Origin of the sequence: Kitasatospora sp. NPDC048194 (assembly GCF_043202455.1) — a bacterium.
Taxonomy (GTDB): domain Bacteria; phylum Actinomycetota; class Actinomycetes; order Streptomycetales; family Streptomycetaceae; genus Kitasatospora.
The window spans coordinates 1-51,982 of sequence record NZ_JBIDAK010000044.1 but is presented as its reverse complement, the minus strand read 5'-3'; the positions used below and the strand labels follow the sequence as shown (position 1 = coordinate 51,982).

General features: G+C 74.6%; 51 protein-coding genes and 1 pseudogene. 26 read left to right on the top strand and 26 right to left on the bottom strand.

Translation table 11 applies throughout. The annotated features are described in order from the left end of the window. From ACGF07_RS32845 to ACGF07_RS32825, 5 genes and pseudogenes are all read right to left on the bottom strand, one after another. Window positions 1-113, bottom strand: a pseudogene (locus ACGF07_RS32845) (electron transfer flavoprotein subunit beta); the annotation flags it as partial. Window positions 114-319: 206 nt separating this feature from the next. Beyond that, on the bottom strand, window positions 320-1,171 hold the full coding sequence (locus tag ACGF07_RS32840; RefSeq protein ID WP_392904844.1) for a family 1 encapsulin nanocompartment shell protein: 852 nt from the start codon (window positions 1,169-1,171) through the stop codon (window positions 320-322). Between the two features lie 14 nt (window positions 1,172-1,185). Continuing rightward, window positions 1,186-2,265: a Dyp-type peroxidase gene (locus tag ACGF07_RS32835; protein WP_392904841.1), complete on the bottom strand. Its 1,080-nt coding sequence runs from the start codon at window positions 2,263-2,265 to the stop codon at window positions 1,186-1,188. A gap of 434 nt (window positions 2,266-2,699) precedes the next feature. Further along, complete coding sequence (locus tag ACGF07_RS32830; RefSeq protein WP_392904839.1) at window positions 2,700-3,326, bottom strand: FMN reductase; 627 nt, start codon at window positions 3,324-3,326, stop codon at window positions 2,700-2,702. Continuing rightward, window positions 3,323-4,420, bottom strand: coding sequence for an LLM class flavin-dependent oxidoreductase (locus ACGF07_RS32825; RefSeq protein WP_350749387.1), 1,098 nt, complete (start codon window positions 4,418-4,420; stop codon window positions 3,323-3,325). The genes ACGF07_RS32830 and ACGF07_RS32825 overlap by 4 nt, the downstream gene beginning before the upstream one ends. Window positions 4,421-4,586: 166 nt before the next feature. Here ACGF07_RS32825 and ACGF07_RS32820 point away from each other — a divergent pair, with 166 nt between their 5' ends. Then, on the top strand, window positions 4,587-5,348 hold the full coding sequence (locus ACGF07_RS32820) for a PP2C family protein-serine/threonine phosphatase (RefSeq protein ID WP_392904836.1): 762 nt from the start codon (window positions 4,587-4,589) through the stop codon (window positions 5,346-5,348). Window positions 5,349-5,402: 54 nt separating this feature from the next. Here ACGF07_RS32820 and ACGF07_RS32815 read toward each other — a convergent pair whose 3' ends face one another. Both ACGF07_RS32815 and ACGF07_RS32810 read right to left on the bottom strand, forming a co-directional pair. Then, window positions 5,403-7,595 carry a M9 family metallopeptidase gene (locus ACGF07_RS32815; RefSeq protein ID WP_392904846.1) on the bottom strand — a complete coding sequence of 731 codons (2,193 nt, stop codon included), beginning with the start codon at window positions 7,593-7,595 and terminating at the stop codon, window positions 5,403-5,405. Window positions 7,596-7,910: 315 nt separating this feature from the next. Continuing rightward, window positions 7,911-8,483 (bottom strand): DoxX family protein, encoded by a 573-nt coding sequence (locus ACGF07_RS32810; protein ID WP_392904833.1) that lies wholly within the window; start codon window positions 8,481-8,483, stop codon window positions 7,911-7,913. 195 nt (window positions 8,484-8,678) lie between these two features. Between ACGF07_RS32810 and ACGF07_RS32805 the strand changes: the two genes are divergently transcribed. The 3 genes from ACGF07_RS32805 (at window position 8,679) to ACGF07_RS32795 (ending at window position 10,774) form a co-directional block, all read left to right on the top strand. After that, entirely contained in the window at window positions 8,679-9,275 is a 597-nt protein-coding gene (locus tag ACGF07_RS32805) for a TIGR03086 family metal-binding protein (RefSeq protein WP_392904831.1), read from the top strand. Window positions 9,276-9,350: 75 nt separating this feature from the next. Then, on the top strand, window positions 9,351-9,800 hold the full coding sequence (locus tag ACGF07_RS32800) for a hemerythrin domain-containing protein (protein ID WP_350739973.1): 450 nt from the start codon (window positions 9,351-9,353) through the stop codon (window positions 9,798-9,800). Between the two features lie 182 nt (window positions 9,801-9,982). Then, window positions 9,983-10,774, top strand: a complete 792-nt coding sequence (locus ACGF07_RS32795; RefSeq protein ID WP_350739975.1) for a VOC family protein — start codon at window positions 9,983-9,985, stop codon at window positions 10,772-10,774. 102 nt (window positions 10,775-10,876) lie between these two features. Here ACGF07_RS32795 and ACGF07_RS32790 read toward each other — a convergent pair whose 3' ends face one another. Then, window positions 10,877-11,458 carry a Uma2 family endonuclease gene (locus ACGF07_RS32790; RefSeq protein WP_350739978.1) on the bottom strand — a complete coding sequence of 194 codons (582 nt, stop codon included), beginning with the start codon at window positions 11,456-11,458 and terminating at the stop codon, window positions 10,877-10,879. Between the two features lie 219 nt (window positions 11,459-11,677). Here ACGF07_RS32790 and ACGF07_RS32785 point away from each other — a divergent pair, with 219 nt between their 5' ends. The 4 genes from ACGF07_RS32785 (at window position 11,678) to ACGF07_RS32770 (ending at window position 16,342) form a co-directional block, all read left to right on the top strand. Next, entirely contained in the window at window positions 11,678-12,358 is a 681-nt protein-coding gene (locus tag ACGF07_RS32785; protein ID WP_392904827.1) for a TetR/AcrR family transcriptional regulator, read from the top strand. 185 nt (window positions 12,359-12,543) lie between these two features. Further along, window positions 12,544-14,076 carry an MFS transporter gene (locus tag ACGF07_RS32780; RefSeq protein WP_392904825.1) on the top strand — a complete coding sequence of 511 codons (1,533 nt, stop codon included), beginning with the start codon at window positions 12,544-12,546 and terminating at the stop codon, window positions 14,074-14,076. Window positions 14,077-14,265: 189 nt separating this feature from the next. After that, window positions 14,266-15,876 carry a cytochrome bc complex cytochrome b subunit gene (locus ACGF07_RS32775; RefSeq protein ID WP_392904823.1) on the top strand — a complete coding sequence of 537 codons (1,611 nt, stop codon included), beginning with the start codon at window positions 14,266-14,268 and terminating at the stop codon, window positions 15,874-15,876. Window positions 15,877-15,901: 25 nt separating this feature from the next. Next, window positions 15,902-16,342, top strand: a complete 441-nt coding sequence (locus ACGF07_RS32770; RefSeq protein ID WP_392904821.1) for a PPOX class F420-dependent oxidoreductase — start codon at window positions 15,902-15,904, stop codon at window positions 16,340-16,342. A 114-nt stretch (window positions 16,343-16,456) separates the two neighbouring features. On the opposite strand, the gene ACGF07_RS32765 is transcribed toward ACGF07_RS32770, so the two are convergent. Then, window positions 16,457-16,660, bottom strand: a complete 204-nt coding sequence (locus tag ACGF07_RS32765) for a hypothetical protein (protein WP_350739992.1) — start codon at window positions 16,658-16,660, stop codon at window positions 16,457-16,459. Next, window positions 16,657-16,926, bottom strand: a complete 270-nt coding sequence (locus tag ACGF07_RS32760) for a DUF1876 domain-containing protein (protein ID WP_350739995.1) — start codon at window positions 16,924-16,926, stop codon at window positions 16,657-16,659. The genes ACGF07_RS32765 and ACGF07_RS32760 overlap by 4 nt, the downstream gene beginning before the upstream one ends. Window positions 16,927-17,081: 155 nt before the next feature. Between ACGF07_RS32760 and ACGF07_RS32755 the strand changes: the two genes are divergently transcribed. Next, complete coding sequence (locus ACGF07_RS32755; RefSeq protein WP_350739997.1) at window positions 17,082-17,921, top strand: YndJ family protein; 840 nt, start codon at window positions 17,082-17,084, stop codon at window positions 17,919-17,921. Then, the gene (locus ACGF07_RS32750; RefSeq protein WP_392904818.1) at window positions 17,918-18,442 is read left to right on the top strand and encodes a DUF1990 family protein; all 525 of its coding nucleotides are present in this window, start codon (window positions 17,918-17,920) and stop codon (window positions 18,440-18,442) included. The genes ACGF07_RS32755 and ACGF07_RS32750 overlap by 4 nt, the downstream gene beginning before the upstream one ends. Window positions 18,443-18,622: 180 nt before the next feature. Here the strand turns inward: ACGF07_RS32750 and ACGF07_RS32745 are convergent, their stop codons facing one another. Genes ACGF07_RS32745 through ACGF07_RS32735 form a run of 3 tightly spaced genes read right to left on the bottom strand, consistent with a single transcriptional unit; the run spans window position 18,623 to window position 20,582 of the window. Beyond that, window positions 18,623-19,393, bottom strand: coding sequence for a zf-HC2 domain-containing protein (locus ACGF07_RS32745; protein WP_392904816.1), 771 nt, complete (start codon window positions 19,391-19,393; stop codon window positions 18,623-18,625). After that, window positions 19,390-19,962 (bottom strand): sigma-70 family RNA polymerase sigma factor, encoded by a 573-nt coding sequence (locus ACGF07_RS32740; RefSeq protein ID WP_392904813.1) that lies wholly within the window; start codon window positions 19,960-19,962, stop codon window positions 19,390-19,392. The genes ACGF07_RS32745 and ACGF07_RS32740 overlap by 4 nt, the downstream gene beginning before the upstream one ends. 50 nt (window positions 19,963-20,012) lie before the next feature. Beyond that, complete coding sequence (locus ACGF07_RS32735; protein WP_392904810.1) at window positions 20,013-20,582, bottom strand: hypothetical protein; 570 nt, start codon at window positions 20,580-20,582, stop codon at window positions 20,013-20,015. 196 nt (window positions 20,583-20,778) lie between these two features. On the opposite strand from ACGF07_RS32735, the gene ACGF07_RS32730 reads away from it, so the two are divergent. After that, a complete protein-coding gene (locus ACGF07_RS32730) occupies window positions 20,779-21,168 on the top strand; it encodes a thioredoxin domain-containing protein (protein WP_350740009.1) in 390 nt (129 codons plus the stop codon). Window positions 21,169-21,233: 65 nt separating this feature from the next. Here ACGF07_RS32730 and ACGF07_RS32725 read toward each other — a convergent pair whose 3' ends face one another. Continuing rightward, on the bottom strand, window positions 21,234-22,313 hold the full coding sequence (locus ACGF07_RS32725; RefSeq protein WP_392904807.1) for a helix-turn-helix transcriptional regulator: 1,080 nt from the start codon (window positions 22,311-22,313) through the stop codon (window positions 21,234-21,236). A gap of 104 nt (window positions 22,314-22,417) precedes the next feature. Here ACGF07_RS32725 and ACGF07_RS32720 point away from each other — a divergent pair, with 104 nt between their 5' ends. From ACGF07_RS32720 to ACGF07_RS32705, 4 genes are all read left to right on the top strand, one after another. After that, window positions 22,418-23,152: an alpha/beta fold hydrolase gene (locus tag ACGF07_RS32720; protein WP_350740015.1), complete on the top strand. Its 735-nt coding sequence runs from the start codon at window positions 22,418-22,420 to the stop codon at window positions 23,150-23,152. A 183-nt stretch (window positions 23,153-23,335) separates the two neighbouring features. Beyond that, the gene (locus tag ACGF07_RS32715) at window positions 23,336-24,781 is read left to right on the top strand and encodes a dihydrolipoyl dehydrogenase family protein (RefSeq protein WP_392904805.1); all 1,446 of its coding nucleotides are present in this window, start codon (window positions 23,336-23,338) and stop codon (window positions 24,779-24,781) included. Window positions 24,782-24,892: 111 nt separating this feature from the next. Continuing rightward, complete coding sequence (locus tag ACGF07_RS32710; protein ID WP_350740022.1) at window positions 24,893-25,987, top strand: exo-alpha-sialidase; 1,095 nt, start codon at window positions 24,893-24,895, stop codon at window positions 25,985-25,987. Between the two features lie 241 nt (window positions 25,988-26,228). Beyond that, the gene (locus ACGF07_RS32705; protein WP_392904802.1) at window positions 26,229-27,020 is read left to right on the top strand and encodes a GNAT family N-acetyltransferase; all 792 of its coding nucleotides are present in this window, start codon (window positions 26,229-26,231) and stop codon (window positions 27,018-27,020) included. A 64-nt stretch (window positions 27,021-27,084) separates the two neighbouring features. On the opposite strand, the gene ACGF07_RS32700 is transcribed toward ACGF07_RS32705, so the two are convergent. Continuing rightward, window positions 27,085-27,951 (bottom strand): DUF4436 family protein, encoded by an 867-nt coding sequence (locus ACGF07_RS32700; RefSeq protein WP_392904800.1) that lies wholly within the window; start codon window positions 27,949-27,951, stop codon window positions 27,085-27,087. Between the two features lie 238 nt (window positions 27,952-28,189). Here ACGF07_RS32700 and ACGF07_RS32695 point away from each other — a divergent pair, with 238 nt between their 5' ends. After that, a complete protein-coding gene (locus ACGF07_RS32695) occupies window positions 28,190-29,218 on the top strand; it encodes a LacI family DNA-binding transcriptional regulator (protein WP_392904797.1) in 1,029 nt (342 codons plus the stop codon). A gap of 22 nt (window positions 29,219-29,240) precedes the next feature. On the opposite strand, the gene ACGF07_RS32690 is transcribed toward ACGF07_RS32695, so the two are convergent. From ACGF07_RS32690 to ACGF07_RS32680, 3 genes are all read right to left on the bottom strand, one after another. After that, on the bottom strand, window positions 29,241-30,275 hold the full coding sequence (locus ACGF07_RS32690; RefSeq protein WP_392904794.1) for a sphingomyelin phosphodiesterase: 1,035 nt from the start codon (window positions 30,273-30,275) through the stop codon (window positions 29,241-29,243). A 232-nt stretch (window positions 30,276-30,507) separates the two neighbouring features. Continuing rightward, window positions 30,508-31,026, bottom strand: a complete 519-nt coding sequence (locus ACGF07_RS32685; RefSeq protein ID WP_392904792.1) for a GNAT family N-acetyltransferase — start codon at window positions 31,024-31,026, stop codon at window positions 30,508-30,510. 180 nt (window positions 31,027-31,206) lie between these two features. Continuing rightward, window positions 31,207-31,644, bottom strand: a complete 438-nt coding sequence (locus ACGF07_RS32680; protein ID WP_350740039.1) for a molybdopterin-dependent oxidoreductase — start codon at window positions 31,642-31,644, stop codon at window positions 31,207-31,209. Window positions 31,645-32,059: 415 nt separating this feature from the next. Here ACGF07_RS32680 and ACGF07_RS32675 point away from each other — a divergent pair, with 415 nt between their 5' ends. From ACGF07_RS32675 to ACGF07_RS32665, 3 genes are all read left to right on the top strand, one after another. Next, complete coding sequence (locus ACGF07_RS32675; protein WP_392904790.1) at window positions 32,060-33,616, top strand: PucR family transcriptional regulator; 1,557 nt, start codon at window positions 32,060-32,062, stop codon at window positions 33,614-33,616. 200 nt (window positions 33,617-33,816) lie between these two features. Further along, window positions 33,817-34,188 carry a YciI family protein gene (locus tag ACGF07_RS32670; RefSeq protein ID WP_392904788.1) on the top strand — a complete coding sequence of 124 codons (372 nt, stop codon included), beginning with the start codon at window positions 33,817-33,819 and terminating at the stop codon, window positions 34,186-34,188. Between the two features lie 109 nt (window positions 34,189-34,297). After that, window positions 34,298-35,563 (top strand): RNA polymerase sigma factor, encoded by a 1,266-nt coding sequence (locus ACGF07_RS32665; RefSeq protein WP_392904786.1) that lies wholly within the window; start codon window positions 34,298-34,300, stop codon window positions 35,561-35,563. 68 nt (window positions 35,564-35,631) lie between these two features. Here the strand turns inward: ACGF07_RS32665 and ACGF07_RS32660 are convergent, their stop codons facing one another. Beyond that, a complete protein-coding gene (locus tag ACGF07_RS32660; RefSeq protein ID WP_350740086.1) occupies window positions 35,632-36,102 on the bottom strand; it encodes a MarR family transcriptional regulator in 471 nt (156 codons plus the stop codon). A 129-nt stretch (window positions 36,103-36,231) separates the two neighbouring features. Between ACGF07_RS32660 and ACGF07_RS32655 the strand changes: the two genes are divergently transcribed. Further along, window positions 36,232-37,014 carry a dioxygenase gene (locus ACGF07_RS32655; protein WP_392904783.1) on the top strand — a complete coding sequence of 261 codons (783 nt, stop codon included), beginning with the start codon at window positions 36,232-36,234 and terminating at the stop codon, window positions 37,012-37,014. 14 nt (window positions 37,015-37,028) lie between these two features. Here the strand turns inward: ACGF07_RS32655 and ACGF07_RS32650 are convergent, their stop codons facing one another. Beyond that, a complete protein-coding gene (locus ACGF07_RS32650; protein WP_392904781.1) occupies window positions 37,029-37,676 on the bottom strand; it encodes an NAD(P)-dependent oxidoreductase in 648 nt (215 codons plus the stop codon). Window positions 37,677-37,870: 194 nt separating this feature from the next. On the opposite strand from ACGF07_RS32650, the gene ACGF07_RS32645 reads away from it, so the two are divergent. Then, entirely contained in the window at window positions 37,871-38,470 is a 600-nt protein-coding gene (locus ACGF07_RS32645; protein WP_392904779.1) for a hypothetical protein, read from the top strand. A gap of 13 nt (window positions 38,471-38,483) precedes the next feature. Here the strand turns inward: ACGF07_RS32645 and ACGF07_RS32640 are convergent, their stop codons facing one another. Further along, window positions 38,484-38,873, bottom strand: coding sequence for a VOC family protein (locus ACGF07_RS32640; protein WP_392904777.1), 390 nt, complete (start codon window positions 38,871-38,873; stop codon window positions 38,484-38,486). A gap of 4 nt (window positions 38,874-38,877) precedes the next feature. Then, a complete protein-coding gene (locus ACGF07_RS32635) occupies window positions 38,878-39,501 on the bottom strand; it encodes a GNAT family N-acetyltransferase (RefSeq protein WP_392904774.1) in 624 nt (207 codons plus the stop codon). Between the two features lie 143 nt (window positions 39,502-39,644). Between ACGF07_RS32635 and ACGF07_RS32630 the strand changes: the two genes are divergently transcribed. From ACGF07_RS32630 to ACGF07_RS32620, 3 genes are all read left to right on the top strand, one after another. Then, a complete protein-coding gene (locus ACGF07_RS32630) occupies window positions 39,645-40,430 on the top strand; it encodes an SDR family NAD(P)-dependent oxidoreductase (protein WP_392904772.1) in 786 nt (261 codons plus the stop codon). A 106-nt stretch (window positions 40,431-40,536) separates the two neighbouring features. Continuing rightward, a complete protein-coding gene (locus tag ACGF07_RS32625; protein WP_392904770.1) occupies window positions 40,537-40,899 on the top strand; it encodes a MerR family transcriptional regulator in 363 nt (120 codons plus the stop codon). A 51-nt stretch (window positions 40,900-40,950) separates the two neighbouring features. Further along, complete coding sequence (locus ACGF07_RS32620; protein WP_392904767.1) at window positions 40,951-42,486, top strand: AMP-binding protein; 1,536 nt, start codon at window positions 40,951-40,953, stop codon at window positions 42,484-42,486. Between the two features lie 4 nt (window positions 42,487-42,490). On the opposite strand, the gene ACGF07_RS32615 is transcribed toward ACGF07_RS32620, so the two are convergent. After that, on the bottom strand, window positions 42,491-43,378 hold the full coding sequence (locus ACGF07_RS32615) for a LuxR C-terminal-related transcriptional regulator (protein WP_392904765.1): 888 nt from the start codon (window positions 43,376-43,378) through the stop codon (window positions 42,491-42,493). A 146-nt stretch (window positions 43,379-43,524) separates the two neighbouring features. Between ACGF07_RS32615 and ACGF07_RS32610 the strand changes: the two genes are divergently transcribed. After that, window positions 43,525-44,352 (top strand): TIGR03084 family metal-binding protein, encoded by an 828-nt coding sequence (locus ACGF07_RS32610; RefSeq protein WP_392904763.1) that lies wholly within the window; start codon window positions 43,525-43,527, stop codon window positions 44,350-44,352. 47 nt (window positions 44,353-44,399) lie between these two features. On the opposite strand, the gene ACGF07_RS32605 is transcribed toward ACGF07_RS32610, so the two are convergent. From ACGF07_RS32605 to ACGF07_RS32595, 3 genes are all read right to left on the bottom strand, one after another. Next, window positions 44,400-47,732: an error-prone DNA polymerase gene (locus tag ACGF07_RS32605; RefSeq protein WP_392904761.1), complete on the bottom strand. Its 3,333-nt coding sequence runs from the start codon at window positions 47,730-47,732 to the stop codon at window positions 44,400-44,402. A gap of 72 nt (window positions 47,733-47,804) precedes the next feature. Continuing rightward, window positions 47,805-49,547 carry a DNA polymerase Y family protein gene (locus ACGF07_RS32600; protein WP_392904758.1) on the bottom strand — a complete coding sequence of 581 codons (1,743 nt, stop codon included), beginning with the start codon at window positions 49,545-49,547 and terminating at the stop codon, window positions 47,805-47,807. Between the two features lies 1 nt (window position 49,548). Further along, window positions 49,549-50,334 carry a hypothetical protein gene (locus ACGF07_RS32595; protein WP_392904755.1) on the bottom strand — a complete coding sequence of 262 codons (786 nt, stop codon included), beginning with the start codon at window positions 50,332-50,334 and terminating at the stop codon, window positions 49,549-49,551. Window positions 50,335-51,059: 725 nt separating this feature from the next. Between ACGF07_RS32595 and ACGF07_RS32590 the strand changes: the two genes are divergently transcribed. Then, the gene (locus ACGF07_RS32590; protein WP_392904752.1) at window positions 51,060-51,677 is read left to right on the top strand and encodes a DinB family protein; all 618 of its coding nucleotides are present in this window, start codon (window positions 51,060-51,062) and stop codon (window positions 51,675-51,677) included. Window positions 51,678-51,982 lie beyond the last annotated feature (305 nt).

Here is a 51,982-nt window from a genome sequence, read left to right as displayed (position 1 = left end):
TCCGACAGGAGGCCGTCCACGCCCTCCCGGTCGGTGGTGTGGTCGTCCGCGAAACGACGGTCACCCGTCGCATCCGGCACGTACTTCACACAGACGACGATCCTCAAGCTCATCAGCGGTCTCTCCTGTCACGGGTGCACGGATGCACTGGATCCACGGCCTCAGGTCATGCCGAGGGTACTGAGTGCCAAGTCCGGCCCGGCCGCGACCCGCGCGCCGCAAGCGCCGCCTGGACCGGCATGCCGTGTCGGCTCTCTTCGACTGGCGTTCAGAGGCTCCACCGAGAGCTTACGGCACTCAGTACCCCTCGTAAAGGCACTCAGTACCCTTCCCGGTGTCCGGGGGCGCGCGGGCCGTCCGCCGGTGCGGGCGGCAGTCCGCCGAGGGCGACGGCCGCCTCCCCCGTGTGGACGCGGAAGGTCAGCGACTCCTGGAGGTACAGCTCGACGGACTCGGCGTCGTGGGAGAGGTAGCCGACCGAGACGTCCTGGCCGAGGTGGAGCTCGAAGTCGCCGCCCCGGGTGGAGAGCAGGAAGGCGCCCTCGATCGCGGGGGCCCAGATGATGTCGCCGTCCAGCAGCCGGGCGAGGTGGTTGTGCACGGGGTAGCCGTGGTCGCTGGTCTCGTTGACGGCCGTGAAGGCGGCGGCGCCGAGCAGGAGCGAGTACGGCCCGCCGACGCCGGCCAGGCGCAGCGCGGTGAGGGCGCGGCTGACCGCCTCGGGGTACTCGCGGATGTCGTCCGGCAGGGGGACCGGAGGGTTGCTGGAGGCGGCCCGGATGCCGTCGACGGCGGCCGCGCGGTAGCCCTCGAAGACGGCGCGGTCCTCGGCCAGGGCCAGGGTGCGGGCCGCGTCCTTGACGGGCTGCCAGTCGGAGTCCCGCGAGCCGCGTTCGACGTCGTCCACGGCCGCGCGGGTGACGGTGAAGGGCACCCGCAGCTCCACCACCGGCAGGCTGGTGCGGGCGCGGGCCCGGACGCCGTCGAGGGGCGGTTCGAGGCCGGTCAGGTGCCCGGTGCCGACGGCGGCGAGGGTGGCGCCCCCGGGGCCGTCCAGGTCGACCACCCGGCGGCCGGCGATGTGCAGTTTGAAGGTCTGACGGGCCTCCTCCTCGATCTCCTCCCACGCGGCGGCGGAGATCGGGGCGAGGTCCCGGTGGAGGTTGTTCATGCGCGGGGTCCTGTTCAGGGGGTCGGCCTGAGGCTGCCGATGCCGAGCGAGCCGTCCGCGGGCGCGGCGACGGTGGTGCCCGCGTCTCCGGCGGCCGGTCCGGCAGCGGGGGCGTCGGCGGGTCCGGCGGCGGGCACCGCCACGGCGGCGGGCGCGGAGGCGGGCGCGGGCGGTGGGGAGTCCAGGAAGTCGGCGGTCGGGACGAAGAACAGCGAGCCGGTGACGGCGGTGGAGAAGTCCAGCAGCCGGTCGGTGGTGCCCGGCGGGTCGCCGATGAACATCTTGCGCAGCATCTCCTCCGTCACCGCCGGGTCCCGCGCGTAGCCGATGAAGTAGGTGCCGAACTCGCCCCCGCCCTGGAAGGACCCGAAGGCCATGTTGAAGCGGACGATCTTCCGCTCCTCGCCGTCCGGGCCGGTGATCACGGTGAGCGCGACGTGCGAGTCGGCGGGCTTGACGTCGTCGGCCAGCTCGATGTCGGTGAGCTTGGTGCGGCCGACCGCCCGCTCCTGGTCCTCGACGCTGAGCGCGTTCCACTTGTCGAGGTCGTGCAGGTACTTCTGGACGACGACGTAGCTGCCGCCGGCGAACTCCGGGTCCTCCGCCCCGACCACCGCGGCGGCCTCGGCGGCCCGGCCCTCGGGGTTCTCGGTGCCGTCCACGAAGCCGAGCAGGTCCCGGTCGTCGAAGTACCGGAAGCCCTGCACCGAGTCGACCACGGTGGCCGCCCCGGCGAGGCGGCCGGTCAGCTGGCTCGCCAGCTCGAAGCAGAGGTCCATCCGCTCGGCCCGCAGGTGCAGCAGCAGGTCGCCCGGGGTCGCCGGGGCCCGGTGGCGGGGGCCGGCCAGTTCCCGGAAGGGGTGGAGGGCGGCCGGCCGGGGGCCGTCGAAGAGCCGGTCCCACAGGTCGGAGCCGATGCCGGTGACGCAGGTGAGGCCGGCGTCGGGGGCCCGGAAGCCGACGGACCGGCGCAGCCCGGCGAGATCGGGCAGCAGCTCGCGGACGGTGTCCTCGCCGCCCGCCCCGACGGTGAGGGCGAGGAAGACGGCCGCGCCGGTCAGCGGGGAGAGCACGGCTTGCGGTTCGGGCTGCATGGCTGCGCTCCTTGTCACGCGCCGGGCTCACGACGGGGCCCCGCGCGGGTGGCTGCGGAGCACGACGGATCGGGACGAATCCGATCACGCCGACGATTACATCGCAGAGCGGACGATTCGGCACGGCCGACGCGCGGCCGGGCGACCCGGCCGACCTGATCTCCGCCAGGGCCGTCCGGGTGGTGCGCGGCCGCCTTCCGGGGAAGGTGCCGGGCGCGGCGCCGTCCCGCCCCGACGGCCGTCACCAGGGCACCGGCACCACCGCGGCGACGGTCACCACCGGGGCCGCCCGGAAGGCCTCCAGCGCACTCACGCCCGAGCGGGCGGCGCACGACGGCCAGCCGGGCGGGGGCCGAGCACGCGGCCGGGCGGGGGCCGAGCACGCGGCGGGGGCGGGTGCGCCCGGTCGCGCACCCGCCCCGGTTCGTCGGGCCTCAGGCCCGCAGCGCTGCCAGTTGCTCGGCGAAGGGCACCACCGGCGCGGGCGACGGCGGCTCCGCCGCCGGGCCGCGGCCGGCCAGCAGGACGGCCAACTCGCCCGCCGCGCGGTCGATCCGGCCCGGCAGGCCGTCGGTGAGCGCGTCGCCCGCCGCGCCCCAGTCGTCGGTCGCCGCGTACACGGCCGTCGGCAGCACCACGGCGCGCAGGTAGCTGAACAGCGGCCGGACGGCGTGCTCGAGGACGAGCGAGTGCCGGGGCGTGCCGCCGGTGGCGGCGATCAGCACCGGCTTGCCGGTCAGCGCGTCCTGGTCGACCACGTCGAAGAAGGACTTGAACAGCCCGCTGTAGGAGGCGGTGAAGACCGGCGTCACCGCGATCAGCGCGTCCGCGTCCGTCATCGCCCCGATCGCCGCACGCAGCGCGGGCGCCGGGAAGCCGGTGACGAGGTTGTTGGCGATGTCCACGGCGAGGTCCCGCAGTTCGATCACCGTCACCTCCACCTCCCGGCCCTCCGCGGCCAGCCGGCGCTCCGTCGCCTCGGTGAGGCGGTCCGCCAGCAGGCGGGTCGAGGACGGCTTGCTCAGCCCGGCACTGACCACCGCCAGCTTGAACGCGGTCACTCGGCCACCTCCACGGCACTCTCGTCACGGGCCGCGACCAGCGCGGCGTGGGTCGGCCCGTCCGGCACCCCGGCCGGGCGGCCCTTGGCGAACTCCTGGCGCAGCACCGGCACGACCTCCTCGCCGAGCAGGTCCAACTGCTCCAGCACGGTCTTCAACGGCAGGCCGGCGTGGTCCATCAGGAACAGCTGGCGCTGGTAGTCGCCGAAGGTCTCGCGGAAGGTCAGCGTCTTCTCGATGACCTCCTGCGGGCTGCCCACGGTCAGCGGGGTCTGCTCGGTGAACTCCTCCAGCGAGGGCCCGTGCCCGTACACCGGCGCGTTGTCGAAGTACGGACGGAACTCGCGGACCGCGTCCTGGGAGTTCCTCCGCATGAACACCTGGCCGCCGAGGCCGACGATCGCCTGCTCGGGCGTGCCGTGGCCGTAGTGGGCGTAGCGCTCGCGGTAGAGGCCGACCAGCCTCCGGAAGTGCTCCTTGGGCCAGAAGATGTTGTTCGCGAAGAAGCCGTCCCCGTAGTAGGCGGCCTGCTCGGCGATCTCCGGGCTGCGGATGGAGCCGTGCCAGACGAACGGCGGGACGCCGTCCAGCGGGCGCGGGGTGGAGGTGAAGCCCTGCAGCGGGGTGCGGAAGCGGCCCTGCCAGTCCACCACTTCCTCGCGCCAGAGCTGGTGCAGCAGCGCGTAGTTCTCGACGGCGAGCGGTATGCCCTGGCGGATGTCCTTGCCGAACCAGGGGTAGACCGGGCCGGTGTTGCCGCGGCCCATCATGACGTCCACCCGGCCGCCGGCCAGGTGCTGGAGCATGGCGAAGTCCTCGGCGATCTTCACCGGGTCGTTGGTGGTGATCAGCGTGGTCGAGGTGGAGAGGATGATGCGCTCGGTCTGCGCGGCGATGTAGCCGAGCATGGTCGTCGGCGAGGACGGGACGAACGGCGGGTTGTGGTGCTCGCCGGTCGCGAAGACGTCGAGGCCGACCTCCTCGGCCTTGCGCGCGATGGCCACCATCGCCTTGATCCGCTCGTGCTCGCTCGGGGTGCGGCCGGTGGTCGGGTCGGGGGTGACGTCGCCGACGGTGAAGATTCCGAACTGCATGGTGCTCACCACACTCCAGGAGGGGCCGGGTCGTTCAACTTTCAACCACCTTAGCAGTCCGCCGCGCCGAGCTATTCCCGGGGGGCGCCGCTCCCTCCGACAACGGCGGCCAGGGCGGCGACAATGGGGGGAGGGCTCCGGAGGGCTCCGGAAGGGCGGCGGGCCGATGGCGCCGTACATCGCGGTGACCGCACTGAGCCACGAGGGCCTGGTGCGGGAGCACAACGAGGACAGCCTGGCGGTCGGGCCGTGGACGCTCTGCGCCACCGTGACCGCCAACCCGCAGACCCTGCTCTTCCCGCTCGGCCTGCCCTGCGTGGTGGCGGTGGCCGACGGCCTGGGCGGCCACCCGGGCGGCGAGGTGGCCAGCGCGCTGGTCGCCCGCCGGCTCGCCGCCGCCGGGATCGGGCTGGACGGCGAGGAGGCCGTCCGGGAGGAACTGCAGGAGTGCAACCGGGCGGTGTACGCGGCCGCGGCCGAGGAGCCCGAGCTCGCCGCGATGGGCACCACGGTGGCCGGACTGGTGCTGCTGCCCGAGCGGGCGGTGGTGTTCAACGTGGGCGACAGCCGGGTGTACCGGGTCACCGACGCCGGGCTGCGCCGGGTCAGCGTGGACGACAGCCCGCCGCTGCCGCCCGGCCGGCGGACCACCTCGATGGTCACCCAGACCCTGGGCGGCTCGCTGGGCCTCACCTTCGTGGAGCCGCACGTGCGGACCGCTCCGCTGGCCGCCGGCGACCGCTTCCTGGTGTGCAGCGACGGGCTGACCGACCCGGTGCCCGAGGAGGAGCTGGCGGCACTGCTCGCCCGGCCGGACGAGGAGTCCGAACGGGCCGACGGCCGGGCCGCGTTCGAGCTGTGGAAGGCCGCGATCGAGGCCGGCGGTCCGGACAACGTCAGCCTGGCGCTGGTGCGGATCGGCGGGTGACGCGCGCGGAGCCGCCCCGGGGCGGTTCGTGCCCCGGGGCGGCTCGGCGGTCGGTCAGAACCGGCTCGCCACGTTCACCCCGCTGAAGCCCTGCTGGGCGTAGAGGCTGAAGTAGACGTACCCGGCCGGCGGGTTGGTGACGGTCAGCGTCTCGGAGTTGCCCGGGCCCGCCGAGCGCGTCGCGTAGGCGTTGGTGTACGCCCAGCCGCGCGGGTTGTAGTAGAGGTCGGCGTTGCCCGTCCCACCGCTGACGGTGATCTTCACCTGCTGGGTGCCGGCCGGCACCAGGAGGTAGAAGTGGGCGTAGTTGCCGGTGGTCGCCGCGACGTTGCTGCGGCCGCAGTTCGCACCCAGCTCACGGGTGTCGGCGGAGGTGCACTCGGGCACCTGCGGGAGCGGCGGGGTGGTGGCGCAGGCGCCGTTCGCGCAGGTGGTGAGCCAGCGGTCGAAGTCCGCGTCGTAGCGGGTGCCGATGGTGGTCTTGAGCAGGGCGCGGGCGGCGTTCCAGTCCCCCACCCGGAAGTCGGCGAGCATGGCGTCCACGTCGGAGCGGTGCTGCTCCAGCATGTAGCGGACGGCGAGGTAGCCCCAGCGGTAGACCCGCTCCTGGTCGCCGTAGACGGTGTCGAAGAGGTCGCTCAGCTTGTAGGTGTGCAGGCCGGCCGCCGCGATGGCGCCGTCGTTGACGACCTTGCGGTACGAGTAGGAGACGTACTCGGCGAAGCCCTCGACCCACCAGACGGTCGGGGTCGTCATGGCGGCGTCGAAGTCGCCGTACATGTCGAAGCGGCCGTCGAGGTAGTGGGTGTACTCGTGGTTGAGGTTCCAGATCTGGAAGTCCGGGCGGACCCACTCGGCCTCGTAGCAGAGGAAGCGCGGCTGGTTGCCGGCGGCGGCCGGGTCGCCCTCGATGTACATGCCGCCGTTGTCGGTGTCGATGCCGTAGATGGCGGCGGCGAGGACCTGGTAGTCGAAGGAGGAGTGGAAGACCACGACCTCGATGGTGCCGTTGTGGTCGTCCTTGACCGGGCCGCTGTCCCGGACCACCGCGTGGACGTACGCGTCCTGGCCGGTGAGGCTGGCGCAGGTGGTGGCGAGCTGGGCGCCGTCCAGCGCCTGGGCGATCAGCTTGATGCTCGGGCTGCAGGTGTAGTTCACCTTCAGCGTCCCGGACTTGAGCTGGTCGGCGCCGTTGCAGGTGCCGTAGTAGGAGCAGTTGGCGGCGTCGTAGTAGCCGACGGCCTCGGCCACCGCAGCCCACTGGTAGACCGTGCGGCCGCTCGGCGCGGCGGCGGCGGCCAGCGCCTTGGCCAGCGGGCGGACCTTGGCCTGGAGGCCCGGGTACTGCAGGAAGCGGGCCAGTTCCCTGGTCGCGTTGTACTCCAGCACGCCGTAGTTGCCGCCGAGTTGGTCCTCGTTGCGGGTCACGAAGGAGGACAGCGCGTCCAGCACGCTCGGGTCGGCCTCGACGGCCGGCTCGAAGCCGCTCAGCTGGTGGCCGCGGAACAGCACGGTGAACACCTGGTTCGCGGCGGTGGCCATGCCGGTCGGGTTCCAGGTGGCGCTGACGTAGTCGCCGAGCAGCCGCTTGACCACCCACAGGTAGCGGGCGTTCTCCTGGGCGCTGTCGATCAGCGTGACGGCCTCACCGAGGACCGCCGCGTTGGCCGCGCTGACGTCGCGCGAGTGGGCGCCGGCGAAGAACGCGTCCAGCGCGGCGCGGATCGCGGTCTGCAGGGCGGTCCCGTAGGTCCCGACGTCGGCCGGGTGGTACCACTGCACGTAGTAGCCGGCGCGCAGGTAGAGCACCAACTGCCCGGCGGCGGTGCTGTCGTCGCCCGGGTAGGCGGCGGAGACGTCCCGCAGCGCGTTCGCCACGGTGGTCATCTGCGCCTCGCGGAACGCTCCGGCCGCGTCGGTGCCGGTGAGCTGGAACAGCTGGTTGATGCAGCCGGTGTCGACGGAGGTGATCTGCTGGACCAGGGCGCTGCCGGTGCGGCTGGTGAAGTCACCGACCGTGCAGGCCGCCCTGGCGGACGGGTGGGGTGCCGTCACGGCCGGGCGGGCTTCGGCCGGGCGGGTGTCCACCGGGAGCGGTGAACGCTGGTCGAGGGAGGTGAACTTCCTTTCCTGGTCAGCGCGTTCGGGTGCCCCGGTGGCCGGCTGGGGGGCCGGGCCGGAGGGCGTGGGGGCGGCACCCGGGTGGGCGGGGGCCGGGGACGCGTGGGCGGCGCCCGGGGCGAACATTCCGAACGCCAGGACGAGCGTCAGGGCCAGCGTCAACAATCGTGCCAGCTGCGGGAGTCGCAGCAGACGTGCGGGACTCACGTGGAGGCCTCCGGGCCGTCGTCGGCCGCAGCTCGGGGCGCGGCCGGTGGGGGGCGAGGACCGTTGGCGACGGCGACCGTGGGGGCGGTGCCGTCGTGGACACGGTGGGGAGTGTGACATGTACCATGGCACACATCACATGCCCCTGGGAAGCCTCCGGGCGCGGCACGATCCGGGGAGCGCGAGGAGGCCGTGGTGACGGTTGGTCACCACGGCGTCCCGGCAGGCGAAGCGCTACTTGCGGAGCAGCAGGATCACCCCGGCGGTGGCCAGGCCGACCAGCACGGCGGCCACGCCGTACGCCAGGCGGTGCGCCTTCAGCACCGGCAGGAAGCGGTCCACGGCGTAGCGGCCCGGACCGGTCAGCGCGAGGGCCACGGCACCCGCGGTCAGCAGCAGCTCGTACTCGTCGCCCTTCGGCGCGAAGAAGCCGCCGCCCCAGGTGACGGCGATCGCGTTGACCATGGTGCCGACGACGGCCGCGCCCGCCAGCGGGGTCAACAGGCCGACGGCGAGGCCGAGTCCGCCCAGGACCTCGGTGAGGCCGGCGACCACGGCCATGGCGTTGCCCGCCGGGTAGCCGCTCATGGTGAAGAACTGACCGGTGCCGTCGATACCGCCCCCGCCGAACCAGCCGAAGAGCTTCTGGCTCCCGTGCGCGGCCATGGTGAGGCCGAGGACCAGGCGCAGGAGCAGGAGTCCCGCGTCGTACGCGTGCGGGGAGGCGGCCGCGGGGCCGGCCCCCTCCCGGGTGGAACGGGCGGTGGGGGTGGTGGCGGCGGTCGTGCTCGGGCTGCTGCTCGGCATGGTCGTCTCCATCGATCGGAAGTCGGTCGTCAGGGGCCTGGGAGGCGGCCGGGCGGGGGCACGGGCCTCCCGCCGTCGGTTTGTTCAAATTTGAACCGGCCGCTCCCCGACCGTACCGTGAAGTTCGAATTTGAACAACCGGCGCCGTCCCCGCGCGAGGTGCGGCCCCCACCGGGCGCGGGGCAGGGTGGAGGCATGGCTCCACGCAGGCAGCACCGCCGTGCCGCGCAGACCGGCACGCCCTACCCCGAGGCACTGGCCGCCTTCGGCGAGCGGGTCCGACTGGTCGGCCCCGACCGGTGGGCCTCCGCCACGCCCTGCTCCGACTGGTCGGTGCGCGACCTGGTCAACCACCTCACCGCCGAGCAGCTCTGGGTGCCCGAGCTGCTGACGGGCGCCACCATCGCCGAGGTCGGCGACCGCTTCGACGGCGACGTCCTCGGCGCGGACCCGGTCGCCGCCTGGTCGGCCGCCGCCGAGGCCGCCCGGCAGGCCTGGGAGGTCCCCGGCGCCGCCGGGCTCACCGTCCACCTGTCCTTCGGGGACGTCTCCGGGCAGTACTACCTCGACCAGCTCACCACCGACCTGGTGGTGCACGCCTGGGACCTCGCCGAAGGCATCGGCGCCCGCACCCGGCTCCCGCCGGACCTGGTCGACTTCGCGCTCGAAAAGATCAGCGGCTACGGGGACCTCTCCGGCAGCGGAGTGTTCGACCCGCCGCTGCCCGCCCCCGAGGGAGCCGGCCCGCAGGCCCGGCTGCTGGCGCTCACCGGACGGCGGGACACCGGCTGAGCCGGGTTCTCCCGGGCGCGCCGGATACTGGAGAGTACGGGGGGCCGTGTTGATCCCGTACGAGAGGCGGGCGCCATGAGCCGCAGGCCGGACATCCTCGGCGAGTTCACCGCCGACCACCGGGCGGCCACCGAGCTGCTCGACCGGGTCGAGGCCGCCCCGGCCGGCTCCGCCGAACGCGGCGAGCTGCTGGCGCAGCTGACCGACCTGCTGTTCACCCACTGCGCCGCCGAGGAGGAGCACCTCTTCCCGGTCGTCCAGCACGACGTGCCGGACGGCGGCGCGCTGGTGTTCAGCAGCATCCACGAGCACCTCGCCCTCGGGCAGTACCTCGCCGACCTCCAGGGCCTCGGCCCGGCCGACCCGGCCTTCGACACCCTGCTGCGCGGCCTGGCGGACACCCTGCGGCGGCACCTGGCCGGCGAGGAGGAGCGGCTCTTCCCGGCCGCCCGCAAGGCCCTGCCCGCGGCGGCGCGGGCGGCGCTGGGCGAGCGGCTGCGGGCCGAACGGGCGGAGGCGGGGTGACCGGGCCCCACCACGCGGCGGCGGTCGCGCCCCGGACCGCGACGGGAACTGGGCCGCCCGGCCCCGGCCATGCCTCCCCCCGGGTGGTACGCCCGTCGGCCTAGGCTGTGGACGTCCCGGGCGGCCGGTGGGCCGTGGGAGTCGGGAGGGGCCCGGCCGCCGGGTGGGCGAGGAGGTTCGCGATGAACAGCGGTGAGACGACCGCCAAGGTGCGTTGTGTGGCGGCCGTTCCGTGCTGGGTGAGCCTGATGGCCCGGGACCTGGAGGACGCCAAGGAGTTCTACGGTCCCCTGCTCGGCTGGGAGTTCGAGCCCGGAGGGGAGCGGTTCGGCCCGTACGTCCACGCGGTGGCCGGCGGCGAGGCGGTGGCCGGCCTCGGCGTCGCCGGGCTCGGCGCCGTGCCCCTCGCCTGGACCAGCTACTTCGGGACGGAGAGCGCCGACGCGGCCGCCGACGCGGTGCGCGAACGCGGCGCGACCCTGGCCGTCGGGCCGCTGGCCTTCGACGCCGGGCGGGTGGCCTTCGCGGCCGACCCGGCCGGGGCGGTGTTCGGCATCTGGGAGGGCCCGCTGGGCCGCGCCCGCAGGCTGGAGCTGCCGGGCGCGCCGGTCTGGATCGAACTGCGCACCCCGGACCCGTTCGCGGCGGCGCTGTTCTACGGCGAGGTGTTCCGCTGGGACGGCCGCGACCCGGAGCACTTCGAGGTGCGGTGGGAGCACGACCGGGTGGTGCTGCGCGCCGAGGGGCACAGCGTCGCGGCACTGGCCAAGGAACAGGCGGGCGGCCCGGCGGGCATGCCGCCGCACTGGGAGGTCTCCTTCGCCGTCCCGGACACCGACCGGGCACTGGCCCGGGCCGTGGAACTGGGCGGCTCGGCGGTCGGGCCCGCCTTCGACTCGCCGTACGGCCGGGTGGCCCGGCTGCAGGACCGCGAGGGCGCCCGCTTCGCGGTGATCGGCCCGAAGGAAGGCTGAGCGGCGGAGGCGGCTGAGCGGCGGCCCGTGGAACGCGCCCAGGGCGTCGGCCGAGGGCCGGCGCCCTGGAGGCTGAGCGGCAGGGGCGCGGGCCCGGGCAGGTCAGCGCACCCAGGCCTTGAGCGGCTCGGTGTCCAGGGAGATGCCGACCGGGTCGGGCAGGTGGACGGTCCTGCCGAAGGGGAGCGTCTGGACGGTTTCGTAGCGGACTCCGTCGGGCCGGCTGTGCACGACCACCTCGGCCGAGTCCCGGTCGATCAGCAGGTAGACGGGAATGCCCGTCTCGGCGTAGGCGCGGGGCTTCTCCACGCGGTCGCGGCGGTCGGTGTCGGAGTCGAACGACGTGACCTCCGCGACCATGAGCACCGGTTCGCTCGACGCCCAGTCACCCTGCCCCACGAAGGCGTCCGCGTCGGCCAGGGTGCCGTCCGGGCGAGCGAACCCGCCTCGGTAACCCTGCACCTTCAACCCCTGGTCGTGGAGGTAGAGCTCGGGCCGAGCCTGGATGCAGATCCTCAGGAGCCACTGGATGATGCGGCCGTGGTCGCCGTCCGGCACGGGCTTGACCCCCAGCTTCCCGTTGATGAACTCCGCGCGGATGCCCTCGGCAGTGGCGGCCAGATGACGAGCGAGTTCCTCGAACTCCTCGGGCAGCATCTGCGGGCGGTCGGAGATCGCGGTCACGGGCCTTCCCCCTTCGCCTGAGCACCCTCCGGAGCAACGAGCACGCCGGCGAGTGGTTACGTGTGTTCCCTGGCTCTGACGATAGTCGACCGCCTCCAGCCGCACCCGATGTGACGCAGGTCACACTCGACGCGGAAATAGCGGGGACAGATTCCCCGTTTCTGAGTACGTTGGCCTAAGCGGGGAGGATTTCCCCGGTATCCTGGAGGAGCAGTCGTCATGACCACCGTCGCCGCCGAGTCGGCCCGAACCGGGGGAAGCGTGCGTGCGCCGAAGTTGCGCGCGGACGCCAGCCGGAACCGGGAGCGGATCGTGCTGGCGGCCCGGGACGCCTTCGTCGAGCACGGCGCCGATGTGCCGCTGGACGAGATCGCGAAGCGGGCGGGGGTCGGCAATGCCACGCTGTACCGGAACTTCCCGGACCGCGTGGCGCTGATCCGCGAGGTGGCGCTGCTCGTCAAGAACCGCATCCTGGCCCTCGCCGAAACGGCGACGGCCGAGGCGGACGCGGGCGTGGGCGGCGGCCCGTTCGACGCTCTGCAACGGTTCGTGCACGCGACCGTGGCGGAGAAGGTCGGCGGCCTCTGCGCCGTCTTCACCAGCACCATCGACCCCTACGACCCTGAACTGACCGAGATCCGGGAGCGCCTGCGGACCGCCGTGAGCGGTCTGATGGAACGCGCCCGGGCCGCAGGCGAACTGCGGTCCGACGTGGACCACGGGGACCTGTTCATCGCGATGAGCCAGCTGACCCGGCCGCTGCCGGGCGCCTCGTGCGGGCTGCTCGACGAATTCGTCCACCGGCACCTCCAGCTCTTCCTGGACGGTCTGCGGGCACCGGCCCGTTCCGTCCTGCCCGGCCGCCCCGCGACCTTCGAGGACTTCCGACCCCGGGCCTGACCTTCCGCCTGGACCGACCCCACTGATCCGACCCACCGGCACCCTGCCGCCGCGGCGCTGACCGGCGCCCCCCGCGGGCGCACCGGCGCGCCCGCAGCCGTACCCGATCCCGTACGGCGACGAGCCGTTCCCGTACGGCCCGTCGACCGTTCCCGCACGCCACGCACCGTGAAGTGAGTACCCCCATGTCTCAAACCGACGCCCGCCCGGCGACGTTGCCCGATCCCAGGCGCTGGAAGGCGCTGATCTTCATCGGCCTCGCCCAGCTGATGGTCGTCCTCGACGCCACCATCGTGAACATCGCCCTGCCCTCCGCCCAGAAGGACCTGGGCATCACCGACGCCAACCGCCAGTGGGTGATCACCGCCTACGCGCTGGCCTTCGGCGGCCTGCTGCTGTTCGGCGGCCGGATCGCGGACCTCTGGGGCCGCAAGCGGACCTTCGTGGTCGGTCTGACGGGCTTCGCCCTCGCCTCCGCACTCGGCGGCGCCGCGGCCAACACCGCGATGCTGCTCGGCGCCCGCGCCCTCCAGGGCGTGTTCGGCGCGCTGCTGGCGCCCGCCGCGCTCTCGCTGCTCGCGGTGACCTTCACCGAGGCCAAGGAGCGCGCCAAGGCGTTCGGCATCTACGGTGCGATCGCCGGTGGCGGTGGCGCCATCGGACTGATCCTCGGCGGCCTGCTGACCGAGTACATGAACTGGCGCTGGACCTTCTTCGTCAACATCCCGTTCGCCATCGTGGCCGCCGTCGGCGCCGTCATGGTGATCCGCGAGCCCGCCGAGGGCCGCAACCGCAACCGGCTGGACATCCCCGGCGTGCTGCTGGTGACCACCGGCCTGGTCTCGCTGGTCTACGGCTTCACCCGCGCCGAGTCGCACGGCTGGACGGCCGGCAGCACCCTGGGCCTGTTCGCCGCGGCCGCCGTGCTGCTGTTCGCCTTCGTCCTGGTGGAGCGCAGGGTCAAGGCCCCGCTGCTGCCGCTGCGCGTCGTGCTCGACCGCAACCGCGGCGGGGTGTACATGTCGCTGGGCATGGCCGTGATCGGCATGTTCGGCCTGTTCCTCTTCCTGACCTACTACCTGCAGATCGTGCTGGGCTACAGCCCGGTGCTCACCGGCGTGGCCTTCCTGCCGATGGTGGCGGGCATGATCACCGGCTCGACCCAGATCGGCGCCCGGCTGATGACCCGCGTCCCGGCGCGCTACCTGATGGCGCCCGGCTTCCTGACCGCCTCCATCGGGATGTTCCTGCTGACCCACATCGGCTTGGACACCTCCTACCCGGCGCTGATCCTGCCCGGCCTGGTCCTGATGGGCCTGGGCATGGGCACCGCCTTCATGCCGGCCATGAGCCTCGCCACGCACGGCGTCCAGCCGCGCGACGCGGGCGTGGCCTCCGCCATGGTCAACACCTCGCAGCAGGTCGGCGGCGCCATCGGCACGGCGCTGCTGAACACCATCGCGGCCAGCGCCACCACCAGCTGGCTGGCCTCGCACGCCACCGCCGCCGCGGCCGGTTCGCCCGCGACCGCCAAGGCCCTGCAGTTCCAGGCCATGGTGCACGGCTTCTCGACCGCGATCTGGGTGTCCTTCGGGATCCTGGTGGCGGCCGGCGCGGTCGCCTTCACCTTCATCAACGCCGGCCGGCCGAGTGCGGCGGGTACCGGCTCGGGTGCGGGCGCGGCGAAGAGCGACGAGGTGCCGGTGCTGGTGCACTGACCCCTCGGGGCACGCCCGTCCCGGGCGACTCGGGTGCGTACGCGGCCCGTCCGGTGTCTTCCAGGCACCGGGCGGGCCGTTCGCGTCCCCGGAGCCCACCCGGGTAGAAGTGGGGACTTCTCCCCGATTATCGTGGCCCCAGCGCGAATCGGGGACCTATCCCCGCTTCCTGGAGCGAGGGGCGTGCACATGACCCGGAATCAGAACGCTGGGCGGGGACGGTGGGCCGCCGACTGGGCGGACGGCCGGCTGGGGATCCACACCCTGGCCAGGGCCAATCTGCGGAAGGTCTTTCCGGACCACTGGTCCTTCATGCTGGGCGAGATCTGCCTCTACACCTTCCTGATCATCATCCTGACCGGCGTCTGGCTGACCCTGTTCTTCAAGCCGTCGATGGGCGAGGTGGTCTACAGCGGCTCGTACGTCCCCCTCAAGGGCATCGCGATGTCGGAGGCCTACGCCTCCACGGTGGACATCAGCTTCGAGGTGCGCGGCGGACTGCTGATCCGTCAGATCCACCACTGGGCGGCGATCGTCTTCGTCGCGGCCATGTTCGTGCACATGATGCGGGTCTTCTTCACCGGCGCGTTCCGCAAGCCGCGTGAGGTCAACTGGGTGTTCGGCTTCCTGCTGCTGTTCCTCGGCATGCTGGACGGCTTCTTCGGCTACTCGCTCCCGGACGACCTGCTCTCCGGCACCGGCATCCGGTTCATCGAGGGCGTGGTGCTGGCCGTGCCACTGGTCGGCACCTACCTCCAGATGTTCCTGTTCGGCGGGGAGTTCCCCGGGCACGACATCGTGCCGCGGTTCTTCACCGTCCACGTGCTGCTGATCCCGGGCATCATGCTCGGCCTGCTGGTGGCGCACCTGATCCTGGTCTTCCACCACAAGCACACCCAGTGGGCGGGCCCGGGCAGGACCGAGAAGAACGTCGTCGGCATGCCGCTGATGCCGGTCTACCTGGCCAAGGCCGGCGGCTTCTTCTTCCTGGTGTTCGGGGCCGTCGCACTGATGGCAGCCGTCGCCACCGTCAACCCGATCTGGGCCTACGGCCCGTACCGGCCCGACCAGGTGTCCACCGACGCCCAGCCCGACTGGTACATGGGCTTCGCCGAGGGCCTGATCCGGGTGATGCCCGGCTGGGAGATCGGGCTCCGGGGGCACACCCTCAACCTCGGAGTGCTGATCCCGTTCGCGATGTTCCCCCTCGTCCTCGGCGCGATCGCGGCCTACCCGTTCGTGGAGGCCTGGGTGACCGACGGCGACCGGGAGCACCACCTGCTCGACCGGCCGCGCAACGCGCCCGTGCGCACCGCCCTCGGTGCGGCCTGGATCAGCGTCTACCTGGTGATGCTCGCGGGCGGGGGCAACGACCTGATCGCCACCCACCTGCACCTGTCGCTCAACACGATCACCTACGCCGTGCGGGCCGGCTTCTTCGTCGTGCCGGTCGCCGTGTTCGCGGTCACCAAGCGGTGGTGCCTCGGGCTGCAGCGGCGGGACCGGGACAAGGTGCTGCACGGCCGGGAGACCGGCATCGTCAGGCGGCTGCCGCACGGCGAGTTCACCGAGGTGCACGCCGGGCTCGCGCCCGCCGAACTGCACCGGCTCACGGCGCACGAGCAGCCCCGCCCCCTCGAACCGCGGCCCGCGCGGGACGAGAATGGAGTGGCCGGTCGGGTGGGTGCCCTCACCCGCACCCGGGCGAGGCTGTCCCGCGGGTTCCACGGCGAGCACGCGCGGATCCCCAAGCCCACCGCCGAGGAGTACCGCGCGATCGCCGAGGACCACGGGCACTGACCGCCCCCCGCCGAGGGAGGACACCGTGCACGACCGAACCGACCAGCTCGCCGACAGCAAGTACCTCCTGCTGACCACCTTCGGAGCGGACGGGAGCCGGATCGACTCACAGCTGTGGGTGGTCTCCGACGGCACCGCGCTCGGCGTCTGGACCCCCACCCACTCCGGCGAGGCCGAGCGGATCCGGCGCCACCCCCGGGTGCTGATCGGCCCGTGCGACGCCCACGGGCGCCCGACCGGCCGCCGGCTCCCGGCCCGCGCCCGGCTCTGCGACCCCGAGGCGACGGCGCGCTACCGCACCTCGCTGATCAACAAGTACGGCCTGACGGCGCTGATCGCGTTGGCCCGCAGCCGGTTCCGGGTCGGACTGGAGGGGACGGTCGGGATCCGGATCACGCTGAACGAGATCGAGCAGCGGCTGGTCGGGCCGGAGTGGCGGCCGCCGGCGACGTACTGCGTCAACTGAGGGCACAGCGCGACGCGGCGGCGGAGCGGCCGGCGTCTCCCGAGGGTCCTCGCGGGCCCGGCGGGCCCCGGCGTCCGCCGGGCCCGGCGGGCGAGGGACCGGCGGGCGCCGAGGTCAGGGGCCGTCGTCCGGGGCCTTGGCCAGGTCCTCCGGTTCGCAGGCCTCCCGACCGGTCCCCGCGTGCACCACCTTCACCGCCCGCTCCGGGCCGCCCGGCACGACCCGCTGCTCGTGCCCGCAGCGGGGGCAGATCAGCGGGATGCGCGGGCGCTGGGACCTGCGGTCGGCCTGGTCGCCGTCCGGGCGCGGGGTGGTCACGTCAGCGAGTGGGTCGGGACCGGGCTGACCTCCTGGATCTCGCCGTGGGCCTTGGTGAGCAGTTGCGAGGCGAGGTCGTTGAGCGCACGGGCGCCCGCGATCTCCTCGCCGACCCGCAGTTGTTCCGGGTCGGAGGGGTGGCGGCTGCTGTAGCCGTGGGCCCGCAGTTCCGTCCCGTCGGCGAGCCGGAGCAGGGCCGCGGCGGTCGTGCGCGCGCCCTCCTCCCGGAACTCCATGTCGATGTGCCAACCGACCAGAGTCTGCATGGCGGATCACCTCCATCGGTACTCCTCCAGAGTGCGCCGCACCCCGCGGGTTCACCAGGGCAGCCGGAGCCGGGCCGAACTTGAACGCGTTCAACTCGGCGGCGTAGAGTCGGCCGCGAGGCTCATTTGAACGCGTTCAAGAGGGGGCGCCCGCCATGGGCAAGGGCACGACCGAACTGGTGGACCTCCTGGTCCTGCTCGGCATGGGAGCCGTCCTGCCGCTCGGCCTCGCGCTGATCGACGAACCCGGGCTCGCCCGGGTGCGCCGGCTCTGGCCGCTCGCCGCCGTCCCCGGGGCGCTCTGCCTCTGGCTGCCGCGCGGAGCCGCGACCGGCCCGGCCGTCCTGTACGCGCTCGGCACCCTGGCCGTGGCCCTGCACGCGCCGTTGCGGCTGGCCCGCACCCGCTCGCTCGCCCCCGCCGAGATCGCGGTGCTCACCGCGCTCGCCGCACCCGCCGTGGCGGGCGTCGCCCTGGTCGCCGAACGCTCCGGCTACCCGCTGTTCGGATTCGAGCCGCACATCCTCGCGCTGACCGTCCCGCACTTCCACTACGCCGGATTCACCGCCGCACTGGTCGCCGGGCTGGTGTGCCGGGCCGATCCCGCCTCCCGGGCGGCCCGCTGCGCGGCGCTCAGCGTACCGGCGGGCACGCTGCTGGTCCTGGCCGGGTACTTCCTCGGCAACTGGTGGCAGTTCGCCGGAGCGGTCGTGCTGACCACCGGGATGTGGCTGGTCGGCCTGGTCAGCTGGCGCGAGCTCCGCCCCCGCAGCGGCAACGCGGCCACCGCCCGGCTGCTGGCCGCATCCTCGGCCGTGCTGGCGCTCACCATGCTGCTCGCCCTGTGGTGGGCCCTGGGCCGCGCCGCGGGACTCCCCCACCCCACCCTGGCCTGGATGGCCGCCACCCACGGCCTCGGCAACGCGCTCGGCTTCGCCCTCTGCGCGCTCCTCGCCTGGCGCCGGATCACCGCCCTCCCGGAGGACCACCGATGAACCACCACGGCGACGACTACAGCTACCCCGAGCAGGGCGCCAGTCGCACCGGCGAACTTCCCCCCGGCTACCGCCACTTGCGGCACCGGGCCCGGATCGGCCACGGGCGCGCGGCGCTGGAGGTCGCCGGGGCGGCGCTGCTCGGCTGGCGGATGCACCGGCTGGCGGGCGTGCGGATCGAGGCGGAGGCCGAGGAAGCGGCCGCGGGCGTCGCCGTGCGCTGCGCGATCGGCGTCGGCCCGCTGCGGGCGGGGGCGCCGAACCGGGTCCTGGCCGCCGTCACCGGACCGGACCGGTACGGGTTCACGTACGGGACGAGGCACGGGCACCTGGGCCGGGGCGAGGAGACCTTCCTGGTCGAGCTCGCGCCGGACGGCTCGGTCTGGTTCAGCGTCACCGCGTTCAGCCGCCCGGTCGCCTGGTGGGCCCGGCTGGCCGGACCGCTGTTCCCGCTCCTCCAGCACGCCTTCGTCCGGCGCTGCGGGCGGGTGCTGGCCGCGATCGCGGCGGACGCGGCGTGACGGGGCCGAGCCCTGCCCGGCGGATGGGCCCGCGGGGCGGAGGGGCCGGGGGTGACGGGGTCGGCCGGCCACGCAGCGGACCGGGCGCTGCCAGGCCGGCTGCGGCCGGGCCTGGTGCTGGTGAGGCCCGGTGCGGTCGGGCCCGGTGCGGTCGGGCCGGTGCGGTCAGGCCCGGTGCGGTCAGGCTCCGTGCTGGGAGGCCTGGTGCTGGGAGGCCTGGTGCGCGGGGACGGCGACCAGGAGGGCGCCGGAGTTCTGGACCCGGACCTCGAAGTGGTCGATGTCGCCCGGCTGGAGGGCCGCACCGCCGGTGGTGCGCACCGCGGCCGGGCCGTCCGGGCCCCCGTAGCCGCCCGCCGGAACGCTCCAGGTGGTCACCGTCTGCTGCTCGCCGGCGTGCGAGACGGCGACCAGGTTGCAGGTCAACGGACCTCGGACGCCGGACAGTTGCAGGCTGATCTGGCTGCCCCAGGTCCTGCCGTCCAGGCCGACGGTGGCCTTGGCACCGGTGCTCGGGTCGGTGGCGCTGAACTGCTCGGCGACGGCGACCACCGCGGGCGCGGTGTCGGCGGTGATGACCGCCGCGGTCACGGCCGGGCCGGCCGCGACCATCGCCGTCGCGGCCAGGGCGAGCACCAGCCGGCGCACCCGGCCCCGCCGCCGGGCGGCCGTGACCTCGGCGACCAGACGGTCCAGGAGTTGCCCGTCCGGGCGCGGGGCGGGCTCGGCCGGGTCCAGGCCGGCCGCCCTGACCGACTCGGCGTACTCGGCCAACACCGGTTCGAGGAAAGTGAGTTCAGCTACCTGAGCGGCACACTGCGGGCAGTCGGCCAGGTGCCGTTCGAAGGCGGCGCGCTCGGCGGGCTCCAGCAGGCCGAGGACGTACACGCCGACGTCGACGTGCTCGGCGTCCTCGGGCAGGCCGGGGTCGGTGTCGGGGGGCTTGGTCACGATGTCACTCCCCGTTCCTCCAGCGCGAGCCTGAGCGAGCGCAGTGCGTAGAACACCCGCGACCGTACGGTGCCGGCCGGGATGCCGAGTTCGGCGGCCGCCTCGTTGGCGGTGCGGCCCTTGAGGTAGGTCTCGACGATGACCTCGCGGTGCGAGGGCGAGAGGTCCGCGAGCGCGTCGGCGACGGTCATCATCCGCAGCGTCCGCTCGATCTCGTCCTCGGCGGGCAGCTGCTCCAGCACCGCCGCGTCCACCTCCCGCGGCCGGGCGCGGGCGCTGCGGTGGTCGTCGATCACGATCCGGCGGGCGACGGTGACCAGCCAGGGCCGCAGCGAGCCGGCCTGCGGATCGAGCCGGTGGAGGTTGCGCCAGGCGCGCACCAGCGTCTCCTGGACGACGTCCTCGGCGCGTTGGCGGTCCCCCGCGACCAGGTGGAGGACGAAGCCGAAGAGCGGTCCGGCATGCTCGCGGTACAGGGCCCGCATCAGCTCCTCGTCCGCGGCCCCCGTGCCGTGGGCGGCGGGGCCGCCGGCAGGGCGCTCCTCGGTCACCACTTCATCGTTGCGCACCCGGGCCTCCCGGTCGAGGGCGGCGGTCGGCTTCGGCCGGCGGCCGCCGGTCAGTAACCCGGTGCGGTGGGCGCCGGGGTGGGCGTGGCCGGCGTCGGGGAGCCGGGCGTCCCGCTGCCGCCGGCCATCGCCTTGCCGCCCGTGGGGGTCACCGCGAACCAGGTGCCGCCCACGCCCTGGCCCTTGGTGTCGCCGGGCTTGGTGTCGGGCGAGTAGCGGTAGACCGGCCAGCCGTTGAGGGTGAGCTGCTTGCTGCCGTCGGACCGGGTGACGGTGCCGACCAGCTTGCTGTCGATGCCCTTGACGGTGACGTTGCCGTTGGCGTGCTCGGGCGGCCAGACGGTGGCGCAGGCACCGTTGCAGTAGGACTCGGACGGACTGCTCTCGTCCTGGTCGAAGCGGTAGAGCGTGAAGCCCGCGCTGTCGGTGACGATCGGGCCGAGCTTGGGGTCGTCGGCGGTCTTCAGGGTCGCCGCGGCCGGTGCGCCGGTGGCGGCGGACGTGCTCGGCGCGCTCGACGTGCCCGATCCGGACGATCCGCAGCCCGCGACCAGCGCGGCCACGGCGGCGCCGGAGGCGGCCAGCACGGCGGCCCGGCGGGTGCGGGGTGTGCTGAGCATGGGATGCCTCCCGGGTCCGTGAACGGACTGGACACCTTTCTGTACGGTCGGTGGTGGGGCCGTGCTCAACGCCCGGCGCTCCGGCACCGCCGGAACGCCCGGAACGCCCGGAACGCTCGGAATACCCCGTCCGCGATCACCGTTGTGGGCGGCAGATGGTCCGTACCACCGGTTCTGGAAGGGAAGGATTCGCGAGATGAGCAACACGGTCGAGCTGACCAAGGAGAACTTCGACGACATCGTCCCCGGCCCGGAAGGCAAGGACTTCGTCTTCATCGACTTCTGGGCCTCGTGGTGCGGGCCCTGCCGCCAGTTCGCCCCGGTGTACGAGAAGGCCGCCGAGCGTCACTCGGACCTGGTCTTCGCCAAGGTGGACACCGAGGCGCAGCAGGAGCTGGCCGCCGCGTTCGGCATCCAGTCGATCCCGACGCTGGCGATCATCCGCGAGGGCGTGCTCGTCTTCTCGCAGCCCGGCGCCCTGCCCGAGGCGGTGTTCGAGGACCTGATCGGCCAGGCCCGCAACCTGGACATGGCCGAGGTGAAGCGCAAGGTGGCGGAGGAGCAGGCGGCCGACGGCCAGGCCTGACTCCGGCTGCCCGCCGCCCGCGAGGCCCGGGGAGCGCGGCGGTTGCCGCCGGTCCCCGGGCCTCGTCATGCCGGCGGCCGGCCCTCCGCGTCTTCCGCGCTCTCCGTGCCTTCCGCGCTCCCCGCGGCCTTCCCGCTCGCTGCGGCCGCTCCGCCCTCCGTGGCCTCTGCAGCCTCGGTGGCCCCGGTACGCTCCGCGCCCCAGGCGGCGAGTCGGGCCGCGAGCGCCCGGACCTCGGCCCGCAGCTCGGCGGGCTCGCGGACGGTGAACGGCCAGCCGGTGCCGGCCAGCATGATCGCGGCGCCCTCCAGGCTCTGCGCCCTGGCCCGCAGCAGCACCCGGTCCTCGGCGAGCTCGGTGAGCGTGCCGACGGCGGGCGGCAGCCGGCGGCGGGCCTCGGCGAGCGTGGTGGCCAGTTCCACCTCCACCCGGTGCCGCCAGGGCACCCCGGCCAGGGACTCCACCACCAGCTGCACCGGGTCGACTCCCTCGGGCGGCTCGAAGCCGGTGCCGCCCTCCTCGACCCGCTCGATCCGGTCCAGCCGGAAGGTCCGCGGCTCGCCGCTGCGGTGGTCGAGCCCGGTGGTGTACCAGCGGCCGGAGTGGAAGACCAGGCCGTACGGGTCGAACTCGCGCTCGCTGGGCCTGTCCTCGCGGTCCCGGTAGGCCAGCCGCACCCGGCGCCGGCGGCGGACCGACTCGGCCAGCGTGAACAGCGCGGCGGCGGCCGGGCTGGGGCCCGCTGTCGGCGCGGTGGTCAGACCGAGGGTCTGCTCGACGGCCGTGATCCGCTCGCGCAGCGGCGGGGGCAGCACCCGCTGGATCTTGGCGAGCGCCGTGTCGGCGGCCCGCTCGCCCACCGACAGGCCGGAACTGCGGCCGGCCAGCAGGCCGAGGACCACCGAGGCGGCCTCGTCGGGGCTGAGCATCAGGGGCGGCAGCCGGTAGCCGGGGAGCAGCCGGTAGCCGCCGTAGCGGCCGCGCTCGGACCGCACCGGGATGCCGAGTTCGGCCAGGCGCGCGACGTAGCGGCGGACGGTGCGCTCGTCCACGTCGAGCCGGGCGGCCAGCTCGGCGCCGGTCAGTCCGGGGCGGTCCTGGAGCAGCTCCAGCAGGGCGAGCACGCGGCTGACCGGGTGTTCCACCGGGAGCACTCCTTCCGCTCGGAAAATCCGGACCGGATCTGTCCGGCATCGATCCTAGAGTCGGCGGTGACGGGGGTCCCACCGACGAGAAGGAGCGATCCACCATGAGCACGTTCGTACTGGTTCCCGGGTTCTGGCTCGGTGCCTGGGCCTGGGACGAGGTGGCCGCGCCGTTGCGCGCGGCCGGTCACGAGGTCTTCCCGGTGACCCTGCCGGGGCTGGCCGAACGGGCCGGGGACAAGGGCGAGATCGGGCTGGAGGAGCACATCGCCGAGCTGGCCGGGCTGCTGGTGCGCGAGGACCTGTGGGAGGTCGTGCTGGTCGCCCACAGCGGCGCCTGCGCCCCGGTCGGCGGAGTCGCGGACCGGATGCCGGAGCGCATCCGCCGGGTGGTCTACCTGGACAGCGGGCCCATGGCCGACGGCACCTCCGTCCAGGACCTGTGGCAGCCCGACTTCCGGGAGGCGGCCGACGCCTCGGTGGTCGACGGCCGCCTCCCGATGCCGTCCTGGGAGTTCATGGCCGCCCACGGCTCCAGCCTGGACGGCCTGGACGAGGCCGCCCTGGCGCGCATCCGCGCCCGGCTGACCCCGCACCCGGTCGGGGCGTTCCGGGACGCACTGCGGCTGGGCGGCGCCGGGGCGGCGCTGCCGCAGGCGCTGGTGTCCTGCTCCCTCCCGCTCGACCAGGTGAAGGAACTGGTCGCGGCCGGCCACCCGTGGTTCGCCGGCATGGCCGGGCCGAACTGGGAACTGCGCGAACTGCCCACCGGCCACTGGCCGATGTTCTCCCGCCCGGCCGATACGGCGGCGCTGCTGGCGGAGCTCGCGGCAATCTGACCCCGTCCGCGTGTTCGGCCGCGCGAACACGCTGCCACGTCGCAGGATGGGCCCACGACACGCCGGGGTAGGGGTGCCGGGTACGGGGGGCGGACAGCCCCCCGGCCCGCCCGTGCCCGGGGCGGGCCGACGGACGGCGCGCGAGCGCGCGAGACGATCGCGGAACGATGGAGGACGGGACACATGACCAGCAGCACCGCCGAGGAGTACGACGTCATCGTGCTGGGCGCCGGCCCGACCGGCGAGAACGTGGCCGACCGGACCACCGCGGCCGGGCTGCGCACGGTGATCGTGGAAGCCGAGCTGGTCGGCGGCGAGTGCTCGTACTGGGCCTGCATGCCGAGCAAGGCGCTGCTGCGCCCGGCCGCCGCGCTGGCCGACGCCCGCGCGGTGGGCGGCGTGCGGGAGGCGGTCGGCGGCGGGCGGCTGGACGCCGCCGCGGTGCTGGCCCGGCGGGACTCCTTCACCTCGAACTGGAAGGACGACGGCCAGGTGCAGTGGCTGCGCGACACCGGCATCGAGCTGGTCCGCGGCCACGGCCGGCTGGCAGGGGTGCGGACCGTCACCGTGGAGTCGGAGGACGGCAGCGAGCGGGTGCTCACCGCCCGGCACGCCGTCGCCGTGTGCACCGGCAGCCGGCCGGTGCTCCCCTCCGGGGTGCCCGGGCTGGCGGAGGCGCACCCGTGGACCAACCGGGAGGCCACCGGCTCCTCGACCGTTCCCGGGAGGCTGGCGGTGGTCGGCGGCGGGGTGGTCGGGGTGGAGATGTCCACCGCCTGGCGGGCGCTCGGCTCCGAGGTCGTCCTGCTGGTGCGCGGCGACGCGCTGCTGCCCCGGATGGAGCCCTTCGCGGGCGAGCTGGTCGCCGACGGCCTGCGGGAGGCGGGGGTGGACCTCCGCTTCGACACCGAGGTGACCGCGGTGGAGCGGAACGGGACCACCGGGCCCGTCGTGCTGACGCTCGCCGACGGCGGGCGGCTGACCGTCGACGAGGTGCTCTACGCGACCGGACGGGCCCCGCGCACCGCCGACGTCGGGCTGGAGCAGGTCGGGCTGCGTCCCGGCGACTGGCTGGCGGTGGACGACAGCTGCACGGTGCTCGGGGTGGACGGCGAGTGGCTCTACGCCGCCGGGGACGTCAACCACCGGGCGCTGCTCACCCACCAGGGCAAGTACCAGGCCCGGATCGCCGGCGCGGCGATCGCCGCCCGCGCCCAGGGGCGCCCGCTGGACACCTCGCGCTGGGGCGCGCACTCCGCGTCTGCCGACCTGGCGGGCGCGCCGCAGGTGGTGTTCACGCAACCCGAGGTGGCGGCCGTCGGCCTGACCCTGGCCGCGGCCGAACAGCTCGGACTGCGCGTCAAGTCCGTCGACCACGACCTGGGCGCCGTCGCCGGGGCGTCGCTGTACGCCGACGGCTACCGCGGCCGCGCCCGGGTCGTCTACGACCTCGACCGGGAGGTGATCGTCGGCGCCTGCCTGGTCGGGCCCGCCGTCGCCGAACTGCTCCACTCGGCCACCGTCGCGGTGGTCGGCGAGGTGCCGATCCACCGGCTGTGGCACGCCGTCCCCGCGTACCCGACGATCAGCGAGGTGTGGCTGCGACTGCTGGAGGGCTGCCGGGGGTGATCCCCCGCCCGGGTGAGCGGCGCGGCGAGATGTCACCACCGGTGGACGGCGGGACACTGGCAGTCGGGGGACGTCCCGGGGGGCCGTGCTCGTGACCAGGTGGTGTGAGGCATGACCGAGGTGCTGTTGGCCGTCGGAACCGAGAAGGGCCTCTTTCTCGGCCGCAGCCGCGACCGGCTGGACTGGGAGTTCAGCGGGCCGCACTTCCGGATGAACGCGATCTACTCCGTCTCGATCGACCGGCGCGGAGGCCGGACCAGACTCCTGGTCGGCGCCGACAGCAGTCACTGGGGGCCCTCGGTCTGGCGGTCCGACGACCTCGGCGCCGGCTGGTACGAGCCGCCGCGGCCGGCGATCCGCTTCCCCGAGTCCACCGGCGCCTCGCTCACCCGGGTCTGGCAGCTCCAGCCCGCCGGGCCGGAGGCCCCCGGGGTGGTGTACGCCGGCACCGAGCCGGCCGCGCTGTTCCGATCCACCGACGGCGGGGAGACCTTCGCCCTGGTCCAGTCGCTCTGGGAGCACCCCCAGCGGTCGGAGTGGGGCGCCGGCTACGGCGGCCAGGGCCTGCACACCATCGTGACCGACCCGCGCGACCCCCAGCGGCTGCTGGTCGCCGTCTCCAGCGGCGGCGTCTACCGCAGCAAGGACGGCGGCGACAGCTGGGAGCCGTCCAACACCGGCCTGCGCGCCGAGTTCCTCCCCCCGGACGGCCAGTACCCCGAGTTCGGCCAGTGCGTCCACAAGATCGCGCCGGACCCCGTCCACCTGGACCGGCTCTACCTGCAGAACCACGGCGGCGTCTACCGCAGCGACGACTGGGGCGGCAGCTGGCGCTCCATCACGGACGGGCTGCCCGCCGAGTTCGGCTTCGCCATCGCCGCCCACCCGCGCCGCGCCGACACCGCCTACCTCGTCCCGCTCGGCGGCGCGGACGACCGGATTCCGCCCGGCCGCCGCTGCCGGGTCTTCCGCACCACCGACGGCGGCACCAGCTGGCAGCCGCTCGCCGACGGACTGCCCGGGGAGGACCACTACGGCATCGTGCTGCGCGACGCCCTGCGCACCGACGACGCCGAACCGGCCGGGATCTACTTCGGCAACCGGACCGGCGAGGTGTACGGCAGCCGCGACGAGGGCGAGAGCTGGTCGCTGCTGATCTCCCACCTGCCGGACGTGCTCTGCGTTCGCGCGGCGGTGGTGGGCTGAGCGGCCGGGCCCTGCGCAGCGGTGCGGCCGAGCACTGAGCGGCTGGGCCCTGCGCAGCGGTGCGGCCGGGCCGGGAGCCGCCGAGTCCTGAGCGGCAGGGCCCTGAGCGGTAGGGACCTGAGCGGTAGGGACCTGAGGGCGTGGCCTCTCGGAGACCGCGGGTGGAAAACCTGTTGTCGGACACGCCGCGGCCCGGTGAGCATGAGCCGCCGAAGAGCGTCTCGTGAAGGTGGGGTGGGCCGTGACCGGAACCGACCGGGTGGTCAGGCGGAACGGCGGCGGCGCACCGGTGGTGCGCTTCCGGGCCGGCGAGCGGGAGGGGCAGCCCTGGGCCGACCGGCTGGAGGTCCTGGACGACTCGATGGACGCGGCGGCCGCGGCGGAGTTCGTCCGGGCCGAGCTGCCCGGGTGGGTGGTCTCGGCCGATCCCGAACTCGGGCGGCGGCTGCTGGAGCAGGGCGCCCGGCCGCTGCGGCACGCCCACACGTTCCGGCGCGACCTGCGGGCCGATCCCCCGCCCGCCGACTGGGCCGGGGCGCCGCTGCGCGCGGGCCTGCGGGCGGTGCCCTGCGACCGCGGGCCCGAGGAACTGCTGGACTCCTGGCGGGCCGCCTTCCACCCCGGTCACGTGGACCACTTCCCCGGTGACGACGCCCGGGCGCTCGCCGAGCGGATCGGCCCGCTGCTCGCCGGGAAGGCCATCGGCCCGGTGCTGCCCTCCAGCCTGCTCGCGGTGGACGCCGAGGACCGGGTGGTCGCCGCGGCCGTGCTCACCGACCGGGACGGCCTGCCGTGGGTCGCCGAGGTGTTCCGCCACCCCCGGCTCGGCTACCCGGGCCTCGGCGCCGACCTGCTGCGCCGGGCGATCGCGGACGCCGCCGACCGCGGGCTGGCCGACGTGCACCTGGTGGTCACCGAGGGCAACCCGGCCCGCCGGGTGTACGAGGCGATGGGCTTCGTGCTGTGGCAGACCTCGCTGACCGTGATCGTCCCGGAGGCCGAGGACGGGGTCCGGGCCGTCGGCCGGGCTTAGAGCGCCGCCCCCGGCGTCGGCCGGGGCCGGGTCGTCGGCCGGGGGTCGGGCGGTCGACCCGGTTTCAGGGCGTCGGCCGGTGCGCGCCCTCGATGCGGGCGCCGTGCACCACGACCATGGTCAGGCCCACGGCGACCAGCAGTTCCGCCCAGAAGAACGCCGCGTAGTCGAGCAGCGAGCCGATCGGGGGGCTGCCGGGCGCGGCGTTGCGCATGCCGACCAGGGCGAACAGGGTGGCCGCCATCCAGCTCAGGGCGGGCCAGATGATCCCGCGCCGCTGCCGGACGATGAGCCAGGCCGCGAGCAGCACGGAGAGGGCCAGCGCCCACATCGCCGCCATCATGAACCAGGCCAGGATGAAGGTGCTGCGCGAGCGGCCGATCTGCTCCGTCACCGCCACGCCGTAGCCCTCGGTCACCTCGCCGGCCTGGTGGAACGCGAAGAAGGCGTCGGCCTCCTCCAACCCGATCACGAGCGGGACGGGCCGCCCTCCGACGGTGGCCTGGAAGCCGATGATCGCCCGGTAGCGGTCGAAGGGGTAGTCCGAGACCCGTCCGTCGAACAGGTTGAACGACACCGTGTTGGAGCCGATCTGCTGGCCGGCCGGGTACCTGAACGAGGTCTGTTCGAGCGAGGTGGTCTCCAGCACCACGTCCCCCGCGGGGACGAGCACGTCCTCCGCCCGCCTCAGTGCGCCGTGCGGCTGGACCAGGATCTTCGCGACCAGCGTCTGCGAGGCCGTGTCCACCCGCTGGAGCGTCACCCCGACCTCCAGGAAGTCGGGCCCGGGCGTGGTGCCCACCACCTGGGCCCGGGTGCGGCTGGACCGCTCGTTGGCGTACAGCAGCAGGCCGGCGGCCACGAACAGCACGATCGCCACCATCACGGCGTACGCCCGCCACGGGCGCACCTTCGGCCGGGTGGCGCTCACGGTCCGCACCCGGGCGTGGATGCGGATCCGTGGCCGTCCCGCCCTGCGGTGGGGCTGCTCACGGCGTCGCGGCGACGTGCTCATCGGCCTGCTCCCACCGTCGGCGGCGGCATCCGATGCCGCCCGTCCCGCCAGCGTCGGCAGGGTCTCTCCTGCCGCGCAAGCGCTCACGGCCGATCGGGCTTCCCCAGGGCGCGGGAAATCCGCTGGTCGGAGGGGCTGTGTAGGCTCAACGGTCATGGCGAGGGTGACACGGGACGATGTGGCGCGGGCGGCGGGGACGTCGACCGCGGTCGTGAGTTATGTGATCAACGACGGGCCCCGGCCGGTGGCACCGGCCACCCGGGCCCGGGTGCTCGCCGCGGTCGAGGAGCTCGGCTACCGCCCGAACCGGGTCGCCCAGGCGATGGCCCGGCGGCGGACCGACCTGCTCGGCATGGTCGTCCCCGACGCCCGCCAGCCCTTCTTCGCCGGGCTCGCCCACGCCGTCGAGCAGGCCGCCACCGAGCACGGCCGACTGCTGCTGATCGGCAACTCCGACTACGCCGACGAGCGCGAGGCGCACTACATCCGCGCCTTCCTCGGCATGCAGGTGGACGGTCTGATCCTGGTCACCCAGGACCCGGCCACCCCCGGGCTCACCGGTTTCGACTCGGCCGACGGCACGCCGGTCGTGCTGCTGCACCACCGGGCGGAGAGCACCGGCGGAGTGGCCGTGGTGGCGGACGACGAGGGCGGCGCCCGCGAGGTGGTCCGCCACCTGCTCGACCACGGCCACGCCGAGGTGCACTGCTTCGGCGGCACCCTGGCGCTCAGCCCGCTCGACCCGGTCACCGGACGGACGGCGGGCTGGGCCGCGGCGCTGGCCGACGCCGGGCTGTCGCCCGAGGGGCGGCTCACCCCGGCCCCCTTCGACCGGGTCCGGGCGCACGCCGAGGCGCTCGCCCTGCTGGCCCGGCCGGACCGGCCGTCCGCCGTGTTCTGCGCGACGGACGACCAGGCGATCGGCCTGCTCCGGGCCGCCGACGACCTCGGCCTGCGGGTGCCGGAGGACCTCGCGGTGGCCGGCTTCGACGACATCGCCGAGGCGGTGATCGCCGGGCCGGCGCTGACCACCGTCACCACCGGGCAGGACGCGATGGCCCGGGCCGCGGTGGACCTCGTCCTCGGCGGGGCCGAGCGCCGCGCCGCCGGGGCCAGGACCTTCCCGGCCGAGCTGGTGGTGCGGCGCTCCTGCGGCTGCCCCGCTCCGAGCCGTCCGAGCTGACGTCGGACGGCCTCGGCGCCGGTCAGTTCAGCTGGAAGGTGGCCTCGACCGGGTAGTGGTCGCTGGGCGCGTTGGTGTCCAGCAGGCCCGGCGCCCAGCCGGCCTGCGGGTCGAAGTCGACCTTGACCCCGGACATCCCGGCCGGCACCGGGCGGCCCGGGGCGTTGAGGTAGCCGATGTAGTCGAGGTCGTCCCGGTAGTCCTTCGGGAAGGTCTCGACGCCCGACATGTACTGGCACCAGGAGGAGACCGCGCAGTCCATGGTGGTGCGGTCCTGGCCGGGGACGGTGGCCGGGGTGCCGAGGACGCCGTTCACCGCGTTCTGGGCGTCGGCGTAGTCGCCGCGGCTCTGACCGTGGAAGTACTCGACGTTGAGGTCGCCGCCGATCAGCACCGGGGCGCTGCTGCCGACGATCCCGTCGACCCAGGCGCGGATCTCGGCGAGCTGGCCGAGCCGGGTGGACTGGGTGGTGTCGGTGGAGACGTCGGACTCGTCGGCCTGGAGGTGGGTGCCGACCACCCAGGAGGTGGTGCCGTTCTTCTTCACCTGCACCAGCGCCGCGCCCTTGTTGGCGTGGTAGTCCCAGGTGCCGTAGGTGGAGTTGCTGAAGACGTGGGCGTACTGGGCGGCGATCGGGTACTTGGAGAGGATCATCGTGCCGCCGTTGATGACGAACCACGAGTTGGAGCAGTTGCCGCTGATGCCGGTCCAGCCGCCGCCGGAGCAGGTGCCGCCGACCACCGGGGTGCGGTAGGGGTAGAGGTCGGCGAGCTTGCTGTTGATGTCGGCGGTCGAGCTGTTGTTGAACTGCTCGTCCAGGATGACGACGTCGGCGTTGTGCTGACGGACGATCTGCTCGATCACGGGGGTGCGGCGGGCGGCCTGCTCGTTCTGGGTGCTGTCGACGATGGCGGTGCCGAGGTCGACGTTGAAGGCGAAGACGGAGAGCGTGGTCGGGCTCGCCGTGGTGGCGGAGGCGGTCGGGCCGGTGCCTCCGAGCAGCAGTGCGGCGGCGGCCGCCGAGGTGAGGGCGGTGGCCGTGCGGCGCGAGAGCATGAGCGTTCTCCTGGGGGAGGGATCCGTCAATCGGTGGGGCCCGGCGCCGGGGTGACCGGCTGCCGGGGATTGGCGGGGGAACGCTAGCTACCGCTCGGTACTTCGGGAAGAACGCCAGGCGATCGGTTCCGACCGATCATGTGGCCATGAGATGTCTGTACAGCTCGGGGCGGGTGGCGAAGAAGATGTCTGTACACCCTCGCGCCGGGGCCGGGGGCGCGGTGAGCCTCCGTCAGCCGTCCAGCAGTTCGTCCGCGAGCAGGTCCATCAGCAGGTTGTCGTGCCAGCTGCCGTCCGGGCCGCGCTCGTACTGCCGCATGGTGCCCACCGGGCGGAAGCCGACCTTGGCGTAGCAGCGGATCGCGGCGGCGTTGTCCGCGGCCGGGTCGATCACCAGCCGGTGGTAGTGGTGGTCGTGCACCAGGTGGCGGGCCATGGTGCGCACCGCGTCGGTGCCCAGGCCCAGGCCGTGCACCGAAGGGTCCAGGAAGAGGTCCATCCCGGCGTGCCGGTAGTCGTCGTCGTTGTTGGCGTACCACTGGATGGCACCGACCACCTTGCCGCCGAGGTCGATCGCGAAGGTCTCGGTGTCGGGCGAGTCCAGGTCCCTCGCGACCTCGTCGGCCAGGTCGTCAGCACCGCGCCAGCGGGCGAACACCTCGGGCGTGCTGCGGATCGCCACCAGCGCCGGGATGTCGTCCGCGGTGGCCGGACGGAGGGTGACCAGGGTGCCGTGCAGAATCGTCCCCATACGGGGCATGTTGGCACGGAAAGCCTGCTGCGGCGAGCGGTTTCGGCTGACCGTCGGCGTCCCGGGACCCGGTGGCCGGGGGGAGGCGGGTCGGGCGTTTCCCGTCGGGCGCGAAGCCGGGCCGACGGGTCCGGAGGGCCGGGCCGACGGATCCGGAGGTCGGGCCGGGCGCGCCGGGTGTCAGACTCGTCCCAGCCGGACGGCGGTGACGGCGCTGACGTAGCGGGCGCCGCAGTGGTCGTCGGGGACGACCAGTTGCGGGCCGGTGGCGTCCAGCGGGGCGCCGTCCATGCTGGTGGCGAGCAGGATCCGGCGCCCGCCGAAGTCGGGATCGATCTCGGCCCAGGAGACCACGGCCCGGTGGCCGTCGGCGCCGACCACGTCGAGCAGGAAGCGCAGCCGCTGCTTGCGGCCGGAGAAGTCGATCCGCGGGCGGGCGGCGAGCAGGACGTCCAGCAGCGCCGGGCCCTCGTAGCCGTGGCGCTGCTCGCCCTCGGTCAGGCAGTCGAAGCTGACCTCGACCCGGTGCACGGGGAGGGTGCGCAGCTGGTCGACGGTCAGCTCGGCGGGCTCGTCCAGGTGTCCGTGCAACCGGACGGTGGGTCTGGCAGGGGTCATCGTCCTCCTCCTCCCGGACCGCGTCGCTGCGGCCCGGGAGGAGGGTTACCCGAGGGGGAGTCCGGGCATTCGCAGGTGCAAGGCTGAATGCCGACTTTCAGCAGCGGATGCAATGACGGTTCGGCATGATGACTTGCAGGAGCGAGCCAGTGGTGGGGGCGCACCGGAGGAGACGGCTCGGCGCGCCCCGCACCGATTGAAGCAACCCGGCAATCGGGGGGACGACTGGTTCCGGGCACCAGTCCGAAGCCCCTTCCCTGGATGATCCGACAAGAAGATTCTCGGCTTCGCCACTGGCATTTACGATGCGAGGACGACACCGGACCTCGCACCTGCGAGTGCCACGCGACGAGCGACGCGCGGACCCCGGTGCGCACGACGTACCACCCCGACACCGGGCGAGAGCGAGCAAGAGATGATCGTCGGCGACCTGCTGCACCTCGACGACCTGTCCATCCGACTGGCCTGGAGCACCCCCGAGCTGCTCGACCGCCCCGTCACCGGCGTGAGCTCCACCGACCTCCAGGACCCGGCCCGCTACCTCCAGCCCGGCGAGCTGGTGCTCACCGGCCTGGTCTGGTGGCAGCCCGCCGACACCTCCGGCGCCCTGCGCTTCGCCACCGCGCTGCGCAGCGCGGGCGTGGCCGCGCTGCTCGCCGGCGAGGGCACCCACGGCAGCATCCCGGACAGCCTCGCCGAGGCCTGCCGCACCCACGGCATCCCGCTGCTCGCGGTGCCCGCCGGCGTGAGCTTCCGGGCCGTCACCGACCGGGTGTACCTCCGACTCTGGGGCGACCTGCGGGCCGGGGCGCAGGACACCGCGGCCATTCCGGAGACCGTCCGGCGCGAACTGCTCGATCTCGTCCGTGCGGAGGCCGGGCCCGGCGAGGTGCTCGCGCACGCGGTCGGCCGGCTCGGGCTGCCGGACTGCTCGCTCAGCACGACCGGCGGCCGTGCCGTCGTCCCGGTCGCGCCGAGCGCCCCGCACGTGCCGCCGGTGCCGTCGGCACCGCCCGCCGGACGCGGCGACGCCGGGCGGCGGGACGCCGGGCGCGGCGACGCCGGGCTGGCGGTCGGCCCGCAGGACGGCTCCCCCTTCGACGGCTGGCTCCTGCGGGCCCATCCGAGCACCGCGGCCGCCGAACCGGTGCTGCACGGCCTGGCCGAACTGCTCGCCCCGCTCGCCGTCCGCGCCCGGGCCGCGGCGGCGGCCCGGCGCCGGGCCGCCGGACGGCTGCTGGACGCCCTCGCCGACGACGGGCGGCTCGCCGATCCGCTGGCGGCCTGCGGGCTGGACGACGCCGGACCGCTGGTCGCGGTCAGCGCCCGGATCGACCCCGGCCGGTCCGGCGAGGAGGTGCCGCCCGGCTGGGCCGCGCACGCCCTCGCCGAGGCGCTGCACCCGCTGGAGGCGCCGTACGCGGCGGGCACCGACCACGCCGGGCTGACCGCCGCGCTGGTGGCCGCGCCCGTCGAACGGGTCGCCGACCGGCTGCACCGGGCACGGCCCGCGCTCCAGGCCCGGCTGAGCGGCCGGCGCACCCTGCGGATCGGCGTCGGCCCGGCCGCCCGGCCCACCCCGGACTCCTTGCGCGCGGCACTCGTCCAGGCCCGGTACGTGCTCGCGGGCGCGCCCGGGCCGGTCGCCACGGCAGCCGAACTGGACTCGCTGGACGGGCTGTTGCGCGGCATCCCGCCGGAGGTGACGGCCGCGTTCCACGCCCGGCTGCTGGCCCCGCTGGCCGCCCACGACGACGAGAACAGCGTCTCGCTGCTGGGGACGCTCGCGGTGTTCCTGGACCACGACGGCTCCTGGGCCCGGACGGCGGAGTCCCTGCACATCCACGTCAACACCGTGCACTACCGGATCCGCCGGATCGAGGAGCTGACCGGTCGCAACCTGGCCCGGCTGCGCGACCGGATCGACCTGCGGGCGGCGCTGCTGTGCGCTCCCCAGCCCGTGGGGCACTGAAGCGCTCGGCGGGCGGGCCGGGCCGGCTGCCTGCCGCCCCCTGACCGCTCGGGCCCCGCCCCGTTGCGACGGAGCCACGGGAGGTTCGCTCCGGGAACCGGAAAAAAATTCCTCGCGGCGGTGTCGATCCGGTGCCGGCCCGATCGACGCACGGGGTGGAAGGCGGGGAGAGGCCCCGCCCGTACGACCGAGGAGTCACCGTGCCGCGCTTCATGACGCTGATCCGCATCGACGAGAACGCCCGCGCCGGCTGGGAGCCGGACCCGGAGTTCGAGCAGCGGATGGGGGCGCTGTTCGAGGAGATCACCAAGGCCGGGGTGATGCTGGAGACCGCAGGACTGACCCCGACCGCCGAGGGCACCCGGCTGAGCTGGAACGACGGGAAGATCGGCTGCACCGATGGGCCGTTCACCGAGACCAAGGAGGTCATCGGCGGCTACGCCATCATGCAGTGCAAGGACAAGGCCGAGGCCCTGGAGTGGACCCGCCGCTTCCTGCGGACCCACCCGGCGAACTGGGCCGTCGAGGCGGAGGTCCGGCAGATCGACGAGATGCCCCAGCCCCCGCAGTAACGGTCGACGCGCCGCTGCCACCGGTCCGGCACGGCCGTCGCCACCGTTGCTCCTGATGCCTCCCGGGGCGGTTTGCCTCCCTCCGCACCGGCTGCTCTGATGGGTGGCCGTGACGGAGAGGGATGCGGCCGTGGCCGTGGAGACGGTGTTCCGGATCGAGTCCGCGCGGATCATCGCCGCGGTCGCCCGGATCGTCCGGGACGTGGGCATCGCCGAGGAACTGGCGCAGGACGCCCTGGTGGCCGCGCTGGAGCAGTGGCCGCGCGACGGCGTGCCGGACAACCCGGGCGCCTGGCTGACGGCCGCCGCCAAGCGGCGGGCGATCGACCTGGTGCGCCGCCGGGAGGTCTACGCCCGCAAGCTCGCCGAGGTGGGGCGGGCGGTGGAGGACGTGCCGCCGCCGGAGCCGGTCGAACCGGACGACATCGACGACGACCTGCTGCGGCTGATCTTCACCGCCTGCCACCCGGTGCTGTCCGCGCCCGCCCGGATCGCGCTCACCCTTCGACTGCTCGGCGGGCTGACCACCCCGGAGATCGCCCGGGCGTTCCTGGTGCCCGAGGCGACGGTGGCGCAGCGGATCGTCCGGGCGAAGCGGACGCTCGCCAAGGCGGGCGTGCCGTTCGAGGTGCCGTACGGCGAGGACCGGGCGCAGCGGCTCTCCTCCGTCCTGGAGGTCGTGTACCTGGTCTTCAACGAGGGCTACTCGGCCACCGCCGGGGACGACCTGCTGCGCCCCCGGCTGTGCGAGGAGGCGCTGCGGCTGGCCCGGGTACTGGCCGCGCTGGTGCCCGGCGAGCCGGAGGCGCACGGGTTGGCCGCGCTGCTGGAGTTCCAGGCCTCCCGGACGGCCGCCCGGATCGGGGCTGACGGGCGGCCGGTGCTGCTGGCCGAGCAGAACCGGGACCGCTGGGACGGGCTGCTGGTCCGCCGCGGCTTCGACGCGCTCCGGCGGGCGGGCACCGGGCCCTACTCGGTTCAGGCCGCGATCGCCGCCTGCCACGCCAAGGCCCGGCGGTACGAGGACACCGACTGGGCCATGATCGCCGCCCTCTACGAGCGGCTGCTCGCGCTGACGCCCTCGCCGGTGGTGGCGCTGAACCGGGCGGTGGCCGTCTCGATGGCCCAGGGCCCGGCGGCCGCCCTGGAGCTGGTGGACGCGCTGGCGGCGGAACCTGCCCTGCGCGAGTACCACCTGCTGCCGAGCGTGCGGGGTGATCTGCTGCTCCGACTGGGGCGGGCGGCGGAGGCGCGGGCGGAGTTCGCACGGGCGGCGGAGCTGACCCGCAACGAGCGGGAGCGGGAGCTGCTGCGGGAACGGGCCGCGTCGGCGGGCGGGGCGGCGGCGCCGGCTGAGGACGGCGCCTCCGGCTGAGGGCGCGTCGGCGGTGGGGCGGCGGTGTCGGCGGGTGAGGGCGCGCCGCCGGTGTCGGCGGGTGAGGGCTACTGCGGGGTTTCGTCCCGGCGGAGTCGGGCGCTGACCTCTCCGAGGCCCTCGGCGAGGACGGCCAGCTGCTCGCGGGTGAGCACGTCGATCAGCAGTTCGCGCACCAGGGCGACGTGGCCGGGGGCGGCCCGGCGGATCATCTCCCGCCCCTGGTCGGTGAGTTCGGCGATGACGCCGCGCACGTCGCTGGGGCAGGAGCGGCGGCCGACCAGGCCCATCCGCTCCAGCTGGGTGACCTGGTAGGTCAGACCGCTCTTGGAGGTGACCAGCTTCTCGGCCAGCTCGGTCATCCGGAGCGCGTCACCCGGGGCGGCGGACAGGTGCACCAGGATCTCGTACTGCTGGTGCGAGAGACCGGAGTCCTCCTTCAGCTGGCGCTCCAGCCGGCGGTTGAGCAGGTTGCTCGCGACGACGAAGCCCCGCCAGGCGGCCATCTCGTCCTGGTCGAGCCAGCGGGGTTCGTTCAGTGAGGACATGGGGTGAAGCCTACTCCCGTTGTTCAAATTCGAACGAAGGTGTACCGTCGAGGGCAGAGGTTCAAATTTGAACTACCAGCGCCGACCCACTCGCCCCGAGCCGGCACCGAGGAGGACGCCATGAGCGCCACGGCCACCGAGCGCATGCCCGCCCTGTACCTGTCGCACGGCGCGCCACCGCTCGCCGACGACCCGGTCTGGCCCGGGGAACTGGCCGCCTGGTCGGCCGACCTGCCGCGCCCCACCGCCGTCCTGATGGTCTCCGCCCACTGGGAGGAGGCCCCGCTCGCCGTCGGCGCCGTCACCACCCGACCGCTGGTCTACGACTTCTGGGGCTTCCCCGAGCACTACTACCGGGTGCAGTACGCCGCCCCCGGCGCGCCGGCTCTCGCCGAGCGCGTGCGCAAGCTGCTGCGCGCCCCCGGCAGACCGGTCCAGGACGTCCCCGACCGAGGCCTCGACCACGGCGCGTACGTGCCGCTCGTGGAGATGTTCCCCGCGGCGGACATCCCGGTGCTGCAGATCTCCATGCCCACCCTCGACCCCCAGCGCCTCCTGGAGATCGGCCGGCGGCTCGCCCCCTTGCGCGACGAGGGCGTGCTGATCATCGGCAGCGGCTTCTTCACCCACAACCTGCGGGCACTCAGCAGCGACGGCCGGGTCACCTCGGTGATGGCCGAGTTCGACGACTGGGGCCGGCGCGCCCTGGACGCCCAGGACCTGGACGCACTGCTCGACTTCGAGCACAAGGCCCCGGCCGGGCGCCTCGCCCACCCGCGCACCGAGCACTTCGCCCCGCTGTTCGTCACCCTCGGTGCCGGCGAGGCCGACCTCGGCAGCCAGCGCAGCGTGATCGACGGGTTCTGGATGGGGCTGGCCAAGCGGTCGATCCAGCTGGGCTGACCGGCGCCGGTGGGTCACGTCGCGCAGCAGGTGAAGCGCTCGCCGATGTGCTCGGGCTGCTCGATCTCGTCCACCAGGGCGACCGCGTAGTCCGGCACGGAGATCCGGCTGCGGCCCCCGGCGTCGCTGAGCAGCTGCTCCAGGCCCGTCCGGTAGCGGCCGGTCCGCTCCCCCGGGCCGATCTCGGCGGACGGGCTGAGCACCGTCCAACGGACGTCGGAGACCGTCCGGAAGTAGTCCAGCGCCGCACCGTGGGCGTGCATGATCTGCAGGATCGGCTCCGGCAGGCCCGGCGCGTCCCAGACCCGCACGCCCGGCGCCGTCTCCAGGCTGCCCGCGCCACCGACCACGACCAGCCGGGGCGCCGCGTCGCCGAGCGCGCGCAGGCCCTCGACCAGGGAGCGCGCAGCGGGCTCGATCAGCGCCGCGTGGCCGGGGCCGTCGCCACCGCCGACGGCACTGACCAGGACGTCCCGGCCGCGCGCGACCCGGGCGACGTCGGCCGGGTCCAGCACGTCGCCGCGCTCCACGGAAGCGGCCCCGCCCCGGTAGCGGGCCGGGTCGCGGACCACCGCGGTGACGTCGTGCCCGCGGGCCGCGGCCTCCGTGACGACGGCACTGCCGATGCTGCCGTTGGCGCCGATGACGGCGATGCTGGCCATGGGATACCTGCCTGCCTGGGAGGTCGGGAGCCCCCCGGGGGCTCGGGCCGGGGGTGCCGGGTGACGGGGAGTGCGCCGGACGACGAGGACGGGGAACGGATCAATTGTCCGGCGGCCCTCCGGCGGCGGCTCCGGGGGCTGGGCCTATCGTGTGACGGCACGTCGGAAGCACGTTCGAGGAAACGGCAGGAAGAATGACCGTCATGCACGGGGACCCCGTACGGGAGGCCCTGGAGGAGTGTCTGCAGGTGCTCGCCCCGCACGCCCGGGACCGCGACTGGACCGTCCCCGCCGGGCCGCTGGAGTGGAGCTGCCGCGACACGGCCGCCCACATCGCCCACGACCTGCTCGCCTACGCCGGCCAGCTCGCCGCCCGGCCCAGGGACCGGTACCTGCCGTTCGACCTCACCGTCCGCCCGGAGGCCGACCCCCAGCAGGTGCTGGCCGTCCTCACCGCCGCCGGGCAGCTGCTGGGCCACGCCCTCGACGCGTCCACGGACGACCTGCGCGCGTACCACCACGGCCCCTGCGACCCGATAGGGTTCGCGGCGATGGGCGTGGCGGAGCTGGTGCTGCACACCCATGACATCTCGCTCGGCCTCGGCCTGGACTGGCAGCTGCCCGGGGCGGCGAGCCGCTTCGTGCTCGCCCGGCTCTTCCCGGACGCCCCGGAGGACCCGGACACCCACCCGGGGGACGTCCTGCTCTGGTGCACCGGGCGCGGGGAGCTGAACGGCCGCCCGCGCCAGACCTCGTGGGTCTGGCGGGCGGCCCGGGGAGAGTGGCCGGACTGAGCGGCCGGGGCCGCTACGCGTCGCCCGTGGTGGCGGCGCGCTCGGCCCTGCTGCGCTCGACGCACAGCTCGTTGCCCTCCGGATCGGCCAGGGTGACCCAGCCCTTGCCGTCCGGAGTGCGGTGGTCCGCCAGGACGGTCGCTCCCAGCGCCACCAGCCGCGCCACCTCCTCGTCCCGGCTGCGGTCCTGCGGCTGGAGGTCGAGGTGCACCCGGTTCTTCACCGCCTTGCCCTCGGGCACCCGGATGAACAGCAGCGAGGCGCCGGCGGACTCCACCACCGCCTCCTCGTCACCCGGGTTGTCGTCCTCGCCCACGGTGCCGTCCAGCGCCCGGGCCCAGAATCCGGCCAGGGCGTGCGGGTCGGCGCAGTCGATCGTCACGTGTCGCACCAGAGAAGCCATGCGCCTACTGTGTCCCGCACCGTCCGGGGCCGTCCAGCCGTTTCCGGGTGTGCCGGTGACCGTCGAGCGGATACGGGGGGAAGGCCGGGACGATCTCCGTGAAGGCGTAACCGCTCTTCTCCGCCACCCGGCAGGAGGCGTCGTTGTCCCCCGCGTGCAGCAGGTCGATCCGCAGCAGGCCGTCCTCGGCGAACACCTCGAAGGCCCAGGCGGTGAGGGCCTGCACGGCGCGCGGGGCCACCCCCCGGCCGCGTGCCCGGGCCACCGTCCAGTACCCCACCTCGGCCGTCTCCCCGCCGGGGGTGCCGCGCTTGAGCACGACGTTGCCGACCAGGGCGCCGTCGTCGAGGACGGCGAAGGCGTAGCGGGTGCCGGCCGCCCGGCCCTCGTACTGCCGGCCAAGCCAGCGTGCGGCCTGCTCCGGGCCGGACAGCGAGGTGTGGGTGAAACGGCGCAGGGTCTCGTCCCGGTAGGCCTCGAGGAGGGCGGGGGCGTCGGCGTCCTCGAAGGGGCGCAGCAGCAGGCCGTCTGCCGTCGGGGGCGGCGCGGTGAGGGGCGCCGTGCCCGCGCTCCGGGTGCTCCGCCGCGCCGCCGCGCCCGGCACCGGATCCGTCCGTCGGTCAGTCATGGCTGTTCTCCCCGTGGCCGTGCGTGGTCAGCAGAATTGGTCCTCGTGACCCTCGTGATCCTCGTGATCCTCCCACCGGACGGGCGGCCGCCGACAGGCCGGTTTGACCTTGACACTGGCGGCAGGGTCGGAGGGTTGCCCGCATGAGCGACATGAGCGACATGGGCGACGAGGACATGACGGAGCAGCAGCGGGCCGTGGTGGTCACCGGGGCCGGGACGGGGATCGGGCGGGCGACCGCGCGGGCGTTCGCGGCCGAGGGGGCCCGGGTGCTGGCGGTCGGGCGGCGGCCCGGGCCGCTGGCCGAGACGGCGAGCACCCACCCCGGGCTGATCGAGCCGCTGGTCGCGGACGTCACGGGGCCGGACGCGCCGGAGCGGATCGTCGGGGCCGCCCTGGAGCGGTACGGGCGGCTGGACGTCCTGGTCAACAACGCCGGGATCGTGCAGGGCGGGCAGGGCCTCGGCGGCTACCACCGGGCGGGGATCGAGGAGCTGCTGTCGGTCAACCTGGTCGCCCCGGTCCTGCTCGGGCAGGCCGCGCTCCCGGCGCTGGCCGACAGCCGGGGCGTGGTCGTCAACGTCAGCACCGCCGTCGGGCAGCGCGGCTGGCCGTCCAACGCGGTGTACGCGGCGAGCAAGGCCGCGCTGGAGACGGTCACCCGCAGCTGGGCGGTGGAGCTGGCGCCGCGCGGCGTCCGGGTGGTCGCGGTGGCGCCCGGGGCGATCGACACCCCGATCGGCGACCACGCGGGGTACGGCCCCGGCCAGCAGGCCGCGGTGCGGTCGTGGCAGATCGCGCACACCCCGCTGGGCCGGATCGGCCGGCCGGAGGAGGTGGCCTGGGCGATCACCCGACTCGCCGCCCCGCAGGCCTCGTTCGTCACCGGCGTAGTGTTGTCGGTCGACGGGGGCGCGCTGGTGGGCTAGGAGGTGGCCTCAACGGCCGGCGGGCTGACGGCCCGTGGGGCGGTGCGGACGGTGGGGACGGAGTGCGGGCGGGGGGACGGAGTGCGGGTGGCGAGGGCGGTGCGGGATGCGGATCGGTGAGCTGGCGGAGCGGACGGGCAGCACCGCCCGGGCGCTGCGGCACTACGAACAGGCCGGGCTGATCCACTCCGAGCGCGCCGCCAACGGCTACCGGGAGTACGGCGAGTCGGCGGTCGTGCGGGTGCGCAACATCCGCGCGCTGGTCGGCGCCGGGCTGACCCTGGAGGACCTCCGGCCGCTGCTGGGCTGCCTGGACGGCGACGTGCTCTCCCGACCGCCGTCCGAGCGGGTGCTGCGCACCGTCCGGGAGCGGCTCACGGTGCTGGAGGCCCGGATCGCCGCCCAGACCGAGACCCGGGACCGGCTGGTGGCGGCGCTGGCCGCCGCCGGGAGCCGCGCGCACGGGTGACACCCCCGATCGGGGGTGTGCAGCGGGCGGGCGGGAGAGGACAGTGGGCGCATGCAGATTCCACTCTCCGTGATGGACTTCCTCGACCGGGCCGAGCTGGTCTACGGCGACCGGGTCGGCATCGTCGACGAGCCGGTGCAGCCTGCCGAATCCTGGGGCGAGCTGAGCTACCGACGGATCGCCGAACTCGCCCGCGCCCAGGCGGCCGGGCTGGACCGGCTCGGCGTCGGGCCCGGCGAGCGGGTCGCGATCGTCTCGCACAACTCGGCCCGGCTGCTGACCTCCTTCTTCGGGGTGAGCGGGTACGGCCGGGTGCTGGTGCCGGTGAACTTCCGGCTGAAGGCCGAGGAGGTCGCGTACATCGTCGAGCAGAGCGGCGCCACCGTGCTGCTCGTCGACCCCGAACTCGCCGACGCGCTGGACGGGGTGGTGGCCAAGCACAAGTTCGTGCTCGGTGCGGACAGCGACGCCGTGCTCCACGACTTCGCCAACGAGCCGCGCCGGTACGCGATCTCCGAGAACGACACCGCCACCGTCAACTACACCAGCGGAACCACCGCCCGCCCCAAGGGCGTCCAGCTGACCCACCGCAACATCTGGCTGAACGCGACCCTGATGGGCCTGCACTACGGCGCGAACGACCGGGACGTGTACCTGCACACCCTGCCGATGTTCCACGCCAACGGCTGGGGCCTGCCGTTCTCGCTCACCGGCCTCGGCGCCCGGCACATCGTGCTGCGCAAGGTCGACGGCGCGGAGATCCTGCGCCGGGTCGAGCGGCACGGGGTGACCTTCCTGTCCGGCGCGCCCGCCGTGGTCCAGATGGTGCTGGACGCGGCGGCCGACTGGGACGGCCCGGTGCCCGGCCGGGACCGGGTGCGGATGATCGTGGCCGGCGCGCCGCCGCCGACCTCGGTGGTGCAGCAGGTCGAGGAACACCTGGGCTGGGAGTTCATGCAGCTCTACGGCCTGACCGAGACCGCCCCGATCGTGACCGTCAACCGCTCGCGCGCCGAGTGGGACGCCCTGCCGGCCGCCGAGCGGGCCGAGAGACTGGTGCAGGCCGGTGCCCCGGCGCTCGGCACCCAGCTGCGGGTCGACCCCTCCGGCGAGGTGCTGGTGCGCTCCAACACCGTGCTGGACGGCTACTGGCAGCAGCCCGGGGCCACCGCCGAGGCGCTGCGCGACGGCTGGTTCCACACCGGCGACGGCGGCACCCTCACCGACGGCCAACTGACCATCTCCGACCGGAAGAAGGACGTCATCATCAGCGGCGGGGAGAACGTCTCCTCGATCGAGGTGGAGGACTGCCTCTACAGCCACCCGGCGGTGGCCGAGGCGGCGGTGATCGGGGTGCCCCACGAGAAGTGGGGCGAGACGGTCAAGGCGCTGGTGGTGCTCCGGGAGGGCCGGGGGGACGTCACCGAGGCGGAGCTGATCGCGCACTGCAAGCAGCGGCTGGCCGGCTACAAGTCGCCCACCTCGGTGGAGTTCCGGGACGCGCTGCCGCGCACCGCCACCGGGAAGCTGCAGAAGTTCCGGCTGCGCGAGCCGTACTGGACGGGGCGCGAGCGGCAGGTCAACTGACCCGTCAGCGGACCAGCCCGGCTTCCCGGGCGGCGACGGCGAGTTCGGTCCGGTTGCGGACACCGAGCTTGTGCATCGCGGACTTGAGGTAGCCGGTCACGGTGTTGCAGGTCAGGCCCAGGCGGGCGGCGATCTCCGGGTTGGTCCGGCCGGTCGCCGCCCAGCGCAGCACCTCGTGCTCGCGCGGGGTCAACGCCCTCGCGGGGGCCGGCCGGGGCCGCTCCCGGCTCCAGGCGGCGGCCCCGGCGAGCGCCCGGGACGCGGCCCTGGCCAGCGCGCCGACGGCGGAGATCCGGACGTCCCCGAACGGCACCACGGCGCGCACCGAGGCGTACACCACGCCGTGCACGGTGGCGCCGTCCAGCAGGGGGACGGTCAGCATCGCGTACAGGTCCTCGGCGGCCACCGCCGCGTCGTAGTGGTGCGAGATGGTCGTCGCCGCGCGGTAGTCGGGCACCCAGGTGGGCGCGCGCTCGACCAGCGCGCGCCCACCGAGACCGAGGCCGGCCGGGACGGCCACGTTGTGCAGCAGGTCCGCCCGGGTGCCCGCCCAGTGGCGCAGCACCATGCCCTCGTCGCCCCTCCCCCGCCCCGGCAGCGGCTCGGGGACGCCGACCAGCCCGACGTCCGCGCCGCACTCCGCCACCACCCGGCGGGCGAGGTCCCCGAGCACCGCGTCCCGCACCAGTTCGGCGGCGCGGGCGGCGAGTTCCGGGTCGTCGGTCCGGGCGGCGGGTCGGGGGGCGCCCGGCAGGGGGGCGACGGCCCGGGGGTCAGCGGGCCGGGTGGCGGCGGGCCGGGTGGCGGCCGCCCGCGCGGCGGGTCCGGAGGCGTGGGCCCGGGCGGCGTCACCGTACGGTCGCGCAGCTCGGGGGGTGTCCGCGCTCGTCATCGCGCGATTGTCACACGGGGCTCGGCCGGTGGCGAGAGTTCTGACGTGCGTGTTTCGTGGAGTGGCGGGCGTCGGCGGCCGGCCCGGCGTAGGGTGCCGCCGAGACTACCGGCGGGTAGCAACTGCCTTGATCGGAAGGGAAGCCGATGACCGACCCGAGCACCCCGACTCGGCCCCCGGCGGACGTCCTGCACGGCCTGCTGGCCGATCTGGCGGCCGAGAGCGACGTCCTGGACGACCTGGTGGCCGCACTGGCGCCCGAGGACTGGGCCCGGCCGACCCCCGCCGAGGGGTGGACGGTCGCGCACCAGATCGCCCACCTGGCCTGGACCGACGACTGGACGGTCCTGGCCGCACGGGATCCGGAGGGTTTCACCACGGCCTTCGGCAGCGCCGTCGAACGGCTGGCCCCCGGCGCCGACCCGGTCGAGGAGGGCGCCCGGGAGGGTGCGGCCGCCGGGCCCGCGCAGTTGCTCGCCCGCTGGCGGGCCGGCCGGGCGGAGGTGCTCGCCGCACTCGGCTCCGCCCCGGCCGACGTCCGGTTGGCCTGGTTCGGCCCGCCGATGAAGCCGGCCTCGATGGCCACCGCCCGGCTGATGGAGACCTGGGCGCACGGCCAGGACGTCGCGGACGCCCTCGGCGCGACCCGCGAGCCCACCGCCCGCCTCCGGCACATCGCCCACCTGGGGCTGCGCACCCTCGGCTTCGCCTTCGCCGCCCACGGACTGCCCGCGCCGGACCGCCCGGTGCGGCTCGAACTCACCGCCCCCGACGGCGGGACGTGGACCTTCGGCCCGGCCGGCGCAGCGGACGTGGTGACCGGCCCGGCCCTGGACTTCTGCCTGCTGGTGACCCAGCGCCGCCACCGCGACGACCTGGCCCTGACCGCCACCGGCCCGGTCGCCACCGCCTGGCTCCCGATCGCCCAGGCCTTCGCGGGAGCTCCCGGCAAGGGGCGGCAGCCACGGGCCTAAGGACTGCCCACCGTGCCGTCCCGGGCAAGGGCCGCCGCTCCCGACGTTCAGAGGCCGATCCGAAGCGGGGTGAGCCGGGTGGCGATCAGGTTGGTGGCGCCCTTGTCGCGTTCGACGTGGCCGTGGACCAGCAGGCCGGCCCGGTCCAGGGCGGTGCGGCGCTGGGACTCCCAGACCGGGCGGTTGCAGATCACGTTGATCAGGCCGGTCTCGTCCTCCAGGCTGAGGAAGAGCACCCCGCCGGCCGTCGGCGGGCGCTGCCGGTGGGTGACCAGGCCGCCGACCACCACCGCGGTCCCCGGGGGGACGTCCGGCAGTTGGGCGGCGCGGAGCGCGCCGCCGCGGTCCAGGTGGGCGCGCAGGTGCTGGAGCGGGTGGCTGGTGGCGGAGGTGCCGGTGGCCCACAGGTCGGCGATGGTCGCCTCGACGGGGCTCATCTCGGGCAGCTCCGGCGCCTCGGTGCCGGGCGTGGTGCCGGGCAGCAGGTCGGCCGAGATCCCGGCGAACGCCCCGGCGGCCCAGAGCGCCTGACGCCTCGTCAGTCCGAAGCAGTCGAAGGCCCCGGCCGTCGCCAGCGCCTCCAGGACGGGCGCGGGCAGGCCGGTGCGGCGGGCGAAGTCCTCCAGGTCCGCGTACGGCTGTCCGGCGGCGATCGCCTCGGCCTGCGGGGTGCCGATGCCGCGCACCGTCTCCAGCCCGAGCCGGATGGCCGGCTGCGGACGGCCGGCGGTCAGCGGGGGCTTGGGCGTCGGCCCCCGGTAGGGCTCCAGGGTGGGGCGCGGCCCGCTGGCGTTGACGTCCACCCCGCGCACCCGCACGCCGTGCCGCCGGGCGTCCGCGACCAGGCTGAGCGGCGAGTAGAAGCCCATCGGCTGGTTGGCCAGCAGGGCGCAGGCGAAGGCCGCCGGGAAGTGGTACTTGAGCCAGGCGCTGGCGTACACCAGGTAGGCGAAGCTGATCGCGTGGCTCTCCGGGAAGCCGTAGTTGGAGAAGGCCTCGATCTTGCCGTAGACGTCCTCGGCCACCTCGGGCGGGATGCCGCGCTCGGCCATCCCGCCGAGCAGCCGCTCGCGCAGCCGGGCCACCCGCTCGTGGGAGCGCTTGGCGCCCATCGCCTGGCGCAGCTGATCGGCCTCGGACGGGGTGAACCCGGCGCAGTCGATCGCGAGTTGCATCATCTGCTCCTGGAACAGCGGCACCCCGAGGGTCTTGCCCAGGGCGTTCTCCATCAGCGGGTGCGGGCAGCCGGGCCGCTCCACTCCGGCGCGGCGGCGCAGGTACGGGTGGACGGAGCCGCCCTGGATCGGGCCGGGACGGATCAGTGCGACCTCGACCACCAGGTCGTAGAAGTGGTCCGGCTTGAGCCGGGGCAGGGTGGCCATCTGCGCCCGGGACTCCACCTGGAACACGCCCACGGTGTCGGCGCGGCGCAGCATCGCGTACACGCCCTCGTCGTCGTCCGGGATGGTGGCGAGGTCGTAGCGCAGGCCGTGGTGCTCGGCGACCAGGTCGCAGGCGTCGTGCAGCGCGGCGAGCATGCCGAGGCCGAGCAGGTCGATCTTCACCAGCCCGGCGCCGGCAGTGGACTCCTTGTCCCACTGCAGCACCGAACGCCCGGGCATCCGGGCCCACTCGGTCGGGCAGATCTCGCCGATCGGCTCCCTGGTGAGCACCATGCCGCCCGAGTGGATGCCCAAGTGCCGAGGAAGGCCGTGGAGTTGACCGGCGAGCGAGAGCACGTCGGAGGGGATGACGGCGTCCGCACCGGGCTCGGAGCGGAAGTCGACCTGCCGGCTGAAGGCGTCCACCTGCCCCTGCGGGTAACCGAGCACCCGGGCGGCGTCGCGGATCGCCAGCCGGGGCCGGTAGGTGATCACGTTGGCGACCTGGGCGGCGTGCTCGCGGCCGTAGCGGCGGTAGACGTACTGGATGACCTCCTCGCGGCGGCGGTTCTCGATGTCCAGGTCGATGTCGGGCGGCCCGTCCCGGGCGGTGGAGAGGAAGCGTTCGAACAGCAGCTTGTAGTGGATCGGGTCGACGGCGGTGATCCCGAGGGCGAAGCAGACCGCCGAGTTGGCGGCCGAGCCGCGGCCCTGGCACCAGATGTCCTCGCGGCGGCAGAAGTCCACGATGTCGTGCACGATCAGGAAGTAGCCGGCCAGGTCGAGGTCCTCGATCACGTCCAGCTCCTTGGCGAGCTGACGGCGGGCGGCGGCGTTGCCGGGCCCGAAGCGGGCCGGGCCGCCGGCGGCGACCAGGGCGCGCAGGTGGCTGATCTCGGTCTCGCCCTCGGGGACGGGGTAGCCGGGCAGCTCCGGGTCCAGCTTGGCGAAGTCGAAGGCGCAGGCCCGGCCGAGTTCGGCGGTGGCCCGCTGCACCCCGGGGAAGCGGGCCAGCCGGGCGGCCATCTCCCGGCCCGAGCGCAGGTGCGCGGTGCCGGCCGCCATGGTCCAGCCGGCCGCCTCCTGGAGGGTGCGGCGCTCGTGCAGCGCGGCCAGGCTCTGCGCCAGGCGGCCCTGGGCGGGGCCGGCGTGGTGGGCGTTGGTGGAGGCGACGACGGACAGGCGCGCCCCGGCGGCGAGCGCGGCGAGGGCGTCGTTGCGCCGGTCGTCGCCGGGCAGCCACTGGTCGATCAGCTCGACGTGGACGTTCTCCCGGCCGAACGCCTCGGTGAGGGTGTGCAGTCGGCGCTCGGCCTCACCCCGGTCGGAGCCGCGCTTCCCGGCCAGGGCGGCGGGGACCCGGCCGAGGCGGCAGCCGGTGAGCACCGCCCAGTGGCCGTCGTGCGCGTCGGCCAGCGCCGCCAGGTCGTACACCGGGCGGCCCTTGGCGCCGCCGGCCAGCTGGGCGGCGGCGATCGCGGCGGAGAGGCGGCGGTAGCCGGCCGGGTCGCGGGCGAGGACCAGCAGGTGTTCGACGTCCTCCGGGGAGTGCCGGATCGTCAGCTCGGCGCCGAACACGGTGGCCACGCCCGTCCCCCGGGCCGCCATGGCGAGCCGGACGGCGCCGTACAGGCCGTCGTGGTCGGTGATCGCGAGGGTCTCGACGCCCAGCCGGGCGGCCTCGGCGACCAGGTCCTCCGGGTCGCTGGCGCCGTCCAGGAAGCTGAAGGCGGAGTGGACGTGCAGTTCGGCCCAGGGTTCGGCGCCCGGCTCGGGGCGGGGGGCGGAGGCGTCGGGCCTTGCGGGGCCGTCGGCGTCAGGCCCGGCGGGGGCGTGGGCGTCGGGCCCTGCGGCCGGCGGTTCGTCGCTGCCGGCCTCCGGGGCAGGGGGCTCCCCGGCGCGGCGGCGCAGCGGGACGACCGTGCGGTCCGGCGCCGCGCCGGTCAGCCGCCGGTGCAGTTCGCTCCAGGGGACGGTGGGGTGGCTGGTGAAGCCCATCGGGGTTGCCTTCGTCGTTCTCGTGCTCGTCCTGCCCCCCTTCGGGCTCTGCGGCCCTCTCCGCACCCGCCGCTAGTCGTAGCCGGCCTCCAGGTACCACGCACCCCCCTCCACGGTGAGCAGCAGCGCGCGACCGCCGTCCACCACCATCTGGAACCGCGCCCGACGGCGGGCCAGCGACTGGTCCCACCAGTACTCGACCGCCGGCCAGGGCCCCGTCCAGCCCGCCACCCGCTCCTCCCGGCCCCGGACCACGACCAGGGCCGGCCGGGCCGACACCCCCGCCCGGCCGTCCACCGTGACCGGTCGGCCGGCCTCGTCCAACACCCGCACCGGCGCCGGATCGCGCAGCACCACGGTCGGCCAGAGCCCCTCCAGCCGGCCCGGCCAGGGCGCCTCGGCCGGCGCCGCCGCCTCGTACGGCTCGCCCCACGGCACCTTGACCTGCTGCTCCCCCGGGCCACGACCGCCGGCCGGCTCGATCCGGCGCAGCCCGGCGTGCCCGAGCACCGCCTGCACCCGGGCCACCGCCCGCTCCACCCGGTCGTCCGCGACGGCCTGGCCCCACAGGGCGAGCTGGCGGCCCTGGTCCGGGGAGAGGCCGTCGGGGGCCAGCCGGAGCAGGGTGAAGCCCTCCTGGCCGCCGTTCGTCCGCTCGCTCCCGAAGGTGCCCGCGCCCTGCCAGGCCTGGAGCTGCCAGCGGACCCGCTCGGCCAGAGCCGTCGCCGACAGCCGGCCCTCGTGCCGCCACAGCCGCGAGGCCGTCCGGCCGTCCGCACAGGCCACCTCGACGGCTACCCGACGGCAGGTCAGCCCGGCCCCGGCCAGCCGCTGGTGCAACTGCTCGGCGAGCGTGCGGGCGACGAACACCAGCGGCTCGGCGGTCGGCTCCGGCGGGTCGAAGCGCTGCTCGACGGAGAGGTCCGGCTCCTCGTCGCGCGGCACCAGCGGGCGCGGCTGCAGGCCGCGGGCCAGCCGGTGGGCGACCGTTCCGGACGGGCCGAAGCGGTCCGCGACCGACTCCGCGGGCAACGCGGCGAAGGCCCCGACGGTGGGCAGGCCGAGCCGCCCCAGCAGTTCGGCCAGCGGCTCGTCGCCCAGCGTGCCCACCGGGTACGGGGCGAGGAACTCCGCCGTACGGCCGGCCGGCACCAGCACCCCGGCGCGGGCGGCGAGCACGGCGGCGAACAGGCCGTCGGCGACCCCGATCCGGGCGTGGGGTGCGGTCTGCGGTGCGGGGGGTGCGGTCGGGGTGGCTCGGCCGGCCGGGTCCGGCGGGCCTGCCGTGTCCGCAGGGTCGAGCGGGTTTGCCGGATCGAGCGTGCCTGACGGGTCCGCCGGGTCGGTCCGTTCGGTCGGTTCCCCGGTGGGCACCGCCACCGCGCCGGGGACGGCGTCCGGGACGGGCGGCCGGCTGAGCGCCTCCGCCACCGCCGCGCCGACCTTGGCCGCCAGCGCCTCCTCGCCGCCGAAGTACCGGCCCGGGCCCTTCACCGGGATGGCGCACAGGCCCGGGCGGATCACCTCCACCCGAGGGGTGAACGCCTCCACCGCCGCGACCACCGGCTCGAACCGGCGGGTCTCCGCCTCCGGGTCGCGGTCGCGCAGCTCCAGCTCCGGGCAGAGCCGCTGGGCCAGCTTGAGCCGCTGTCCCTGCCGCACCCCGGCCGCACGGGCACCCGCCGAACAGGCCAGGATCCGGCCGCCCTCGGTCACCGCCACCGGGTCGTCGCCCGTGACGGCCACCACCGGCCAGTCCGGACACCAGACCACCAGCACCCGGGGAGTCCGGTCGCCGTCGGACATCGTCGGCATCTCACACCACCGCCGCCACCGGTGGCAGCCCCACCTGGAGGGGCTGCTCCCGGACCTGCTCGTATCCCTGTGCGCGTCCCTGCTCGTATCCCTGTCCGCGTCCCTGCTCGTGGACCTCCTCGTGGAGCCCCGGGACCTGCGTCCGGGCCTGCTCCCGGACCGGGCGCACCGCGCCGTCCTCGTCCGGCAGCCAGAGCCGGGCCGAGCGGCCGCGCACCGCCGAACCCCGCCCCTCGGCCACCACCTCGACCTGCCGCCCGGCGAGCCGGCCGTAGCCGTCACCCAGCCCGAACCAGCGCCCGGACCGCACCCCCAACCTCAGGACCGCTCCCGGCCACGGCCCGGCCACCAGCAGCACGCAGCCGCTACGCCGCAGCACCGCGGCCAGCCGGGTGGCCAGCTTCGGCGGCACCGGGCCGTCCGGGCGCAGCATGATCAGTTCAACCGCGCCGGCCAGGACCGACACCACCTCGGGCCAGTGCGGCCCCGGGTCGTCCGCGACCAGCAGGCGCCGCAGGTCCAGCCCGTACCCCTCGGCAGCCGCCAGCCCGAGGTCCGGCAGCCCGACCGCCGCGGCCCAGCCGCCCCCGGTCTCCCGCACCCCGGCGGCCAGCGCCAGCAGCAGCCCGGCGTCCCCGCCCGCCACCGACACCGCCGTCCCCCGCCGCAGTCCGCCGTCCGGCAGCACCTCCCGCAGGGCGGGCACCACCGGCACCAGCCCGCGCACCGCCGCCTGACCGTCCTCGGGGGCGCCGGCCGACACGACCGACCGGAGGGCGGGCGTCACCTGCCGCGCCCGTTCCTCCAGCGCTGCCGGCTTCTCCGCCTCCCCCGGCTTCCCCGCGCCACCGGGCCTCCCCCGTCCCTCGGGCCTCCCCGGCTCCCGGGCCGGGGCAGCCGGGAGCGCCACCGGTCGGAGCGCGGGACGTTCGAGCTGCTCAGCGGCGGATTCGAAAACAGATTCGAAAACGGGCACAACTCCAGGATCGAACATCCGTTCGCAAAGATTCAAGTCCGCCACACCCGCCTCATTCGTCACTCTCCGTGCTGGTCACGGTGGGTGCCCGGCCGCCGGCGGACCACGGCCGGGATCGCACCGCCCTGCCTCGGCCGCTGTTCGAGGCGGCGGTGGACCGCCTCCGCTTTCCCAGCGGGCTGCGGCTGCCGGGGTGTTGACGCGTCCTCCCGGGCCGGGCCCGATCGAGGCGGAGCGCCGGAGGACGGCTCCGGTGACCCGGTCGGCGTTCGAACGGGCCCGGCCCCAGCAGCCGGCGAAGGGCCGCCACGAGGGGCGTCCCGGGTTCGTTCGAACAGGTGGGGCGCCGAGGAGGAGAGGAGGAGAGACGGAGAACACCCCGGCGACCGCGTCGGCCGCCGCACGCTCCAGCGGCCGCCCGCCGGGCCGACCGGGCCGCAGCCGCATCGAACAGCCCCCGTGCCGTCCCGCCACCACCCCCCGCGTCACGGGCCGAATTCGGTGGACAGTTCCCCTGCGGTCGACAGACTGATCCCATGAGTGAGACGAGCGGTACGAGCGGCATACGCGCGGCGGACGACAAGAACGACCTCCGGATCTACCTCCAGGACGCCCGCGACGCCCTGCTGTGGAAACTCGAGGGCCTCTCCGAGTACGACCTGCGGCGCCCGCTCACTCCGACCGGTACCAACCTGCTGGGGCTGGTCAAGCACGTCACCGGCGCCGAGGCGCTGTACTTCGGCGAGACCTTCAGGCGGCCCTTCCCCGAGCCGGCCCCGCTGTGGTTCGTCGGCACCACCGAACCCAACGGCGACCTGTGGGCCCGGGCGGACGAGGCCACCGAGGAGATCATCGGGCGCTACCGTCGGGCCTGGGCGCACTCGGACGCCACCGTCGAAGCGCTGCCGCTGGACGCGGTGGGCCGGATACCGGTCGGTGACCGCCCCGAGCAGACCCTGCACCGGGTGCTCGTCCACATGATCGCCGAGACCCACCGGCACGTCGGCCACGCCGACCTGGTCCGCGAACTCATCGACGGCGCCACCGGCCAGCGCCCGGACGGCGCCAACACCGCCCCGGGCGACGAGGACTGGTGGCAGGCCCACCACGACCGTGTGGAGCGGGCCGCCCGGGAAGCCGGCGGTCTCGCCTGACCCGCGGGCGGCGGTGCCGGAGGGATTTGCCGCGGTGCCGGGGAGGTGACGGGTGCGGCCGGCGGAAGGCGGTGTCACGGCGGAGGCCGGGACGGGCGGCGCTCCCGGCAGGTGGGACGGCGGCGCGGACGGGCCGGAGCGCCGGGCGCCGGGGCTGTCGGGTGGGCCCGCTAGACGAGTAGTTCCGAAGTCGGCTGGGTTTGCCGGTTTTGCTCCGGGCATGCAGGGAGGGTGTCCAGCATTCGGGTTGTGACGACCGAAGAGCTGGACACCCTCCTGACCGCACTCTACGTGCAGATCGATGA

Coding starts and splice junctions, on each gene's coding strand:
- ACGF07_RS32815 (WP_392904846.1), bottom strand. CDS start 7,595: ATGTTCGCCCCGGGCGCCGCCCACGCGTCCCCGGCCCCCGCCCACCCG.
- ACGF07_RS32805 (WP_392904831.1), top strand. CDS start 8,679: ATGGCTCCACGCAGGCAGCACCGCCGTGCCGCGCAGACCGGCACGCCC.
- ACGF07_RS32775 (WP_392904823.1), top strand. CDS start 14,266: ATGACCCGGAATCAGAACGCTGGGCGGGGACGGTGGGCCGCCGACTGG.
- ACGF07_RS32680 (WP_350740039.1), bottom strand. CDS start 31,644: ATGACCCCTGCCAGACCCACCGTCCGGTTGCACGGACACCTGGACGAG.
- ACGF07_RS32810 (WP_392904833.1), bottom strand. CDS start 8,483: ATGCCGAGCAGCAGCCCGAGCACGACCGCCGCCACCACCCCCACCGCC.
- ACGF07_RS32600 (WP_392904758.1), bottom strand. CDS start 49,547: ATGCCGACGATGTCCGACGGCGACCGGACTCCCCGGGTGCTGGTGGTC.
- ACGF07_RS32655 (WP_392904783.1), top strand. CDS start 36,232: ATGAGCGCCACGGCCACCGAGCGCATGCCCGCCCTGTACCTGTCGCAC.
- ACGF07_RS32735 (WP_392904810.1), bottom strand. CDS start 20,582: ATGCTCAGCACACCCCGCACCCGCCGGGCCGCCGTGCTGGCCGCCTCC.
- ACGF07_RS32835 (WP_392904841.1), bottom strand. CDS start 2,265: ATGCAGCCCGAACCGCAAGCCGTGCTCTCCCCGCTGACCGGCGCGGCC.
- ACGF07_RS32780 (WP_392904825.1), top strand. CDS start 12,544: ATGTCTCAAACCGACGCCCGCCCGGCGACGTTGCCCGATCCCAGGCGC.
- ACGF07_RS32755 (WP_350739997.1), top strand. CDS start 17,082: ATGGGCAAGGGCACGACCGAACTGGTGGACCTCCTGGTCCTGCTCGGC.
- ACGF07_RS32605 (WP_392904761.1), bottom strand. CDS start 47,732: ATGGGCTTCACCAGCCACCCCACCGTCCCCTGGAGCGAACTGCACCGG.
- ACGF07_RS32820 (WP_392904836.1), top strand. CDS start 4,587: ATGGCGCCGTACATCGCGGTGACCGCACTGAGCCACGAGGGCCTGGTG.
- ACGF07_RS32785 (WP_392904827.1), top strand. CDS start 11,678: ATGACCACCGTCGCCGCCGAGTCGGCCCGAACCGGGGGAAGCGTGCGT.
- ACGF07_RS32620 (WP_392904767.1), top strand. CDS start 40,951: ATGCAGATTCCACTCTCCGTGATGGACTTCCTCGACCGGGCCGAGCTG.
- ACGF07_RS32630 (WP_392904772.1), top strand. CDS start 39,645: ATGAGCGACATGAGCGACATGGGCGACGAGGACATGACGGAGCAGCAG.
- ACGF07_RS32625 (WP_392904770.1), top strand. CDS start 40,537: ATGCGGATCGGTGAGCTGGCGGAGCGGACGGGCAGCACCGCCCGGGCG.
- ACGF07_RS32685 (WP_392904792.1), bottom strand. CDS start 31,026: ATGGGGACGATTCTGCACGGCACCCTGGTCACCCTCCGTCCGGCCACC.
- ACGF07_RS32590 (WP_392904752.1), top strand. CDS start 51,060: ATGAGTGAGACGAGCGGTACGAGCGGCATACGCGCGGCGGACGACAAG.
- ACGF07_RS32610 (WP_392904763.1), top strand. CDS start 43,525: ATGACCGACCCGAGCACCCCGACTCGGCCCCCGGCGGACGTCCTGCAC.
- ACGF07_RS32615 (WP_392904765.1), bottom strand. CDS start 43,378: ATGACGAGCGCGGACACCCCCCGAGCTGCGCGACCGTACGGTGACGCC.
- ACGF07_RS32800 (WP_350739973.1), top strand. CDS start 9,351: ATGAGCCGCAGGCCGGACATCCTCGGCGAGTTCACCGCCGACCACCGG.
- ACGF07_RS32720 (WP_350740015.1), top strand. CDS start 22,418: ATGAGCACGTTCGTACTGGTTCCCGGGTTCTGGCTCGGTGCCTGGGCC.
- ACGF07_RS32645 (WP_392904779.1), top strand. CDS start 37,871: ATGACCGTCATGCACGGGGACCCCGTACGGGAGGCCCTGGAGGAGTGT.
- ACGF07_RS32840 (WP_392904844.1), bottom strand. CDS start 1,171: ATGAACAACCTCCACCGGGACCTCGCCCCGATCTCCGCCGCCGCGTGG.
- ACGF07_RS32640 (WP_392904777.1), bottom strand. CDS start 38,873: ATGGCTTCTCTGGTGCGACACGTGACGATCGACTGCGCCGACCCGCAC.
- ACGF07_RS32635 (WP_392904774.1), bottom strand. CDS start 39,501: ATGACTGACCGACGGACGGATCCGGTGCCGGGCGCGGCGGCGCGGCGG.
- ACGF07_RS32730 (WP_350740009.1), top strand. CDS start 20,779: ATGAGCAACACGGTCGAGCTGACCAAGGAGAACTTCGACGACATCGTC.
- ACGF07_RS32795 (WP_350739975.1), top strand. CDS start 9,983: ATGAACAGCGGTGAGACGACCGCCAAGGTGCGTTGTGTGGCGGCCGTT.
- ACGF07_RS32825 (WP_350749387.1), bottom strand. CDS start 4,420: ATGCAGTTCGGAATCTTCACCGTCGGCGACGTCACCCCCGACCCGACC.
- ACGF07_RS32750 (WP_392904818.1), top strand. CDS start 17,918: ATGAACCACCACGGCGACGACTACAGCTACCCCGAGCAGGGCGCCAGT.
- ACGF07_RS32695 (WP_392904797.1), top strand. CDS start 28,190: ATGGCGAGGGTGACACGGGACGATGTGGCGCGGGCGGCGGGGACGTCG.
- ACGF07_RS32650 (WP_392904781.1), bottom strand. CDS start 37,676: ATGGCCAGCATCGCCGTCATCGGCGCCAACGGCAGCATCGGCAGTGCC.
- ACGF07_RS32675 (WP_392904790.1), top strand. CDS start 32,060: ATGATCGTCGGCGACCTGCTGCACCTCGACGACCTGTCCATCCGACTG.
- ACGF07_RS32715 (WP_392904805.1), top strand. CDS start 23,336: ATGACCAGCAGCACCGCCGAGGAGTACGACGTCATCGTGCTGGGCGCC.
- ACGF07_RS32760 (WP_350739995.1), bottom strand. CDS start 16,926: ATGCAGACTCTGGTCGGTTGGCACATCGACATGGAGTTCCGGGAGGAG.
- ACGF07_RS32690 (WP_392904794.1), bottom strand. CDS start 30,275: ATGCTCTCGCGCCGCACGGCCACCGCCCTCACCTCGGCGGCCGCCGCC.
- ACGF07_RS32710 (WP_350740022.1), top strand. CDS start 24,893: ATGACCGAGGTGCTGTTGGCCGTCGGAACCGAGAAGGGCCTCTTTCTC.